Source organism: Agarilytica rhodophyticola (assembly GCF_002157225.2).
GTDB classification, from domain to species: Bacteria; Pseudomonadota; Gammaproteobacteria; order Pseudomonadales; family Cellvibrionaceae; genus Agarilytica; species Agarilytica rhodophyticola.
Genome location: NZ_CP020038.1, coordinates 3,089,767 through 3,147,437, shown reverse-complemented (window position 1 = coordinate 3,147,437; position 57,671 = coordinate 3,089,767). Strand labels below are relative to the sequence as shown.

The following is a 57,671-nucleotide window of genomic DNA, read 5'->3' as shown; positions in this document are numbered from 1 at the left end:
CATGAGTGGGCAGCGACAGCCCCTGACTTAAAAAATCGGAGCGGTCACTGTCGAGATCAAGCAAGCGGATAGACCACTGAGGGTATTCTTTGGCAATAGTACCCACCAGACCGTGAATACTGGCATGAGCTACCTGCTGGCCGTCATTCCCCATAACAGATTGGGTATCGTAGGTGAGTAGACTAATGGTTGTCGCCGCATAAGCATAAGATTTCAGGAGCGCTTTAAAAAAGCGCAAACAGCTCATCACCCCAACCGCTTGCGCATCAATCAATAATTCACTTTCTAGCGCCAGGTTGTTGGCATCATTGGGCCCCACCCAAACAAAATGCTCAATGGAGCCAAAACTCTCAAATTTATCCGCCAGCGCATCGCTGCTTAGTGCCCTAGCATCAGCTTCATCCAAGCAAAGAACTTCTGAGCCAGTGGGTAACGATTGCGCCAGTGCGGCTTGATAATCACTGCTACCACCGACTACAAGCACTCTCTTGGCTTCAGCATTTGTGATCTTTTCTACTATCGATGGCATCGCCTGCCAATAAGCGCCAAGGCTCAATAAAGGTGTTTTTCTGTCTCGCCCAGAGGCAGATGGAGTATCCGCTGTGGGAGTATCTTTGGACATCAGAGCGTGATCCTCTTTGATATTTTTTGTATCGTTAAAAGCCGTATTAAAAGAGGCGACGGCCGGTGCTGTGCTAGATTTCTGTTCTGTATCCACCGGCGCCAGGGCGCGAGCAGAAAATCCGTGAATGCGCAGTAACTCTTGCCCATGTATGTCGCACAGCGTTATGTCGACCTTCTCGACGGCATCGTCTTCATTGGCCTTGGGTTGGCGCTGCAAATACGCCCAACCCGTAGTAATTTGTGCCAGGGCAGCAGGCGCTAAAAGCTCTAGTGCATCGATGGCAAATGGCAACATAGGCACACCGTAGAGTGGCCAGAGGGCAGCAGATGCCTGTAACAGCGCATCCATAAAACTGGGGTGTAATACATAGCCTGTTAGTGATGACTGTTGTGCAAATACACAGTTATCGAGGGAAAGCTTGGCCAAACCACTGCGCTCGGCTAGATGCAGAGAATCAAGGGCCTGAAAACTAGCGCCATGAGCAATACCTAACTGAGCGAGACGTGCTCGCAGCTCATCCAGTGCTACAGGCCGCTGATGAGAAGCCTGCAAAGCCGTTAGATCCTGTGTATCCAGATCAGGGACTTCGATCAGTTCTGCCACGCCTCGACAGTGCAATGTGGTCTGTCCTTGAGGTGTTTGAGGGAGTGTTTCGCTGTTGATCACAAACGCAATATCTTCATGCTCATCTGGTATCACTTGGGTGATCAATGGGGCTGTCTGCTGCTTGACCTGGAAGGCCTGAGCCCACTGAATATTTTTTAGCACCATCGTGGGTTCTGACAGCGTAGGTTCTGACCGCGAGCTATTGCCATCTCTAACAGCCGCTGCTATCGCGCCGCGCGCCATTTCGAGATAGACCACAGCAGGTAAGGTGGCAATATCGTGAATACGGTGGTCTTTAAGGAAAAACTCTTCGCCGGTGAAGCGTGACAAAAAGCGGATGGCCGAAAAATTCGAAACATTCTCGCCTAATAAGGGATGAGCAAATAAGGGCTCAGATAAATCAGATAAAGGTGCCACATCTACTAAAGGTGCCACACCCACGGTTCTGCCGCTTCCTTCAAGGGGCTTATCATCAAACCAGTAGGACTGGCGTGCAAAAGGATAGCCAGGCAGAGAAATACGTCGATAACCAGCAAGGTAAAGAGCACGGTAGTCCAAGCGATAACCCTGCAGATAGAGATCCATAATGGTGGCGAGATTTTCAAGATAAGTCGCTTCATCACAATGTTGGCATTGTTCAATAGACTGCTGACCAAAACGCTTTAACGCCGGCTGCTCACGCACATCGCCCAAGTCTAATTGCGCCACGTTAATACCCAGATGCTTGCCTTTCTCAAGCCAAGATTGCAGCAGCGTTGTCAGCTCCTCCACAGTGCTGGCGATACATGCCAACCGATGTTCTAAGTGTTTGCGACCGCACATGAGGGTGTAACTGATATTGCCAAGATCGATCTCCTTATCATGATCCTTCTGCGCATCACAATATGCTAATAACTGTTGTACCTGTTGCTTCAACTGCGAGGCTCTTTGCGCCGATAACACTATGACATAAGCGGGTTTATCACTGTGGCTAATGGTACGCACTGGCGCCTGCTCCACAACAATATGGGCATTGGTGCCACTAAAACCAAAGGAGCTTACCGCAGCCCGACGAGGTGTCGCCTGACTCTGCCAGGGCCGCGCTTCCGTATTCACATAAAATGGACTGTCTTTAAAGCTAATCGCTGGATTGCCTTTATGAAAGTTTAACGAGGGAGGCAAAACGCCGTGCTGAGTCGCCAATACTGCCTTTAACAAGCCCGCCACACCTGCAGCGGTGCCCGTGTGGCCAATATTAGTTTTGACCGACCCGATGGCACAAAAGCCAGCGTCATCACTGTAGTGTTTAAACGCCTTAGTGATGGCGTTAAATTCGATGGGGTCGCCCAGTACCGTACCTGTGCCATGCGCTTCTACCAGACCGATAGTGCGCGGGTTAATGTCGAATCGTTGGTACACTTCCCGCTCAAGATTTTCCTGAGCCTGGGCATTAGGCGCAGTAATACCATTACTGGCACCGTCTTGGTTGATACCGGTGCCGCGAATAACACCGGCAATGTTATCGCCGTCATCCAAGGCTTGCTGCAAAGGCTTAAGTAGCACTACCCCTACCCCCTCACCTGGGACAAATCCATCAGCACTGCCATCAAAGGTGTGGCAGCGTCCGCTGGTAGATAACATGCGCGCCTGATCTGCTGAGGTATAAAAGTGCGGTGTCGACTGCACCAGTACACCACCGGCAAGTGCCATCTTAGTCTCGCCTGTCCATAGTGACTGACAGGCCATATGGATGGCTGTAAGTGAGCTTGAGCAGGCGGTATCAATACTGATAGCAGGCCCGCTAAGGTTGAGATAATAGGCAACACGTGCCGGTAAAATAGAAGCGGAGTTGCCCCAAAAAGCCTGAGCTGGACGATGGGTCGGCACTAGCGCTTTATAGTCCCCTTCAGCACAGCCGATAAAAACTCCACATGCTTGACCTTCAATGCCGTCACCGGCATAGCCTGCATCTTCTAGAGCATGCCAGGCCTGCTCAAGAAAAATTCGCTGTTGCGGATCCATATAACTTGCCTCAACACCAGAGATGTTGAAGAACACCGGATCAAAACTGTCGATATCCTCTAAAAAACTGCCGTGAAAACAATGGCTGTCGTGGCTGGAACTTTGCTGATACACCGCTTCCATATCCCAGCGTTCCACTTCGCCAATAAGATCGTCACCTGCGGCAATATGCTGCCAAAACTGCTGCACATTATCCGATTGTGCGAAGCGCCCACTCATACCGATGATGGCTATTGGTTCTTGGATAGTACTAGATTCTTGAGTGGTACTAGATTCTTGAGTGGCGATAGGTTCAGGAATAGATTTAGCCCAAAGATCCTTATCCAAAAAGCTGCGCATCATCGGCTCATCAGCAGACATATCTATCAGCGGGTGCTGATTGGCTAATACAGCCTCTGCTTCGCTAGCAAGGACAGTGTCAGGCTCGGTTGATTCGGGCTTAGTTGACTCTGGCTTAGCAGATTCACTTGGGTTCAACTGTGTTTGGTAGCGCTCGATAATATGATCACAGAGACGATTAACACTATTAAATTCAAATAAAGTGGTAGCCTCTAACGTAATATCTAAAACCTGATTGATGTGGGTCACTGCCTGTGCACCGATAATCGAATCCACACCATAATCAGCAAAAGCTTCGAAGGGCTCGATATTGGTACTATCAATCGCGAGCGCCGCCGCCAGCTGATCAATAATGGTCTGCTTAACCTTCTCTTCTAACCGACGTATATCATGTGTTGGTTGGGCTTGTTGTCTTGCTTGTTGCGTTGTTTGCAGAGCTAGCTGCGCTTGCGGCGCGGTTTGGATGTTACGACTTTGAGTACTACGACTTTGAGTATTACGACAACTATAAGCATGCATTTGTACACAAGGCTGTCCGTTTAGATCGTAGAGAGTGATATCGTATTTTTGGGTTTCATCTTCTACGTTGACACCTGATGAACGCTGCAACAATACCCAGGCTTCCTCAGGACAAGGCTGCAAAATTGCCAGGTGTTGCAAAGCAAAAGGCAGGCGTGCGCTACCGTTTTGTGCCAAGCCTAGTTCAGACTGCAGCGCAGCATCCATCATACTAGGATGTAACAGTAACTCTGTATGTTTAGCGTCACCGGGCAATATCACATGTGCCAGCGCCTCGTGACCATTGGTATAAATGGATTGGAGCGCCTGAAATCTTGGCCCGTTTTCTACCCCCAGAGCATTCACCATACGCTGGCAATCTTGTGCATTAAGATGCCGTTGACCAGGTGCTTGCGAAATGCGTGTCTTAATAACATCAAGATCAACAGGCGCAGGCTTGTCTAAGGCACTAAGTTTGATGTGGCTGCGGTAGTGTAACTGGGCCTGTTGCTGTTCATTACGTGTATAGATCTGACAAATAATCGACTCAGCACTTTGCACTTGTAAATCGACATAGGCTGTTACTACTTGATCCACCACCAATGGACGAAGCCAGGTACTTTCTTCAATGACTATCTGTTTTGAATGTTGGTGATCAGACTCTGTTTTGCCAAATCCAGAATGGCCAAACATCGAACCCTCGGGCAGTGAGAGCATAAATGCGGCGCGCGCCATTTCTAAATACGCCACAGCCGGCAATATCTTTTTGCCTGCCACACGATGATCGGCTAACCAAAACTCATCTCCTGAGAGTACAGTAGCAAACGATAATCCCCGCATATCCGATTGATTACGGTGCACCATAGGATGCAGCTGTATTTCTTTAGAAGCTATTATTTCTTTAGAACCTATGTCACCGGCTTGCTTATCGACCCAATACGACTGGCGAGCAAAAGGATATGTTGGTAACGGAATACGCGAATAGCCATTGGCATAGAGCGAGCGATAATTATGCGAATATCCCGCAAGGTAAAACTGGCCGAGTTCGTTGAGAGCATTAATATAATCTTGGCCATCATAGTGATGGAGGTTGGCCAGTAAGGCTTCAATTTTAGGCAAATGCTCGCTCGGCTCAGCTGCTGTCCCTTCAGGCAATTGAGAATAGTGATATGTGTGGGTGGGCTTATCGGCTAGGAAATCTTGCAACGCCTGCGCACACTGATCCAGAGCCGACACGACTATTGCTAAGCGATGGCTGAAGTGTTTACGGCCAATTAACAAGGTGTAGCTCATATCGCCGAGCACTGGCTGGTATCGATCAATATGGCGCAGCAAACCTTGGGCTTGCTGCTGCAATTGAACCTGACTTTTCGCTGACAATACCAACAAATAAGCGGGCTTTTGTGGATACGGGGCAGCATCGCGCGCTTGGCTCGGCGCCTCCTCAATTACTATATGGGCATTGGTGCCACTAAAGCCGAACGAGCTGATAGCCGCACGGCGCGGCGCGCCATTACTCAACCAAGATTGGGGTTGGGTATTGACGTAAAAAGGACTGTGATCAAAATTAATATCGCTATTACCATGATCGAAATGCAGTGATGGCGGGATCTGTTGGTGACGCATCGACAGCAATATTTTTAATACCCCAGCAACACCTGCCGCAGGCCCTGTATGGCCAATATTGGTTTTTACCGAGCCAATCGCACAAAAGTTTTCGCGCTCAGTAAAGTGTCGGAACGAACGATTGAGGGCATTAAATTCAATGGGGTCGCCTAAAATAGTGCCAGTACCATGAGCTTCGACCATGGTGATGGACGCAGGATCAATAGCAAAATTCTGGTACACAGACTTTTCTAAATTTTCCTGACTGGTAGAACTAGGGGCGGTAATGCCATTAGTAGTGCCATCTTGGTTAAGGCCGCTAGCTCGAATCACAGCGGCTACGTGGTCACCGTCGGCGAGCGCTTTATCTAAAGGCTTTAGAATAATTGCCCCTACTCCCTCGCCAGGCACAAAACCGTCGGCATTGTGATTAAAGGTATGGCAACGGCCGCTGCCAGATAGCATTCCCGCTTGATCTGCTGAGCGGTAAAATGCCGGGGTGGATTGCACATAGACACCACCTGTTAATGCCATATCCACTTCACCAGACCACAGTGCCTGGCAGGCCGTATGCATGGCTACCAGCGAGCTGGAGCATGCGGTATCAATGGCCATCGTCGGCCCTTTAATATTGAGATAATAGGCAATACGGGCGGGTAAAACAGAACTGGCGTTGCCCCAGAAGGCTTGCGCAGGTTTATTGTCTGGCAACAGTTTATCGTAGTCGCCAGCCACACAGCCCACGTAAATACCGCACCCAGAAAGCGTGGCGCTGTCACCGGCGTAGCCTGCATCTTCCAGTGCCCGCCATGCATGTTCTAAAAACAGTCGCTGTTGCGGGTCCATATGGCGCGCTTCGATTCCGGAAATTTTAAAAAATTGAGCATCAAACTGATCGATATCATTGAGCAAACTGCCATCCATACAATGCTTTTCTCTGGCCGAGTTTTTCGCATAAGCAGCATCGAGATCCCAACGGGATACCTTGGAGACTAAATCATCGCCTTGTATAAGATGCTGCCAGAATGCCTCTAGATCAGGAGATTCTGCAAACTGCCCACTCATACCTATAATGGCAACCGGGAATGGGATATTTCTCTGATTGGAAGAGTCAAATTCTTCAGAACGAACGGTAGATGGCTGCTTCGTTGCTGGATCGGTTTGCGTCGATAGAGCGTGTGCTAAATGTGATCCAGAAGACATACCCGTTAAGTGTGACGACCGTCTCTGGGGTCCAGTGTCAGGCGAAATTTCTGGCAATGTCTGGATATGCTCAGCAAGACGCACCACTGAGTTAAATTCAAATAGCGCGGTAGTTTCAAGATTAGTCCCAAGTGCCTGGTTAATTTCATGAACCAAACGCACACCGGTAATAGAGTCCACACCGTAGTCGGCAAAGGAGTCTTCTTCATCAATATCGGCAATCGCAATCTTCAATGCTGATGCGATCTTGTCCAATACCATATCGACGATGTTTTGCTGTGGCCGCGGTTGCAGGGCTTCGCTACTGCCTAGAAAATCTGGCGCTTCATTGGAGATCTGATTGGGTGTTTTATAAAGTTGCTGGCCTAAAGCTTGCCCATAGCACGCAACAATATGCCCAGCCAGTATATTGACCGAGTTAAATTCAAAGAGACTGGTGGTTTCTAACTCGATCGCCAATAGAGTATTGATCTCTGCTACCAGACGAACGCCGGTAATGGAGTCCACACCATAGTCGGCAAATGAATCATCTAAATCAATGCTATCACGAGGTACTTTAAGTGCATTGCTAAGAGCTGCTAACAAGGTATTGATCACATGGTTTTTTAATTCATGCTGCGGGACATCTACACGAGTAATCTCTTCCAGAGCAGCATCTACCTCGGCAACAAGTACCTGCTGACCTGCCTGTGCCGCTTCCGGTACGGGTTGCCAAATTTGTTTAAAACCTTGTTTGGAAAGAAAGGAAAACCAGTTATCTGTCGTTAAACATGGGCTGCCTTCAATTCGAGTTTCGCTATCTTCATGCAGCCACCAACCTTCTAATAAGCCAAAGGTAAGGTGGGCAAATAACGTATTTTCTATCACCTCGTTAATGACTAATATACCCTGCTGATTCAAAGCCTGACGAGTTTGAACTAAGGTATTTGAGATACTCTTGGTTGCGTGTAGTACGTTGGTTGCCAACACAATATCATAACGCCCCGGAGTAATATCCTGTTCTTCCAGTGGCCGACTAATATCCAATATTTTCGTGTTCAGCCAAGGGCGATTATGGGTATAGTGATTTTTGGCGTGGATTAAAAAAGCATGAGACAGGTCGCTATAGCAATACTCATCAATCGCATAATTAAATCCATCGAGTTCATTTAATAATTTGGCACTGGTACCTCCTGTGCCAGCACCAATTTCTAATAGACGAATACGTGCATTAGGATCTTGCTGCAATCGTGTTTTTATATATTCAACAATGACCTGGGTTAATAAACCGTTGTAGTAATCTGTTTTTACACTGCCCTTATAAATACCTTCTACAAGATCCATAGACGCCTTAGGAAATAGAATATCGGTGGCCGCTTTAGCACCAGATAAAATATCGGGTAAGACTTTTAAGGTAATTTCCACTAACTCAATACGCGCTTTCTGGTTGGTATCCAGCAGCCACTGTTGACGCAAAGCATTCCATTGCTGCCAAGCATGCTCTACCGGCAAGCCTTTTTGTAGTGTGCTGGCCTCAGCCAGTTGCAACTGTCGACAACTTTCTGCAAACCAACGCGAGTAAAATTCAGGGCTTTTAGTACCCAGCTGCTGCGACATTGATGTGCGCGCGCGACCATTTTCGTCAATCAGTTTTAGTGCCAATAGATTTGAGTAAAGTAACTGGCGCAAGTGCGGTTCTATGGCTTGTTCTTGGGTATAGGTAGCAGTTAAAGCGTGAGGTATGGCTTGATGGGTGAAGGCTTTTTGTAAAGCACTGTGTTGACTGACTAAGCCAGGGCTAACTATATCAGAACTAATATCGGCCTTTATTCCTGAAGCGCCAGTGGCTACCCCTGGAATAACAATATCGCCAATAGCATTGACAATAGCGACCTGTGTTAAATCACTTTTTAAAAATTCATGTAATAAAGGCATCGCCTGCTCTGGCTCGATTGAACCCATACCAAACTTAGCGAGCTGCTGGCGATAAAAGTCATCGGTCACAAGACCCACGCTGCCCCAATAGCCCCAGTTCACCACCTTTACTTTAGTGTGATGGTCGGCTGATGATTGCGCTGGTGATAGACCTTGTTCTGACGCTCCCTGCCTTGATAACCCCTGCTTTGATAACCAAAGAGAAAACGCATCTTTAAATTTACACCCAGCGGCATAGTTACTTTGCCCGGGGTTGGTCATAAACGACTGAATTGAAGAGAAAAATAAAAAGAAATCCAGTGGTTGCTCTGCAAATACTCGCACCAGATTAATACTGGTATCGAGCTTGGCTTCGAGACTTGCCATAAAACTAGCATCGCTCATGCCCACAATACTTTTATCTTGCAATACAATTGCCGAATGAATAACACCGTGAATACAAGGAAACCGGTGTTGTATTTGGCGATAGGCCGCCTGTACACTCGCGAGCTTGCTAACATCGGCCTGAATGTAAATTGGGCTTGGCCCTCTTGTTGCCAAGTGATCAATACTGGCTTGAATACTCTGATCTAACCTTCGCCGTCCCAACCAAATAATCTGCGCCTGGTAATGGTTGATCATCCACTCACTCCACGCCTGGCCAATGCCACCTGCACCGCCGACAACCACGTAAACACCTCGGTGACGATAATCAACTGACATATTTACAGCCGGGTCATGACTATATTTATTAACAGGTAATAGCGTTTGTTGATACCACTGTTGGTCTCGCCATACGTAGGCACGGCCATCTTTTTGAGCGGGCAAAGACAATAAAGACTTGGGCAAAGTGGTAGCGTGGTAGCTTGTCTGTTGCTGATGTATTTGTTGGCTAATTAAGTCACACAGAATAACTTCCCAGTTAAGATATTCTTTTGTTAAAGAGCCGATTAACCCATGAATACTTGCCTGTCCTAGATGACGACCACCTGCAGAATTGAGAGCGATAGTATCCCATGTCACCACCGTTAAACGTAGTTTTTGATGAGCGTAATGTTTCCCTAGAAATTTTAATAAATGAAACAAGTTAAGTAATTGTGCTTTTTGTGCGGCAATACTGGCTTCGTCATCGAGGGAAAAAGGTCTGCCCTGATCTGCAAACCAAATGATATGACCTACCTTGTTACCCGCAATAGGATCTAAATAACGCTCAAGGATATCTTGCTGAGGCTGCGCGATTCTATAATTAGGTGCCTCCCCGGCGAGCGCTAATAATTGTTGATAATGTTGGTCGCTGCCACCTAACACCAATAGCTGTTTGGAATTGTCAGAAATTGGGCCGGGGTTTGCTATAGCTAACTCATATTTCTGCCAATGACTCACTAGACTATATATTTGGCCTTCAGATTTATGCCGATTAAAAACCTCTGCCTGATTGTCAGCTTTTGTAAAAACATCCTTGCCTTTCAGTGTTAGCCCCAACAGGCGCACACAAACCTCGCCCTGAATGTTCGCAATATCTATATTAACTTTGGTTACGCCATTAGCGTCACCCAAGTTAGTTGCATACTCGGCACGCACCCATGCATCGAGAGGACAGGCACGGTAAACTTCAAGGGCTTGCAAAGCAAAGGGAAATAAGGGCTTTGTCTGCCCCTCGCTTATTAATAATAGTAATGAGGTTTGCAATGCGGCATCCATTACTGCTGGATGTAGAAAGAATTGATTGGCATGACTACGCAAGGCTTCAGGGAGATGTATTTTCGCAACGGCATTAGACGCATTAACTACAGCTTTTTGCACTAGCTGGTGACTGTTACCGTAGTTGATACCCATCTTTTTAAAATAGGCATAAAAGCGCGTGTGCTCTATGGGATTATGATTAAGCTCTTGCTCAAAAGAAGCAATATCAAGACTCGCCAACGATTCATTCTGGGAATTTATTGTCACCTCTCCTTGGTGATAAATAATGTTTTTTGAAGCACTACTAACGGAATATCTCATGCCGTTTTCGGGTTTGCCACTAAGCTTTATAAGTACCGTTTCACCTAAAGCAGAGCTTTGCTCGATCTGATAAGGTTTTAGCCAAACAATATTTTGTAATTTAATTGATCTGCAACTATCCATAGCGGGGATCGCCATGTCAAAGGCAGCCCTTGCCATTTCTAAATAACTAACACCAGAAAGTAGCGGCTGCTGATTGACTCTATGATCTTCTAGAAAAAACTCTTGGCCCGTAAATTGACTAGAAAATAAAAACTCATCGACATTTGTAACAGATGCCATTTGCTGACTAAGATTTTTATGGACAAGAGGATGCGCCTTATTTTCTGCAAGTGCACCAACAATCGGTGGTGTTTGCGCTAGCCAGTAACTCTCTTGTGCAAAAGGATAGGTAGGAAGCTCAAGACGTTTCGCAAAATGCTCTTGCCATAACAGCGGCCAATCAATATCGCCTCCCCATGCCCAGTATTGGGCAAGAGAACTCAGCAACCTGCTACTTAACCAATGGTTTAGCAATAAGCGGCTGCCCTCTTCATCTGCACCGGCAAGTAATGCAAGTTTATCTTTATCTGTTTTGATATGACCGCGAAATGGAGCATTATCTGGTGAGTCAAGGTAACGTGTTAATTGTTGTTGTAGATCGGTAACATCATGAGCAACGATTGCCAAACGTACAGCCATGGACTCACGAGTGGTTTGTAAATTGTAAGCAAGATCCGCTAATAATGGTGGTTGTGGGCACCGATCTAAGTAGTGGATAAATTGTCGAACTACCGCTTCTAAACGCGTGCTATTTTTTGCAGAAAACACCAATAGTTCTGGTTTTTCCTCTAGTACGTGGCTGGCATCAGTGAGGGGGGCCTGCTCAAGTACGATATGAGCGTTAGCACCACCAAAGCCAAAGGAGCTGACACCAGCACGACGCTTACTGCTCTGCTTGCTTAAAGGCTGTGGCCACGGTTGATGCTGCCGACTAATAAAAAACGGGCTGTTCTCATCTAAATTGATGTGTGGATTTAAAGTATCAAAATTTAGGCTCGCCGGAATTTCTCCGTGTTTTAAACATAAGAGCGTTTTAATCACACCGGCAATACCTGCAGCCCCCTCAAGATGTCCGATATTAGTTTTAAGGGTACCCACTGCACACCAGGCCCGATCAGGAGGAGCCTGCGAATTGTCTTTTAACAACTGTTCAAACGCGCGATGTAAACCAGAAAATTCGATGGGATCACCTAGGGAAGTGCCAGTACCATGTGCTTCAATATAGGAAACAGATAGGGGCGAAACCTTAGCGTTATTGTAGGCTTGTTGCAGTAAGGCCGCTTGCGCTTCTGGCGAAGGCGCGGTTAACGAGCCTGCTTGACCACCATGGTTCACGGCTGAACCTTTAATTAACCCATGAATGATGTCGCCGTCTTTTCGCGCCTGTGAGAGTGGTTTTAATACCAACATAGCACCACCCTCACCACGCACATAGCCATTGGCCTTCTCATCAAAAGCGCGGCATACACCCTCTTTAGACAACATCCCCGCTTCATAATAAGCCAAGCTATTAGTAGGACTGCACATTAAATTAACGCCGCCCACTAGAGCCACGGGACACTCGCCACTTCGTAAGGCCGAAACTGCCTGATGCATCGCTACAAGAGAACTAGAGCATGCGCTATCGACCATCACGCTGGGGCCATGAAAATCATAAAAGTAAGATAAACGATTTGCTAATAAAGAACCGTGGCTACCGGTACTTAATAATGCTGAAGGTTTATCCTGATGCTTTTCTAAAAGTTCGCGGTAGTCAAAATGACAAGCACCAACAAACACTCCAGTGTCCGATCCGGATAAATCAGATGCCTTATACCCTGCATTTTCCAAAGCTTCCCAGCTTAGCTCTAATAGCAAACGTTGCTGTGGATCCATTAATTCCGCTTCAGCAGGTGACAACCGAAAAAAAGCGGGATCAAAGGTATCGATATTTTTAAGAAAGCCGGCACTATCAACACCTTTGTGCACTTGTTTCAGATCCACATGGGACGGCCACTGCCAGCGCTGATTATCCATCGGGCGAATAGCACTTTGCCCACTTCGCAAAAGCTCCCAGAATGCCTCTTGTGTATCGCAACCACCCGGAAAGGAAAACGCCATCCCCGTAACAGCGATAACATGTTCATCATCTTTTACGATATTTTCTTTGAATTTTTGATTTGATGAGACATGATCAATAATTACCGAGGTGTCGTGCCCGGCAGACTTATGTAGTGTCTCTTCTTCGATGTCTACCGTCTGTTTCTTTTCTTGTTGTTGTTGCGTCGACTGTTCTTGTTGTAAGTTTTTTTGCAAATCTTGTTGTAAATGTTGTGGCGGGTGTTCGACAAAATAACTTACTACCTTCGCGCGGGTGTTGTACTGAAATAAAAAAGGCGCATCTAATTCAAGCTTTAGCTGTTTTGCAAGAAGTGTACGCAACTCTAAAAGTTCAATAGAATCTAGACCTGACTCCATAAATGGAGCATCAGGTTCAAATACCCTGGCACGATCCTCGCCCATAATTTTTTTCAAAGCTTTATCAAAAATTTGGCTAACGGTGCTTTTTACTGACGATACCATAGAGTTGCTCTTTAAAATGGAATGATTGACAGTTTCTTTCGCTGCTCGATTACTCTGTACTTGGTCATCTGATGTTTTGTGACTCCCCTTTTGATCACTACCCATGTGATCATTACCTATATGATCATTACCTATATGATCATTAATAGGCGCAGAGGATGCAGATGCTATTGCCGGATCCGTATTTTGCTCTTTATATTCGGCAGCGTCGCTAGTTCTAACTGGCTGTGGTCGATAAGCGACAATAATGCTTTGCCTAAAGTCAGACATATCCTCAATAAAAGGCAAGCCATATTGATGAATATTTTGAAAGCCCGATTTGTGACACACCTGTTGCCATTTTTGAGGGGATATACACGGGAAATTATGTAAACGATATTCGGGATCTTTGTATAACCAAATACCATGTAAGAATCCACCAGTGTACACAAGGAAATCTTTTACCGAGGTAAACTCATTTAACACCATCAAGCCACCAGGCTTGAGTAAAGCTTTAACATTAACGAGGGTATCAATAATATAGTGAGTGTCATGCAATACATTTCCCGCATAGATCACATCAAAGGACTGCTGACTAAATCCTTGAGACTCTATAGCCTTTTCAATGTCGAAGCGCTCGAAGCGCATACAGCTATAATCGTTACCAAAATGTTTTTCACCATAGCGTGTAAATGCACCAGATAAATCACTGTAACAGTAATCAATATGCTGATGATGTGGTGTTAATGCCGATAAAATATTTGCTGTGGCGCCGCCCGTTCCTGCGCCAACTTCTAAGATACGAACAGTTCTATCTGCGCTATTATTATCACAACTTAATTCGTCAACGTAGGTAGCAATCGCTTCTGCCGCTAGTTGATTAAAATAATCGGCTACGGGATTGTTTCTAAAAATACTGGCAAAAGCACTCATATCACCATCGGTAAACATTACATCAGTGATCATCACTTCACCTTGCAATAAAGCAGGCATATGTTCAAGACACGGGAAAATAAAACGCGTATAGTCAAAGTAATCGGGAAATTGACGTTTGAATTTAAGAATAAAACGCTCTTTATCTTGCTCAAAGTCCGATAATGTTTTTTCGATATAGCGCTGATTTTTACAAAATTTTCCCTGCGCTTTATCAATAACCCCCCGGGTATATAACATATTGATCAGAGCGCTCATTAATTGCTGATACTTTGGGATAACCCTAGCTTGCTGAATTATTTCATTCACGCTTTGGTAGCCATGAATTTCATTTGAAAAAACGCCTAGCGTATTAAAGTTTTTAATTAACCAAGACAAACAAAAATCATGTAACATCGACTCCGGACGTTTATCATCATCGACTGCAATTAAGTTTGATGCATTAATAAACTGCCGTAACTTATGATCAACTTGCCCCGCCATTGTCTTGTTGGCTACATTATCATCAACTAAAAGATCATCCCCTGTTATCAGATTGTTATGAATAAACTCGTTACTAGCCTGATCAAGCGTGTTTAAGCAATAATCCATTCCTAACACCTCCTCTACACCAGAACAGAGAGAAAGGTAATAATTCACAAAAGATACTAAACCTTTCGCAGCCGTTTGTGCGAGGTCGGCAGAAACACCTTGAACAGGTACAAGCTCAACAGATAATAGCTGAGCCATTTCACCTTGATCGTTGTGACACCACAAAGACTGTTGTCTTGAGTTTTCTATTTCCTGTTGTTGTCCTTCACATAAAATACGCTGAGAATAAACCACCGCTACTATTTGGCCATCTAGCTCTGCTACCCACTGACCTTTTGGGAAACTATCTATACGCCGAGCAATAGCTGCCTGAAAATTAAATGTATATGGCTGATCCGTATCAACTTTTGCATACTCTAAATTTTCTAATACTGTTAGGTCATTGATGGCAGCTATACGAAACGACCATGGTTGGTGTTTAAAATAATTCAGAGTGATACGAGAAAAAGGATTAATTCTTGGGTAGCTTTGGGACAGTTCGATATTGGGAATAAGCTTTGCTTGGGCGGCGGCGGCAACAAAGTCGGCAGCATCTACTAATAACTGTGAGGAAAAACGATGATAAGCATCAAAATGTAGGCTTTCTGTCTGCGCACAGAAATTAGCAATAATGTTACTGGGTAAGCTGTGAACTTCAAGCATCAACAAACCGAACTTGGAAGGGATTGCACCCCAACGCTGCAAATGTTCAAACAGGCTTTGCCACGCATCAACAGGATCAATAGCATTACCATCACTATGAGTGGCTATACTGTAACTTATGTTGGCATAATGTTGCCGTGTTTGTTGAGGGTTAATCCAAGGACGATCATGGTCTAGAAATGAACGTACATGTAGTATATTTTCAGGATCATCAATACCTATTGTAGCAAGGTCTTTGATCATTTGGGCAGGATCGCCGATGTCACCTTTTAAGGTACGAAAATCAAGTCCATGCAGCGTTTTTTTAGTTTCATCCAACGCTTTTTCATTATAATCCACCCCAAGCAGTTGCAATGGATAACGGTCTATATGTTGTCCGCGTAAAGTCTTTTCCAAGATGACATCGAATAACTTTTTTAATAGCTGCCCGTCACCACACCCCATATCAGCTATATATCGCGGTTGCTGGTCAAGAGGTTGATTAAATATTTGGCAAATACTCGCTTCCATATCAGAGAAATAACGTTGATGTTGAAAACCACTACCAAGTACATTAAGCGAACGATCAATGTGTTTTTCATGGCCATAGTGGTCGCGGCCAAAAACTTTTTGACAATCACCAAAAATTACTTGCTCGATATTTCTCAGCATTGGTAGATAGGAAGCGACCGATGCACAGATAAAAATACGCTTGGCAACAAATTCACCTGTGCCTGTAATTTTCAGTTGGCCACTAGTGTTATATTCCAACCATTGTCTATCTAAAAATATTTCAATTAGCTCATTTTTCAGAGGAAAATCGCTATCCATGAAAGATAAGGATTGCTCCTTGATATCTAACATCTCATGCTTTTTCATACTCAATAGCAATGGCACTAATAAACAGCCATCCATGTACATCGCTAAAGTTTTACCCAAGCCCCAGCGATTTCTTAGCTGTTCAATCCACAAAGCTAAGGATATAGACGTGGTATCTGTTTGCTGTAAATAGCGATCAAAATCGAAATTAATTAATATACCTAAATCAGCGGGGAAGCCATCAAAAGGGTCATAACTCTCATAGTCCTGATGAACAATAATGTAATCATCTCTTACCCCCTGAATAAAAGAAAGGCTCTCAAGTAAACTTAGTGCCGTTAATAAATGTCCTTTGTTTGCAGAAAAACTCTTACAGAGGTCATCCAAGTGACAGGGTTGTCTTTCTTGAATATAACGTATAAGTGATTGTTTTCTAACAGCATTGATTACTGGAATAGCAACCAAGCCATGAGTGTAATTATTTAACACTGTTAACATAATATTTTCCGAGAAACTTTAGCTATACTGATAAGGCCTGAGACGTGACAACAATGTCTTCAGTAGTCGTGGCGAGTAATCTATGTTGATTTAGTAAAGTTGATAACGTTTGTTGGTTATGACCGTAACGATTGATAACAAAACCATGATGATGTTCATGATTACGTTGGTATTTTAAAAAAGTCGATAAGGTGCCAGTCGCCGACATATCAAGAAAAAACATATTATCTTGCTGACCAAAAGCATGATCGATCAACGCATAAAATTGCATGGGTTTGCGAACAATATTCCAAAAATAATTTTCAGCGGCTGTAATATCACTCGGCATAAGTTGACGAGCCAAGCTAGAGGAATATAGTGGTAGGCGCGGCTGGGAGACACGAATCTTAGTTAAAGCCTGCCGGTAAACAGCTTCAATACTATCAATATGATGAGAATGGAAGCCATAGCTCACAGGCAATGTATTAGTCATTAAACCCTCATTACTGAGTTTAGATTTTAATTCCAATAAGTCTTCTTTTAAACCTGCGACGATAAAATTATTATCAAAATTGGTTCCGGCCAAGCTTACCGATTGAAACAAATCGGGACGCCGATAATAAATATCCGGTGAGGTAATAATGCTCAATAAGCCAGCCTCCTGCCCATGACGGCTTAAGCATTCGGATTGGTGAATAATCAAACCTAGAGCATCATCCACATCGATCATGCCTGAGACGGCTGCGGCAATTAATTCTCCTAAGCTATGACCTAATACTGCATCGGGTTTAATACCTTGATCGATCATTAACTCTGTTAAGCTATAGCCAATCATAAATAAGGCAGGGTGAGTATAAGTAATATTTTCAAACTCTCCCCTAGCAGTTTCTTTATAAAGAGTTGCTAGGATATCTCTGCCACTTAATGACAATACCTTAGCATTAAGTTTATTCATGCTTTGCTTAAAACAGAAATTAGTTTGGTAAAGCTCTAGTCCCATGTGATAGTACTGTGACCCTTGACCTGCATACATAAAGACAGTTTGCAAAGGTTGGCCTGGAGAATGGGTTATTGAGTTGACATTTGAACCAATCACAGAAGAAGCCGCATCGCTTAAAGAGTTCTGCTTATAAGTAGTAACTTGTTGTTGTGGTTCACTTACTATCATAGGTTGTGAGCGAATATGTTGACCAATTTTTGTTAGCACTTGACCTGGGCCAAGTTCGACAAAGTCCTCAAAACCTTGTGATATTAACCATGAAATAGATTCATACCACCTAACTGGTTGAGAAATTTGCCGTGATAAAAGATGGTGATAATTATTTTCACTATAAGGTTTTGCAGTATAGTTGGAGATAACAGGTATAGAAATTGGCTTTAAATGGAACTCAGATAAAAAATCAGAAAATACCTTTTCTACATCCAGCATACAACGTGAATGAAATGCTGCGCTCACATTGAGAGGCATAAATCTTCCCTGTTTAGCAGTAATCAGTTGTTCAAGCTCAGGAGAATAGATCTCCTCGTGTAAACCAGAGATAATAGACTGCTGCTTTGAATTAATATTAGCAATATCTATATTATTAAATCCACTGTTAACTAATATGTCATTAACTGTGTCCACATCCATTTGTAGCACCGCCGCCATAGCACCTCTAGGTGCCTGACTCATTAGCTCGCCTCTTTTCTTCACAATACTGAGGCCTGTAATAAAATCGAAAGCTCCCGCAGCGAATAAAGCACTATACTCACCTAGGCTATGACCTGCCATATACGCAGGCGGTCGATGACCTTGTGCTTGCCTTGCCAAAAAACTCAGTGCACTAACGGTATAAATAGCCGGTTGGGTAAACTGCGTCTGGCTTAAAACTCTATCTGGATCTTCTAAGCAGAGGGTTTTAATACTATACCCCAAGCAATGATCAGCCTGAGCCAGCAAATCTGGAAACTGTTCAAATAAGTCTTTTCCCATACCTACATACTGTGCTCCTTGACCTGGAAAAATATAAACGGACATCATTGCTAGCCTCTATTTTTATAATATATTGGTTATTACTGAGTAAATTTCGCCTTTATTTATCTGCTATTAATGTACTGCGCATACTTATGCAAAATTCGCCACTTTCTGAGTTTGCTTTAATTTTTCTAAACGCTGACTTACGAGCTCTGCGCAGCTGTTCATCAGTAACTCGGCAATCATAGCCACATGACGTGTTTGCCAAGCTTCATAGTCTCCCCCTTTTAGCCATTGGTTAAAATCGCCCAAGGCTGGGCCTGTATGTATTTGAAAATCTACCTGCTTATGACAATCCCCTTCTAAAGCTAAACGGGTCGTTTCCATAAAGTACCAGCGAAAAACTGCCGCCATTTTCTGTTTGGGGTTATTTTTAACCCTCTGCAGGTGCTGTGGTTTTGTTTTAGCAAGATATGATTCAACTTTTACCCAAATTGTCTCGATAGACTGATTAAATAAAATTTTTTTAATTTGGTCTTGTACTGACTTAGGCAGAGAATCTAGTGAAGGATATTGCAAGTAGATTTGATATAGTTTATTGGCCCGAGCGGCAAAAAGTACACCGCGCTTTAATACTTGTACCTTGGCTCCTGTTTCAAACATATCTCCAGCAGGAGCGTAGCTGGTATCGTAAACATCCATCGCCTGTAAGAGGTCTTTAACTGCGATACTTGTACCCGCCTCTGGTGTGCATTGATTAATAGAACCCGTCATAATAAAGTCAGCCCCTAACATAAACGCCGCTAAAGCTGAATCCGGTGATCCGATGCCTCCAGCAAGACCTACGCCTATGGGTTGTAAATAGCGGTGATAGGACTGAGCATAAATTGCTAAACGTTTAATCGCCGGAAATATCACACTCGGATTACCCGAATCTGTATGGCCACCGGAATCTGCTTCGACACAAATATCTTTCGCAATAGGAACATACTGAGCCAAAGCAGCTTCGCTTTTGGTTAAATAAGCTTGCTCAACTAATTTTTCAACAATGACTGCTGGCGCAGGCTGTAGAAATATTTCTGCCACTTTAGGATGAGATATCTTAGCGAGAATCGTATTAGGTGCTACTAGCTTACCCGCAGAATTTCTGTGGATACCCTTTAGGCAGTAAAGCACTAAAGCAGGTGTAATCGACATATATGCAGCTGCTTCGATAAACCTTACTTGGTGTTTTAAAAGAAGTTTGACGCGCTCCAGTTCTTGTTGAGGATTTTTATAGTCTGGCAAAAGGTTAACACCAAAGCTATGGCCATGATCTAAAGCATTTTTAATCTCTACAATCGATCGCTCTACTATATCTTGCGTTAACCCTCCTGCGCCAAAAAAGCTCATCAAACGCGCTTTAGCCATGGCAATAACTAAATCCACAGATGCGATACCTTTATACATACCACCGCTGGCATACGCATATTTAACACCATAGCGCTCAAGAAAATCACTACTACCCAATGCCTCCGGTGATAGTGGTTGTGGATTAATACTTGGTTTTTTCTCGCAAGAGGTATCGGGAGTACCATTCATTTTATTGCACGTCTACTATTTTAGCCGTCTAAATATTTTAGAAAGCCACACGTACCTATTCCCTATCTTCGATTGGGAAGCTAACAATACATTGTGGCGCTTATTGAACTGACTTATTTACCTATATATTTGGTCCATCTAAATGGCACTATGAGCTGGTCTAAATAGCCTTTAGGATAATTAGTGATCGCTTCGTCAGGCCCTAGTTTTTTAGGTCCATTTGTATCGGGAAGATAGTAAGTTTTAAAAACAAGATCCCAAATAATAAGATTGTCACCGTAATTCAGCGCTTCTTTCACTACAGTTGAATGGTGCCAGCGATGAAGGACTGAAGTGCTCACTAGCCAATTTAGAATCCCGTAGTTAATATTTACATTACAGTGCTGCAATAGACTGCTAACACCAATGAAACTAGTAAATAGCGCTAATAGTTCAACAGGTGCTCCTAGCAATACTAAAGTGCCAGTCTGACAAAAATAAAATAAGCTCGTCTCTATAGGATGAACCCTAACTGAGTTAAAAGAATACAAACGGTTGGGAGAATGATGCACAGAATGTATACGCCATAAGAAGTCGACCTCATGCATAAACCTATGAACCCAGTAAGTAAAAAAGTCAACGATTACCACCGCAATCGTAAACTGTACTATTAACGGCCATTCACTTGGCCAAAGGTCAAAGGAAAATACGGTACTAAGATAACTAGCAATAAGGAATAAAGGGACATAAATAATGGCGCGAAGTACAGTGACAGTAACACCCGCTGAAAAAACAAAATGTGCTAAATCAGTTTTTACATCTTGTTGTGATTTATTCCATTCTTTATTAAAAGGAAATTGTCTTTCAAGAAACAAAATAAGAAAACATGAAACGCCAAAGAATAAAGTAACGACATAGGTTTCTGCTATTCCAATTGTAATCATATAGGCGGAGCCTAGAATGGTTATCAACATCCATACAGGAAAAAAGGTAACCGAGATAAGATTACCGATTTTATCTTTCATAATATCACTCCGATACTGGGTATAATATATTTTTTAATAAGATAGAAGGCCGCAAAAAAGTCTATTCTTTGTGCACATCTTTTAAAAATAGCATTGAGAAGAAACGTAGCTCTCGCTCTTTGCTAAATCCACAACGAGTAGGATTACCGCCCGGGTTACGATAAGTGCCAAACAACATGTCCCACAGAGGAAATTCACTATAGTTGTTTTCATGAACATTATATTGGTGATGTACACGATGCATATTTGGCGTTTGTATAATATACCCAAGCCACCTCGGTGCATTAATATTGGCGTGATTAAAAACAGATACCATCGAGTAAATAACTCCGTACCAAGCGATAGCATCAAAATTTAAGCCGATCATGTGAACCATAATACTACCAAAAAAAGTGACCGAGATAGCATTAAAGGGATGCGTGTAAAAAGTTGCAAGTAACTCTAAACGATGGGGGCTATGGTGTAGTTGATGAAAAGTTTTCCACAAAAAGCCATATCGATGCATCGCTCTATGCCACCAATACACCGCAAGTGTCGCCCACATAAAACCGATGAGCCCTGCAATTGGATCGGGTAAATAATTAGACACATTAAGTACTGACAAATCAGGTATCACCTGTCCCCACCACATAGAAAACATTTGCGCACTTGACATAGTAATTACTGTAATAAAAATAGCCCTTGTTTTCCAGTAAGGTATCTTATCGTAATTATTTGCCTTAAAAAAATACTCCATAAAAATTAGAAACGCCAAAAACACTAAAAAACAAATGTACATACCACTACCTATTTAATCGTTAGGACTGATTTATAATAAGGTTATTCAATTTCAAAAAAAAACAATATAGAGGCACCTATAAAGTTATTTCACAAGTTTTTGATAAAATGCTTTCAAACAATCAAAAGCTAAATTTTCTAAAAAAAAGCATCTCTTACGAAAGCAAAAAAAAACTCAAAAGCATTAATTACCAAACTAAAAAACATTTAGCAAGGCACCAATCATTTTACTAGCCGACAACTCAACCAGTCTCTATAAAATTTTTTAAATTGTCTATTATGATGAAAACAAGACGACATTCGCGCACTTAATTAATGGTTAACAATTAACAAACACTATTTTATTCAAATCAACTACACAACATCAGCCCACACTCAGTTTTTCCTTCAATATTGCAAGAGAAAATTATCAGTCTAATTTTTCACAATACATCTGCATACAGTACGTCTATTCGGCATCAAAATATATAAAACCTAGACAGCCTTACTATCACACGGGAATAAAATATTGTTTTCTGTCATGCAAAATACATGGACACCTAATACGCAACCACACAATAAACATTAAAAAGAAACTATTATTGATATTAATCAGATAACTGTTTTATTTATAAGAAATATGGCTTGCGCACTTTTGCGGCGCTTATTTACTTAACAAAAGAAAATAAATTAAATTAAAAAAAATAACTATTGGTATTATTTTTATCGCTTATATAGCTTATTAACAACATATATGATTATCTATTTGAAGAAATTAAAGCGCTGCAAAGATAAAGAGAGCCACAAAAAATATACAACAAAAGATTACTAACCCGGCAGAGATTTATTTAAAAATTCACAAAAATTAACCATTATTTACAATTCTGATATTCTCATTGACGTCTGTATCAAAAAAACACTAAATGCTCTTAAATTGATCTCTTGAATAAATTTGTGTGCAAAAAAGTAGAATAAGGGCAATATTTAAGCTGATAAATTACACCAACCATTCAATTATATATTGTTTAAAATTTACTATTACTCATATATAAGACAATTAATATAATAAATACGTCACCTATATCCTTACAACGATACAGAAATAAAAGATATTTTTGACGACAAAAGCTGGGAAATTCAAACTGGAGGACAAATATGGTTATCTAGTAAAAAAAGGAATTAGACGAAAGTTAGATGCATTATAACCGCAAACGGCTGTAGTTTTACTTTAGACATATCATAATATCTGTTAACTACTTCTATAGCTTTCGGCTATGGTTAACATTAAAATCACTGGAATAACTGTAGTCTTATAGACTGTCGATAAATCGATTAGAATTTCAATACAGTATTACAAGCCCTCATCATTCAATGATTATAGCACAAACAGATTATCAAACTCTTAATATATTGACAGCCACTTCTTATTCAAGTTAATTTAAAAAAACACGATATCATTTAATAATTAAAATTTAATAAATTTTATCATCTTGTTTTATTAAAAAAAGCGATAGCTTACGAAAAATCACCACTGTAATATTTTTTTAAAACACTATAACTCTCTCGACAGAAAGCATCGACATTTATTCAAATAAGCCTATTCTAAATAGCATAATATTGAATTTGACATTTAAATAAACATCTTAAATGTGACTAAATTTTGAAAGTGAACAACACCAAAAAGGCCATATAAAAAATTTCGTGTATGGGGTGTAATTAGGCAGGGAGGAAGATGTAGTAAAATAGTATTAAATAAATAAGCATCTTTCTACTTTACAATTAGAACCATGCTATGTTTGCACAACACTTGATTACATTATTTCTAATAAGGTTTTGTTTATTGTTTGATATCAACTTTTTCTAGGACAAGTCGTGTGATCGAGTTTCTACTTAAACCTTTCTACTCAAAATAAGTTAAGCTACCTAATAAGGCTTACAGCATGACCAAGTAATTATGCCATGATGCAAGCCTGAGCATTTATTTAAGGTCTAAATACCAAAAATTTACCAGCTTCTTCAACACCGTAATTTTCAGCTTGCGGGAGGGCGAGAACAAAAAAACTATTATCCTGCGTTTTAGCGAAACTGCTATTGGCAAAATCGTTTGGGTTTTCCCCAAAAATAGGCTGATGCACAAGTGTGCCATTGTCGCCGTTGTAGTTAAAGATCCCACCTACATCGTTACCCCCGCTAATATCAGTACTTGGTGTGACAAAAAGAATACGATTGTCACTCAATTCATAAGTATCAACAGTTTCAATATTTCCCCCAGCGAGACCTGCATCCATCACGCTACTTATAAACGTATTTGTTGCGCCATCTATTAGGGCCACCTCACCATTATTACGTAACCTTCCTTTGGATGAAGAAACTAATACATTGCCATTATCAAGAACACGTAAGCCTTGATCGGCGAATTGCGAGTTGTTGGCGCCCCCAATTAATGCCTCTCCTACAGTTGCGCCGGAGGCACCATTAATAAGTATCACCTGGCCACTATCCACCAGTGCGCCAACATCAACATGTGGTGACGCAATCATAACATTACCGTTGCTCAACACTGCCGTGTAAAAACCAATTCTATCGCCTTCACTCGCACCTTCAATAGGCTTTCCAACAATTTCACCGTTAGTGCCATTAACCAACATAACTGAACCGGCATCACTATTACCAGAAATATTATGTTCACTAGAAGCGATGATGTAGTTACTATTAGCAAGAGCTCTGACTCCACTCGAACCTAAACGATCAGAAGTCGTCGTGCCGCTAATAGGTGAGCCAATGACAGTATTGTCTTTGCCGCTAACCAGTTTTACTGAGCCGGCATGCGTCACACTGCTAATATCGTTGTTTGGAAGCGCCACTACGTAATTATCATTGGGTAAAGCGGTTATTCTAGATTCACGAATAGCATTAATATTTTCAACAAGCGGGTCACCAATAAATGTATTGGTTGTGCCACTAACCAGCCTTATCGAGCTGGTCCCAGCAGGGCCTGCAACGGTATCGATAATGCTTACCACAACAATATTGCCATTACTTAATGCCTTATATCCATTACTCCCAATCTTACTGCCGGCATTATTGCCATAAAGCGGCTCGGCCACAGGCTCACCCATCGCATTAAATAAAAGTACAGCCCCAGTATTTTTAACTGTACCATTGTCTGCATTCGGTGCGATTATGGCAATATTACCATTTGTCAGTCGTACAACTCTTGCCAAAGAGAGATCATCAGAAGCAGCGCCGTAATAAATTGCTGAACGCTCAACACCTGTTTCTCCATTTAACACACGAATGGAGCCTGTATCAGTGGCGCCACTGGCTGGCTGATCCTTGCCAATCAACACTAACGCATTATTGTCAGATAATTGATAAACTAGCTCTGTTCCGAAACGATCATTGGTTTTATTTCCATGAATTGTATCGCCAATCTGAACACCAGTGTCACCATCTATTAGCCGAATAGAGCCCGCTTGTTGAACACCGTCTACATTGTCAAGATGAGAGCGAATAAAAAAGTTCCCGTTATCCAGAACATCAATGCCTGACGAACCTAAAAGGTCGTTCTCATTATCCCCTTCGATGCTGGCAATAATTGCTTGTGTGTTCGAATTATAAATATGTACAGATCCGGCCTTGTTGATACCATTGGGACTATCTTCAGGCTTGGTTAACACAATATTACCGTTAGCAAGAATAGTGAGCGATGGAGAAAACTCTATTGATTTACTGGGATTGGGATCACGCAATTCGACAGCTTGCAATGTGGGTAAGCTAGGGGTCGCAGTGGGTTCGGGCGATGGCATCGGACTGGATGTTGGACTCGGGGCCGAGGTCGGAGTTGGGGTTGGTGCCGCCGTGACCTCCGGCGATGGGCTTGGAGTCGGTGATGAACCGGAACCTACTGTGCCACCTCCAGAACTAGAACCTGCCCCGGAGTCCGAATTATTAGATGAGCTGCCCCCACATCCACTAAGAAATAGGGACAAAAATACCGTACAGAGCGTAACTCGTGTTCTTAACAAACATTTTAAAAGTATCATAATAGTAAATAATTTCCTGTGAAAAACAGCACCTCAAAGAAGAGGTCGATTTATTGAGTAAGCATGTTGGTTTTTATTAAGAATTTTATTTAAGCAGTTTTTCGTCAATAAATATTTTTATAATATCTATACAAGCTCCTAAAGGTGCGCCACACCTATACATTTACATATTTAATGTCTGGGCACTTACTGCCGTGGTTTCCTTTCCATAGTTTCCTTCCGTGGTTTACTTTTGATCACTTTCTTCCCTGACTTCCTTCCCTGACTTCCTCCCCTGACTGTCTTGCCTCATGTTCATATCAGGCATCAATTTTTCAAAAAATTGCTTTTTAAATATCTGTTTTTCTAGAAAGCAAACCCTCCTAAGCCCTGATAGTCTCTAGTTTTATGAAAAAATATAATCAAAATAAATTTAATATTTTTACCTCACTTATCGCCATCATATAAAACTGAGCATGCGGCACTGCTCGCACTAAAAATTCTACTTAACATCACAAGTATTTAAGATAAACCGAATAGCAACTAGGCTTAAATTAATTTTCAGCATTTCTTAAAGCATAATAATTATGTGTGATTCAGAGTCTTCTACTGCGACTTCGGCACTATAAAAAACCACAATTGCGCATGGCGCATGTGAACCTAAATGTGTGAAATGAGGGAATCCATCCGACATAAACAGAGAATTACTAGCGTAGCAATACCTGAACGTAATAATACCCAGAAGTAACAATACCTAGAAGTAACAATCAGTCAGTTTATTAAATTTGCATTTTTTCTTTACATTTTTTTACAAATTTATTTTACTTAATTTAGTTCTTTTTTCAAGCATTCTCTACTACTTTTAAGATACATGGTGATTGTAAATAGCAGAATATATCTCAATTCCACATTATGGCTTCAATATAAGGTTGCTTTGGTAAAAAAATTACCAATTATTCAAAGAAAGACTTTCCCAAATCACAAGATAATTGGTTTGAATGTGAAATATTTACTGAGAAACGTGATTTCAATGTTTTAGTATTTTTACTGCCCAATATTATTAGTATTAATTCATGTAATAACAATCAGACTGAGATAAAAGCGCTTTAACAATGGGTGTTTTTTGAGGTTTACGATACCGGGATATCTAATATTTCAAATATATTTCACATTTATTATTCATTCATATTCGGACAATATGTTTTTCATTTAATTTATATTTTTAAAATATGATTTTTTCACCAGCACAACAATTACTACTGAATTAGAAAGAAACATTTTCAATTCTTACTTAAAAATAGATAAATTCGTCACGTCATTTAAAACTTAACATATTATTGCTACAAACGTTTCGTTATTATGGCCTTGTAATCCAATCTAAATTTAGTATGTGTAGGTAAATTCATGCAATTTTTCAAGTCAGCACCAACACTTTCCTGTCTTTGTCTTGCTTTATCCGCTTGCGGTGGTGGCTCAGATAACACAAACAATGTATCGAATAACGCAGATGGCATTTCTCCTTCAACATCGACTCCTATTCCTACTCCCACTCCTAGCCCCTCCCCTACTTTATCATCAACACCAACAGCGACTCCAACGCCAACCCCAACATCAACATCAACACCTATAAATGAAGAAGAAACTAAAGAGGTATTTACAGTAACCAATGTCTTTCCGATACACTTTCCTTATAGGAATACAGCTGTATTTACTTTTACATTTAACAAGAATCTCTTAGCAAGTAGTATTGATGAGACAGCAAGTATAAAAATTTCTGAACAAGAAACAGGAGATACTATTTCTGGGAAGATAACATTGGTAAACTCACAAACGCTAGAATTTCGACCCGACACAACACTTAAGTTTGCTACCGCCTATACATTTTCAACGTCCAGCCAGTTGGTTTCTGAAGATGGTGAGACCTATGCTGTGCAAAATTGGGATTTTCGTACTTTACCAGATATTGATTTAGGCGAAACTACGCAACAAGAGTTAGAAAAATGTGGAACTGTTCCAAGCGTTGAGTTGTTATTTCGTATGGTACGTGAACGCAGCTTACCCGACGATGCTGTTTGTAGATCTCATGGATATACCAAGGCGGTGGATTCCGATATGTTTGGCTTGAACTGCAAATTAAATGTCGTTGCAGTAAAAACAGCAGAGGCTAGAAAAGAAAACCTCGAAAATAACTATCGTAGAACCGGCAACCCAGCTTTTAGTCTCACAGTGGATTACGACAAGAGTATAAAAAATCAAGGCTACAACGAACCCTTCGAAAATTTCAACAAGGTTACCAGTAATATTCGAGAAACCCCAAAAGATTTTGCAAACACGCTAACCAAAGAAGAATGTGACTTAGTTATGAACCCAGCCTACACCGAATATGGTGCAGCGCTTATAACTACTCAACCAGGGGGCACAGAAGGGAATCGATATACTTTCCACGAAGCAATCTTCGGCTTATAAGGCTTAAGTAATACACCATTAATAATAGCAAAATAAATTATTATGTGGACAATCTCACATCTTAAGGCGTGAGATTGTCCAAACTAAATTAAGTTAGACTAAATAAAGAACCTACCTCGGCTTAGTAGAAAAAGTAACAAAGACAGAGAAATAAATTCTTAAAATTGCCAGTCTCACCATTAGGCCCAAAAATTTCCATATAGTCGCTCCATCCTTTACTACTGATACTCAATCCGCGTTTGAGGGTAGTTATTATCTTTGAAACCACTGACACCTTGTTTAAAGATATGGATCTTGTCAAGACGATAACCACCAGAACTACCTGAAACAAAAAAGTAATGATCACCAGCTGTAAGCTCATACATAGGCTGAGTATATTTACCCTCGTTTCTAGCAATAACGCCATAATTATTATGAGTCGTATCGAAGGTAAAACCTACCCCCTCTTCAAACGCATCCTGAGTGGTTGAGTGAAATGTATTACGTAAAATTCCAAAAGGCGCAACATCGATTCCCATCAATGTATGAACATAATTCCAGTCATCATTAGAAGGTGCGCCATAGTGTGAGTGCCTAAGTGCCATTCGATATTTACCAGGATTGGTAATGCGCAACTTATAAATTAACACACCACGTGATTTAGAATGTTTCACATTGAGCCCCTCCTCTGGCACATAGCGAATATAACCGGTGCCGCTGTAATCCGGTTCAGAGGATTCAATTTTCCATGCGCCATTCAAAGGGACGGTCTCAGCTTCGATAACAATGCGCCCATCCTCTTCCTCAAAGACATGCTCAGTGATAGGTAAATTAATTTTTGGCGTTTTCCCGGCCGGAATAGCTGGCATCCTATTAGCTGATCCTCCATTAGGATCTATTAACTGCCGGCCAAAAAAATCCTTTAACTCAGTTACAGTAGTTATACTATTGCTACCGCTCTCCTTAATTAGCCATGTGAGCATACCAGTATCAGAAACATCTGCAACCTTACTCGCTTTCATACGTTGAAATACCCAACGCAAATTAGGATCTAAATGGTTATTTAACCACTCCCAGGGGGCAAAATTAGGCTTGTTATTGTCGTCTTTCGTTCTTAAGCCCTGATTCTGATCGGGTATTCTTAAAACTTTAATTTTGGCGTGAAGCTTGAGTATATCATCCAGATCATGCTGCCAGAGTCGTGGTTTATAGTAATCATTATAACCACTGTGAGTCACAAGTCTCACATGTGCTCGCCTATTCTTTTCTGCTTTACGCATGGCGCGATAAATTAACTCTACCGGCCCGCCAACAATGATGTACAGTGGGTTAGTGGCGGTGGATTTATTGATTTCGTCTCTTAAGTTGTTAATAGCCGCGTAGGGGCGAGATGACACATCAAAAAAATTCCTCATATCGAAACCCCAACGAGCTGCACCTCCCATAGCCCCGACCCACATATTATTTTGGGCTTTATTTATTTTTTTGTATTCAAGCCAATTATTGAAGTCATAGTGCACCAAATTATTTTGCAATTTTGCTTTCGCAAGTACAGCGAGTGTCATAGGTGTAGCACCAATATCATCGCGATCGGCATTAGGATTTCCGTCCGAACTCACTGCAATGCGATTACCTTGTATCCAGGGCGACTCTTGTGCCATTGCATCATAAGGCGACAGTATAAAAGAGAGCGAGATCACACCAACGGCATACACCTTCTTTAAGGAAATAGTCTTCATTTTTCTCCAGATTCTTTATCAGTGATTATTTTCGAGATAAGCATATAACAAAGTCGTGACTTTAGTATTTTGATAGTACTTTGATGCCACTGATCAACTTTTTCCAACCAGCCGAACACCCTAAATTTTTCACAAAAAATATTTGAAACTAAAAAATTCGATATTGTTTCAAACTACAATTCCGAAACTTAAGATTTTAACTACCCACCCAACCATATCGCTTTTAAGCAAAGAACCATTATGATCGTTCTGCAAACATTTAAAGCCGTCTTAATGAAAACTCATAATAGCTTCTGGCTAATTTTAATTAATAAGCACTTTTTATTGAGGCACACCCTCACCCCTTAACATTAAGATATATCTACGTTTTGTATTTTAAAGAGCATGGCTCAAACACATAACACTTTCCCTAACAACTGACATCAGAAAACTTAACTTCCACGCAGACAGCTATCAAAATACTACTTAGCACATATGCATAGTGATTAATAACTTGCCAGGCAAAAAAATACATAACAGAAGAGTCAAAATAAGATCCATTATGCTATTTGAGACAATTCACTTTACAACATAGTAGAGAAATTAGCTACAAGCATTTTATTAGTCTTATATCTCTTTATGTCACACTTTATGTCAGATATTTTTTTCACTACCAATCGATTTACAAAGCATTTTAAATTTTTACTGAAAACACTTTTCAATAAAAATAAAAAATAATTACTATATTTATTATTTTATGTATAAAATAACCTCCAAAACACAGCACAAAAAACCAACAAAAACCAGATAGATTTCTACGAATATATATTTTCTCAGCATGATTGATCGAGAATAATTCCAGAGACTTATAGGTTTCATGCAGCTCAACACACAGCTCATATAACCCAAGTTAGCTTGGTCAATTCTAATTAGATATTGTATTTTTGGCGATTTATCGTTGGTTGTATAAATATTTTTATTAATAGAAAATAACTGATTATGTGCGGTCTACACGACGATATAACCGATAGAAATTCAAATCCTAGTTTAGGATCAAAGATTTAAAATTGAAGATAAGGAATCTTATCAATAAATTTTTTATCAGTTTTATATTTTTTAGAATCTCTAACGATAATTTTCTTTTTGCTATACCTCTCAACCTCGAACGGGATTCGACTAATAATTATTATCTCCCAAATACACTACGTAAATTATTGCAGTATTTCGTATTGATTTATTATTTCTATTTTTTGACTTTTATATTGATATTAAAAACCTCGCATAAAGAACTGATTTACATCAATCATCGAAACCTAATTTTAAATAAAAACTATTATTTAAAGAACATTCGAAACGGAGCTTCTTATTAATGAAACGCTAGACGTGTTGAAAGTTCATGATGACTACCGAGTAACGATGTGTAAGATTGCTTCGCGCTACGGCATCACCTTAAGTACCCTGCAGCATTACTACAAAAAAAAATGATTTGTTAAAAGCTGTGGCAGACAAGCATTTTCAACGGCACATCATTGTGCTTTATGAATTACCCAAGATAAGAACGGAAGATGGCACCGGGTGGATGAGCTTACACTAATTGCAGCTAATGTCTTATATTTTCATGAATATAGATGCATTCAAAAAACAATTTATTTATACAAACATTTTAATTAAACCTTATGAAACAGCGACCTAACTAAAAAGAGAACAATAAAAACCAAGACCATCTTAAAAAAATAATTCTTTTTATTAATAGCATAGTCTAAAAACAGTCGCCCCTTTCAACAAAATCCCGTGGCGAACTCACACATGAATTTGCATATAAAACTCAAAAGCATATTTACTTGAACAGATCAATTATGAAAAACATCGAAGCCTAACAACCTAACTTAAGATGCCAGCTACAAAAATATTATAATTCCCTATCACACTACATGTAGTAGTACTCACGAAAATTTATCCTGCTTATGATGTTAGTCGAAGAAATTTTCAAAAGTGATCTTTATGACTCACTATTTTTCAAGTCAATTTCTTGAACTCTCAAACTCTCAAACTCTCAAACTATACGACAATAATGATTAGTCAAATGGGGAATCCATGAAGGGAAATAATATCATGTATACCATAAACAGGTAAAATTAATGATTAGAATCATTTTATTAAGAAAGACATATATACCTATTTCAAAATATGCCTTAATGAAAAATGGTTAATAATTATCTCTACCAGTTAATAAAGCTACCAATATTACTATATATTAGTTCATTTTTATTTTTATTTTTATAAATTCCAAAAAAGACAATTGTTATTACTAGTGTTTTTCACATTCACCGTGACACTAAAACCCAAAAAATAAAGGCAGTTATAAACATACTATCTCTTCGCATATCATATATTATGATAAAATATTTATTTTCGTTATTCATAAAGTGAGATGGATTTAACCAAGAAAAAATACTCTTTTTTTTAGAGGCGTCAAAATAGCAACTAAAACGTCAGCTTCGAATAAAGAACAGAGCAATCATATTTATTAAATATTCTCTAGTATTAAAGAACCGATCTATTAACACTAGGTTGATCGATATAGCTTTAATAGAAACCTATGTGAATCATATTAATAAAGCTGTATACATTTATTTGATGCTTGTCAAACATGCTTTTAAAACCTTTGCTAGGCAAACTAAATTCTCGTTTATTTTTTGTGCTTTATTGTGGTTGGCCATCTGCGTTATATAATAGGCAAAGATTTAAATAATTTTATAATTAATTGATTTTATTAAATTTTTATTTTTATTTATAGTTAGCCAGGAGATTGGCATTTGGGCAGCACAACTATCTCGCCCAATGTTCAGTTTTAGTCAGCTAAATTTGAGCATTATAATTTTTCACCCTTTGGGGGAGTGGTAGACTTGCTATAGTTTACTTATAATTTTTTTGCTTTACTCAAAATTATATAATTAATTTACAATGAATATAATCAAAGGAAAAAATCATGAAAGTTAATGCACTAATAACTACAGTAGTATTTGCATTTACAACAACAAACTTCGTGCAAGCCGGAGAAATTAAAGCACCCAGCATTTTGCAAGACATTTCAGGAGTAGACGTAATAGCTTTATCAGACGAAGAAAAAGCAAATTTACGGGGCGAAACTTTTTTCGGTACATCTACCACCGATAGTGCATGGAAAAAAGCACGAGATTTTTGTAGGATGGTATCTGGGAATGGCACGAGATGCGACTATGCTGGCACATACAAAATAGCTGGAGTCATAGTTAGAGGCCCATTTATGACATATAAAAGAGCACGGTAAATTATCATTAAAAATTAACCTTAAACATTTAAGGCCAATTTTTTGGCCTTATCCCTATCAAAAATAAAAAAACACATGAACTACTTTTAATATGCAACCGAAACCGCAAAGAAAACATTAAGTACAATACAAAAACACTAAAGTTTAAATAAGCCATTACATGACACGAGCAAGAACCAGTGAATGGGTATTTATATTATTCGACCTAGAAATGGAAAAAGCCAATTTTTTAATCGAATAAAAAATATTTTGAAAATCATCTCATTGCACTTTATTTTCTTAGAAAGTTTTCTAAGGTTAAAAAAATAAATAAAGCCAGACTTGCGCATCTTATAAAAACAAGCAAACAGGGACTTAAATTAATGACACCCAGACAGAAAACAATATGCAAAGAGTTAATAGAAGGGAAAACATATCAACAAATAGGAGATCACTTATGCATTTCAAAATATACGGTGAAATTCCATTGTCGAGAAATTTATCGGGAACACAAAGTAAACAATCGCAAGCAACTAATGGCACATATAATAACAGGAAAAATAAAGATTAGTATAACATAAAAACCTCAGCTCTTGATGATTTTTATCAACAAAGGATAATTTCAGTAAAACCTATGGAATCAAAATATATTTTTCTTTTAAAAGAAAAGTCACTCATTATTTGTATAGTCACTTTCTTTAGCATACCTAAATGTTTATATGGCGACCAAATATATGATCAGAGTAAAAACGTTGAACATAGTCAAAGTAAGAAAGAGGAAATTGACATAAACAACTCAATAGATGACGAACCGACAGAGGATATCAGTCGGTTGTTTCTACGGGAGTCGGAGGTATTGCTGAAACCTAGGGAGACCCAAATTTCCATAGGTTTTGATTATAGCAAAAACGATAGTACGCAAAATTTACGTTTCACCCGAAATAGGATGATATCCATTCCAATATCTATTAGTGTTGGTATATTGGAAAATATGGAGATATTTTCGGAAATACCCTATGTGTATATAGGAAATGAAATTGTGTCGTTTGATAGATCTCTTAAACAGGAAAGTCATGGGGTTGGTGACCTATCTCTCGGATTTTCTTATAGATTGTTACCGGAAAACAAAGGGCATCCTAGTATCACTAGTTCTTTTACGGTGGTCGCACCAACAGGGGAAGATGGGAGTAGTGAAGTTAATGCGATTACATCGGGTGTAGGCTTTTGGGGGGTATCGACGGGATTAAGCGTAACAAAATCTGTTGACCCTGCAGTTCTATTTTTCACCTTAGGGTATGCTCATTCTTTTGAAGAAGATGGAATAAAAAATGGCGATTCATTCAACTATGGATTTGGTATGGGTCTATCTATAAATAGTCTTCTATCTGTTAGTGGACGATTTTCTGGTACATATATCGACGAAATTACAGTTGGTGGAGTAAAAATACCAGGTTCTAGCACAGAACCCGTTTCATTTAATATTGATATGACTTATCAATTAAACAATACCCATAGAATCGCATCTAGCATTGGTTTTGGTCTCAACGATGATGTTAATGATACATCGATAAGCTTCTCGTATATAATTAACTTATAACTGTCATGAATAATAAACACAAAAAATACAGATTATGCATTATTTTTTTGTTATTAAATACCGGATGCGCGTTCCAACCACTGATGAGCAACAGTGGCTACCCAATAAATCAATCAAATAAAATTAAGTCATGGAAAGATTTAAACGAACAGCATATTGTTATGCAAGAGTATGATTATTCTTGTGGTATTGCTTCTCTAGCGACCCTACTACGCTATTATTTTAAGCAAGATATTACTGAAAAAACATTGCTTGATGAAATTGAAGAAATGTTTTCTATGTCAGAAATACAAGTCATTAAAAATAAAGGCATATCTTTTTTGGAGTTAGAAAAAATTGCTCGTCGAAAAGGCTACCAAACCGCTAGCGTTAGATTACACCTAACCTCTTTAAAAAAGCTATCTGGCCCAGTGTTAGTATATATAGAACCAAACAATTATAAACACTTTGCTGTGCTCCGAGGAATCATTGGGGATAGAGTATTTTTAGCTGATCCCAGCCGAGGAAATATAAGGATGTCAGTCCATGAATTTTCTAAAGAATGGCGTGGGGAAACACTTATTTTAGGTAAACTTGGCTTTGGTCTACCTAAATATCATACATTATCAGTTTATCATACTACTAGTTTCCGCAGCGAATTATCAGTTTTGAGAGAGATAATCCGTATACCCTAAAAAGGATTGCCATGATTATGAAATTATTTACTTTTTTCACTATTATAGTATTTTTTTACGCACCCCAACTTAACGCAAATGAGCTTTCTAATAGCTTAAAAAGCCAAATCGATCAATTAAAAAATGATTCAGTAATGAGTATTCAACGTATGCTGAATACGCACCCTTCTACAGCCAAGAATTCGAAACTATTGAGTGATGAAAAAAACTTTAACTTTATCGGCATAGATGCAATTGCAATAAATAATGACAGACAATTGCTAATAGATATGGAATCACTTGGTCTTATTAAGGGTAGCCGTTCTGGGCGAATTGTTTCGGGTCTATTACCCTCTTTTGCCATAAAAGATGTTGTTTCTTTACAGTCATTAAACCAAATATTTCGCCAACGTTCAGTGACATATTCAGGTTCCGTTATTTCTCAAGGGGCTGAGGCCATAGGTGTTAGTGATATCGTATATCAAGGAGAACTTACAGGAAAAGGAGTTAAGATCGGTATTATTTCGGATAGTTACGACTGCCTTTCACAGAGCGTCGACCCAGAACGTTTAACAAAAACAGCTGATATTGATAAAGCCACAGGTGATCTACCCCAAGGTGCTTATGCATTGCAAGAAGCGAATGATTGTCTATTCGCAACGGATGAAGGTCGCGCATTAATGCAAATAATACATGACATAGCACCCGATGCTGAATTGGTTTTCCAGTCGGGTATCAATGGTATTGCCAACACTATCAATGGAATTTTAAGCCTAGCTAACGATATTAGAGTGAATATTATTGTCGATGATACATTTTCTGGTATTGAAACTTACTTTCAGGATGGCCCGGTCGCTCAAGTTATAGATCAGGTGTCGCGTCAAGGTATCACATATATTACCGCAGCCGGGAACAACGGCCGAAATTCTTATCATAGCGTGTATCGTGAAGCCAAAAACTCTGTACTTAATATTAATGCCCATGATTTTGATCCTGGCCTTGGTGTTGATATCTTTCAGGCTTTTACATTAAAACCTGGTAATACGATGTTGCTTAGCTTGCAGTGGGCTAATCCCGCCTATTCTGTTAGTGGAGCACCGGGAGCTTCAACTGATATGGATGTCTTTATTGTCAATGAAGAAGGCACAGAAATAATCACCGGTAGTACGATTATTAATATAGGAAAAGATCCTAATGAGTTTATTTTTTTCGCTAACCCGGAAAACTCTAATGAGTCTAGCTTTAATATTATGATTACAAGAGCGCAAGGTAAGCCTCCAGAGTTATTAAAATATGTTATTGAAGGTGAGTTCAATGGTAAGGTTGAGGAGTACAACACCAACAGTGGAACTATTGTTGGTCGCACTAATAGCCAAATGGGAATATCCGTGGGAGCCGCTAATTACCAGCAAACCTCGGCTTTTGGCGCGGTATCCCCCATATTGCAATTCTTCTCTTCTGCCGGAGGAGAAGCCCCCATTCTATATGACCGAAATGGACAACGATTAACACAGGCAATACATAGGCAAAAGCCTGATATTGTTGGCCCCGATAATATCAACACTACATTTTTTCCGTTTGGTCAAGCAGATACAGATCCGGACAATGATGGTTTTCCTAACTTTTTAGGAACATCCGCCTCAGCTCCCCATATCGCAGCGGCGGCGGCATTACTATTAGAGGTAAATCCAAACTTTCAACCACGGGACATACTAACTTTGTTGAAATTAACGGCGACCGATATGACATTGCGAAACATTGAGGGTCGAGAAAATAATTTTATTGTTATTGGTGAAGGAGTTGATAATGACAGTGGCTCTGGGTTTGTTGATGTAGCAGCAGCGATTGAATTAGCGAAAAGTTATCCTGCCTCACCTGCATCTACTAATATTAACAGTAGTACCGCTCAGTTTAATAACTCTCTAGGAGGTGGCGGAAGTACTGGATTCAATCATTTGATATATCTATTAATATTATTTTACTTTTCTACATGTCGTTTTTTAAAAAACGATCTGAGACGCTAGGGATTGTTGATATTTATGATTTTCTTTTCAGAAGTAAAAATCCACGTTCTTAGAAGACTGGCACCTATCATCGCAATCCGATTTAAATACTTACTAGAATTTTAACTCTAAATTTCGCTCAACCTTTTCCTGATATTTCACATAAAGACGTATCATTTCACCATCAACACCGACTGTATCCATGCAATAGCCTTTCGCCCAAAAGTGATTACCTCAGTAAGGTTTCTCTTTGAGATAAGAGAATTACCGAAATAGTTGTAAGGCTGTCTTACCTTTTAACGTCCCCAGAAGCGTGGATGTTGATACTTTTGGGGGAACCTTAACTAAAAGGTGCACATGGTCAATTTGGACATTGAGTTCGACCAACTCACACCCTAGTCTCTCGCTGTAAACTCGAATGCTCTTACTTAACTCAAAAGCTACCCGATCTTTTAAAACCCGATAACGATACTTAGGCACCCAGACAATATGGTACTGACAGTGCCATATAACATGCGATAATTTACTAAACCTACTCATGTGTATTCTCCCAGATATGTTGTTTGGCAATAACAACTCTAGAAGCCATGTGATTAGGTTCTTAAGGCTAAAGCCTCGAACCTCTTCCACGTCCTATGGACGTGGTTTTGATTTTTAATAAAAAGTCGGTGCCAATGTATAGTATTTTATTTGTTTAAGACTCTTCTCTTAAATAAACAAGTCATAGCTTCTCTCACATTTTTTGCTTCTTTAACTTTATAAATTAGTGCAGGAAACTCGGAAAAAGTTACTTTAATAGGGTTTAAGCTATCAAAGCCACTTGGAATGCCATAAATTGGCTTTTCATTTTCTTCTTGACATGTACCATAAAGTCGATCCCATATACATAAAAGCCCACCATAGTTTGTGTCCATATAGTGTTTATTAGAACCGTGATGAACACGATGATTTGATGGAGTAACTAAAAATTTTTCTAAAAACCCTAATTTACCAAATAGCTCGGTATGAACCCAGGGCTGATAAGCCCACACTATCCCTGAACCAAATATTAATAAAATTGGAGGAAACCCTAAGAGCACCAATGGCAATAACAACAATATATTAAATATTGGTTCCATAAAATTAGATCGATAATAAATTAAAAAATTAAAATTGCGGGAGGAATGATGTGCAGCATGACATGCCCAAAGAATAGGTATTTCGTGTGACAGCCTATGTCCCCAATAAAAGACAAAGTCCGCCACAACAATGGAAAGAGCTACGCTCCAGAAGTTTATCTCAAAAACCCAATAAATATTTAATACATCAATTAAAACCCATTGCGCCTCATACAATAAGTATAAACATCCTCCCTCCATTATAAAAAATGGAATATATGTCATGATATTTGTAAACAACTCCAAGACAATTCTTAAATTGAATTTTTTCCTATAAAGCTCAATAAGAAGCATGACACTCGCCATACCAATAAAAAAATAGTAAAAATAATCATGGTATCTAAAAAGTAACTCTTCCATTTATCCTCGCTTTATTTAAAATAGTTAAGCTTCTCGACTACACCATTATTAACCCTTAAAATGTGGTCAGCAAGATCAAAATAGTGTTCGTCATGGGTGATAGCAATAATGGTTTTCCCTTTCCTCTTTAGTTCAGGTAGTAGCTCTCGATAAAAAATGCGTCGAAAAATAGGGTCTTGATCAGCTGCCCATTCATCAAGCAATATAATAGGCTTATCTTCCAAAAACGCAGCCATTAAAGCCAAACGTTTTCTCTGCCCTTGGGACAAATCAATCGTACTTAATGTATCATCATTCACTTTTACTTTTTTATCTAATTTAAAAAGTTGTAGGTAATTGTCTACCTTTTCAGTTGTTGTTTTTTCCCCATTAGCGCCAAGAAGACGTTTAAATAAGAAAAAATCTGACAGTACTATAGAAAAATGATGACGGTAGGCTTCCATATTAATATCGTCTCCACTGGAAGTATTTAACGTCACTGAGCCTGAAGATGGTTGATACAACCCTGTTAGTAATTTGGCAAGTGTTGACTTGCCAGAACCATTACCTCCAACAATAAACACGACCTCTCCCCGGTTAATATTAAGATCAATAGGGCCTATATGAAAGCCTCGCTCACCACCACTATCTGGATAATAGTACTCCACTTCTTTCATACTAATGGATTGCCACTGTTCAAAATCAACATTTGGCGGGGAAGGTAATTTAGTTGAACCAGAAAGTTTTAAAGAAGCAATTTTTTCAACGGCAACTTTACCTTGAATCAGAGCAGGGAATGACGTCAATAGACCCGATATGGGTGGTCGTAGAAATAAAATAACAAGAGCAAAAGTAGTTAGGTGCTCAAAGCTGCCAATACCAAAAATAAAGTGTAATGCAATAATAAACACCATCATAAACACGGTAGCAGATTCAGCTAAACCCTCCGTCAAACTAATAAAAACAATGGCTTTATTAGCAAACTGCCTAGACTTATCAATAGGAGGAATCAGTTCATTTTTGGTAAAGTCAATATGCCGGTATATATTTAGCTTAAACTCATTTTGGCCTTCAGCTACTGCATGGAAGGCGGCGTAGACTTCATCTTCGACTTCCCTCTCCATCTCCATGTAAAGATCAGTTTTGTTAATCAATCTAACGGCAATGATGACAGTAATAACTAGGATGACAAACAGCGCAAGAAATAGAGGCAGTGAGAGTGAGCCAAGATAAACAAAGCCTGCTAATGCAATAGAGACACCAAAGACTACGAAAGGCAGGCCGACAAAAGCATCGCTAATAGAATCTGTATCATTAATTAACGTAGCTATTATTTTGGCTTTCCCAATTTTATGAATTTGTTCTAATGGCGTATTGAGAACTCTTTGACTAAGTTCAGTCATTAAATGAAAAACAATATGGTTACCCAACTTATCAAAAAGAATTTGCGAACCAGAAACAAATACAAATAACAAAACACACATCACCAGCAAGACACCTAACTCATTGATGTCAAATGGCGCCGTACCATTAATAATTACGCTAATTGTATCAATCAAATATATATTAATCAGAGTGCTTAATATGCCAAATAAAAAAGCCCAAAAAAGTATGTATTTATTGTTTTTATATAGTTTTTTATAGATAGAAATAGTTTTGCTGTTCAAGTGTCCAATCGCCTTATGACATAAGTTTTTTTAGGAACAATAAATTGTTTAGTATTTGTTCCCTTGTAGGGCCGAAATCTAATAGACACGCTATTTCATTAACGCCAGACTCTTCTACCTGCTTTAACAATGGCCGACATGATTCCACGCTGCCTATTAAACCCTTTGTCGATGAAAACCTATCGTAGAGAAAGTTAACAAACTCATCCATATCAGTATCTGATAGCTCGTCAACATCGAACCCTGTACCACGGTTATTAGCTAAGCCCTTCATTAAATCTTTATTGTTTTTTATAAATGTACAATAGGGCTTACGAGCTTCTTCCTTAGTAGATAATTCATCCTCCCCTATATAACTATGCAACATTAAAGTAACAACACCCGAAGAAGGATCATATCCATTTTGCGCTCTGGCAGCGCGATACATCACAACTTTCTCAGCTAACTCTTCTAGTGTTTGGTCTAGTACGGAGGTTAATATATTAAGGCCCATAGCCCCTGCTTTTTTAAAACCTAGAGGTGAACTGCTTACAGTAAGATATAAGGGGAGGTTTTGATTTACTGGCGTTGGATAAATTTTCACGTCCGTATTATCACCAACACCATTTTTTCGCTTAATACTACCACCTTGCCAAAGGGTTTGTAGGACATCAATACCCTCGTACATAACATCATGTTTAGAATGATAGTGCTCAGGAAAAAAAATAAAATCATTGGGATGCCAACCAGCGGCTACTGAAAGCCCCGCTCTTCCATTTGATAAATTATCTACCATTGACCATTGTTCGGCAACTCTTACGGGATCATTAATTGGCATCACTACGCTTCCACTGTGTAGCCGAATATTTTTAGTTAACATTGCTATCGCAGCATGCAAAATAGCCGGGTTGTTATAAATCCCACCAAACTCTGTAAAATGACGCTCTGGTACCCATAAACTTGAAAAGCCGTGTTGATCACCAAATATCGCACACTCTTTTATTAGTTCATAAATATTTCCTGATAATGAATCTTGACTACTTGCAAAAAACATTAGACCAAATTGCATAGTATTAATTCTCTTCACTTTGTCGTTCACGTATTTCATGTTTACTTGTGTTATCACTTAAGCAATTTAATATAAGTGCCATCGGAGCTTCAGGATTTTCAACAAGAAATAGGTGTAAAGTTTTCATTATAAGTTCCATTGACTGACAGACTTCTTCTCCTGAAATAGGAGTCACACAATTAGCGGTAAAACCAATACTATCGCCGAAGTCCTCTACCGCTAAATCCAATGGATAATTCGTGTACTCATTGCTTTTTAATGTTTCGATTTTGTTCAGCCAATCATTTTTCGGGTCTTCTGACTCAAGATTACGTGGGGTGTTATGACGATAATTTAATAAAGCATTAAATAATGGCTTAGGTAATTTGACTCCGCTACATTGTTGGGCTTTTGATAGTGACGCATGTTCATGCGTCAAAAGCTGGCTAAGTCGACGATGAGTTTGCTTAACAGCGACAATCACTGATACATCTGAAATATCTTGCCGATAAGGTAGAGTATTCATACACAACCCCATAACATCATTACTCCCTTCGCCGATATTCATTCTACCGAATAAGACCGTACCAAATACTGCATGTTTAACTTGTGCATGATAAGCAACAAAAAGGCCATAGCTCAGATGGAATAAACTGGAAACACTTACTCCCAAAGCTTTCGCTTGTTGTCGCAAACCAGTAGATAATATTTGCGGCAACATAACATGATACTTTTGACTTCCCCTACCAGACTGCAGGGTATGAGAAACACCAAATGGCGCCGTCGTTTCTTTAATATCAGAAAGTAAATCCGTAAAAAACTCATCATGTTCTGCTTGACTCATACCGAGTCTTGCTTGCGCAACAACATTACGATATGGATAAGGATTTTGTAACTTATGCTCTTGCTCAGAAAAAAGTAAGGCAAGTTCATTCATATAGTTTTCTAAAGTCGTGTGGTCGCTGATAAGATGATGAGTTCGCAACAGTACCAACCAGCGATGACTGCCGGGTTCACGGGCAATAACAAACTTTAATAAAGGCCCTTGTTCAAGATTTATGGATTGATATGAACGAGCCATTGCCTCCAAATAATCAGCTGAATTGTAACCATCGATATCAGGCAATGAGATTTCTTCAATATTACATTGAGCATGACGCAAAACCACCTGTGCTGGTGTTGACACTTCACGCCAAAAAATACAGGTACGAAACGCATCATGTCGATCAACAATAGTTTGTGTTGCAGCTAAATAGCGATCCAATACATCACGATTTGCAAATGCCAAGTGTAAATGTGTTAAATAGGGATCGGCCGTTTGCGAAAGTGTATGATGAAATAAAATCCCTTCTTGCAGCGGAGACAAACCATAAATATCTTGAATGTTCTCAACCCCACCCGGCACTTGCGCCACAATATGTGCAATATCCTCCGCTGTCAGATCAATGAGCGGCAGCATTTCTGGAGTAATGGTTTGTGTATCGCGCCTAATCCTGTTGGGGGGCACGTCAATATTGCGATAGTCACCCACACACGTAGCTAAACCTTCTAAAGTAGGATGAGTAAACAGGTCACGAGTAGAAACACCAAGCCCCACTTTACGCAAACGTTCCATCAATTGCATCGCTAACAATGAATGACCACCCAGCACAAAAAAGTTATCGTAGCGCCCTACACGTTCAACACCGAGTACCTCTTGCCAAATGGTGGCTAACTGCTGCTCCACCGTACCTTCTGGTGCAATATATTCCTGAGGTGTTATTGCACTATCACTGGCAGGCAAGCCCTCAAGATCTAACTTACCATGTGAATTAAGTGGCCAATGATCGAGGAAGACAAAGGCCGAAGGCACCATATAATCCGGCAAGTTCTCGATCAAACGATCCCGTAGCCAAGCTGTATCCTCAGCCGAAAGTTGACCTTCTTCGGCCATCACATAGGCCACTAAGTGCTTATTCTGCCCCTCCCCGGCCATCTGGACCACCGCCGATGCGATCCGTGGTTGCAACTGTAACTGAGCCTCTATTTCGCCCAACTCAATCCGATAACCGCGCAATTTCACTTGCGTATCGTTACGCCCTATAAATTGTAAACTGCCATCTTCCTGCCAGCAGACTAAATCCCCTGTTCGATACACACGAGTATCTGAGGCATCGTTAAACGGATGCGCAATAAAACGTTCTTGAGTTAAATCGGGTCGGTTGAGATAACCTCGTGCTAGGCCAGCACCACCTAACAGTAATTCACCCACAACACCTCGTGGTACAAGACCCAGTTGTTCGTCGACAACATAAGCTTCAATATTAGGTAGCAAATGGCCAATTGATGGCATCTTCTCGGTGCTCACAGTCGCCAACGTGGCATTGACCGTATTCTCTGTCGGACCGTATACATTAAAACAACGTAGTTGTTTGATCGCACTGAGTTGCTGCCACAACGAAGACGGTAACAGCTCACCGCCGATAAATAAGGTCAGTCGATTTTCGGCATACGCTTCTTGCTCAAATCTTTCTATAAGAACGGGCAAGAGCACCGTTAATTGCGAAGGTGTGCAATCTAGTACATTGATCTGATGCGCAAAGATATAATCAATCAGTAATGAAGCGTTCTCTCGTATATTTTGTGGCAACAAGGTTAAGGTTGCGCCGCAGGATAAGCTCACAATAGCTTTGACAGAAGAATCAAACGCCATGGAAGCATTCAGCCCCCAAAGCACACTGCTCATATCCAATCCGCTACGTTGCTGCAAACCATGATATAAATTGATGAGAGAGCGGTGTTCAACCATCACACCCTTGGGCTTACCGGTGGAGCCTGAGGTGTAAATCACATAAGCCAATTGAGAAGGCTCAATGGATATGCGTGGCACTGTCGATGGGTATTGCTGGATGGCGTAGTGGCACTCATCAAGAACCACCACCACTTGCTGGTCAATCGGAAAATGTTTGCCAAGCCTATGTGCAGATATGATGAATCTTACATTCGTATCATCCAGCATATAGTGTAAGCGAGCACTGGGATATTGCGGCTCTAAAGGAACATAAGCCGCGCCAGCTTTCCAAATCGCCAACATGGCGACAATAGTGTCTGGATGTCGTTCGACACACAGGCCAACCAAGCTCTGTGCCGCTACCCCTTGTTCAATCAGGTAGTGGGCGAGTTGGTTGGAGCGGTCATGAAGTTCGGCATAACTCAGCGTAAAAACACTATCTTTGTATTCCACCAGCGCGGGTTGACCCGGGTAGGCATCAGTATAGGCAGCAAACAACTGAGGTAGACACTGCTCCTGGCTAAACTCGGCTGCAGTATCATTAAATTGACGCAGCTGCTGGTGCTCTTCATCCGACAATATATCGATGTGGGAGACGGGCGTTTCAGGCTCATCCGTTAATAACTCCACCAGATGGGTTAAGGCTGTCTCCATCATCAGACAAACACGCTCAGCCAATGTTGGCTGGGTGCTCATACAGGTCAGCCCTAGCGTATGGCCGCTGTCTTCAATAGATAAATCCAGAGGGTAATTAGTACGCTCTTCAGCTTTAAGCACTTCCACTTGGCTCAAGCCCAGTGCCTCTAGTTCATAAGTCGCCTGATCCATATTGGCATTGTGACGATAGTTCAGCAAAGCACTGAACAGAGGCAGTGAGGCATGCACATGACTGCAGCGCTGTGCTAAGGCTAAGGGCGCATGTTCGTGGGCCAGTAAATCACTTAAACGATGATGCGCTTGCAGCACCGCTTCTTTTAACGAAAGATTATTAATGTCTTGCCGATAAGGCAAGGTGTTAATAAACAGCCCCATGGTATTATCCGAGCCCGCACCAGACTGCATACGACCAAATAACACCGTGCCAAATACCCCATGGCGCACACCTGCCGCACGGGCCACCACCACCCCATAGGCCAGGTGACATAAACTGGCCACGCTTACCCCCAAGGTTTTGGCGTGATGACGTAAACCATCGTTTAACCCCTGGGATAATTCATGTTGATAGCGGTGGATCGCAAGGCCATCCTGCTGCACATCCACTAAGCCAAAGGGCGTGGTCGGCTGCTCGATATCCCCTAATAACGCCTCAAAGAAGCGATCGTGTTCCGACTGAGGATTCCCCAAACGCGCCGCCGCGACCATATTGCGATAGGGTTCTGGCGGTGGCAGCTGGGCCGCTTGATCCGACAACAACAAGGCCAACTCGTGTAAGTGTTTTTCCAGCGTGGTGTGATCATCAATCAAGTGATGGGTCTGGTGTAACACGAACCAGCGTTCACTGTTTGGCTCTTGGGCAATCACATACTGCAACAGCGGGCCCTGCTCCACATCCAACCAGCGATGGGAGGCTTCCATCTCACTGAGGTATTCCGCCGCGGTCTTACCTGACACCGGTTCCAAGACCAATGTCTTCACTTTTAAGCGAGTCTCTCGCAACACCACCTGGGCGGCTTCCGATAAGCCTCGCCACAAAATACTGGTACGCAAGACATCATGGCGTTCGACAATACGTTGGGTAGTGGATAAATAGGTATCCAGGGTCTGGCGATTGGGAAACACCAGTTGCATTGTCAAAATATAAGGATCTACCGTTTCAGAAAAAGTGTGGTGAAATAAAATCCCTTCCTGCAGCGGAGACAAACCATAAATATCTTGAATGTTCTCAACCCCACCGGGCACCTGCGCCACAATATGCGCAATATCCTCCGCTGTCAGATCAATTAAAGGGAGCATCTCTGGGGTGATAATGCGTGTTTCTGGGGTAATCTGGTTGGCGGGCACCACTAAGCTTTGCGCTTTTTGCTGCCCATTTTCAATGGAACGAGCTAAACCCGCTAACGTGGGGTGCTCAAATAAATCTCGAACCCCCATCTCTATCTCCTGTTGCCGCAGCTTCTCCATCATCTGCACCGCCAACAGAGAATGGCCTCCCATACGAAAGAAGTCATCCTGGCGACCGACCTGCTCTAGCTCCAGTAACTCACACCAAATAAGCGCTAATTGTTTCTCCAATTCACTCTCGGGGGCTTCGTACACCGTCTGGCTCAAGGCCGCCAGATCCACTGCTGGCAACGCCTTGCTATCGAGTTTACCACTGGGGGTTAACGGCCATGCCTCAACGGCAAGAATCGCCGCCGGTACCATATAATCCGGCAACTTCTCGATCAAACGATCCCGCAACCAAGCCGTATCCTCCGCTGAAAGTTGACCCTCTTGGGCCATCACATAGGCCACTAAATGCCGATGCTGCCCCTCTCCTGTCACCTGCACCACCGCCGAGGCCACCCCTGGCTGCATCTGTAACTGGGCCTCTATCTCACCCAACTCAATACGAAAACCACGCAGCTTAATTTGCTTATCTGTGCGCCCTAAACACAGCAATTGACCATCAGCCAAATAGCGCGCTTGATCTCCAGTTTTATATAACCGCGCAGGACGACCACGACTGTCGCTGGCCATAAAGGGATCAGCTAGAAAGCGCTCTGCAGTCAATGCCTCTTGATTGAGATAACCGCGAGCAACACCATCGCCCCCCAAATATAATTCCCCCACCACACCTTGAGGCACTGGCTGTAAATGCTCATCCAGAACATAGGCTTGGGTATTGGCAATCGGACGTCCTATGGAACTGTCTTCCTGACTGACGATATTGACGATGGAGGTAATGCTGACTTCTGTCAGCCCATAGGAATTGCACAACTGAGGTAAGGACTTCTGCAAATCAAACCAACGTGCCACACTCTCAGCATCAAGAGATTCACCGGAGACCACCACCATGCGTAAGCTCGGCGATAAGTGCAATGACGTATCCGACAACCAGGTCTGCCAGAACTTCACCGGTAACTCCACAAAACTCACCCCATATTCTTCACACAAACTATGAAACTGCTGAGGGCTGCTCAGCCAATCATCGTTGCGCAAGATCAAGGAAGCGCCACAACTCAGGGCACCAAAGAGATCACTGGCACAAACATCAAAACTCATACTGGCAAACTGCAGTACACCGTCATCAGGGCTCAAACTATAGGTGCTAGTAAACAATTCTTTTTGATTGACCAGCCCGGCGTGTTCCACCATCACCCCTTTGGGCTTGCCGGTGGAACCAGAGGTATACATCACATAGGCAAGGTCTTCTGGGCTAAGGGCAGGAATAACCGGGTTATCACAGGGTTGGCCAAGGAGTTCTTCATTACCATCTAAAGCAATCACAGGCGCTAAAGCCGCTGCACTGCCTAAGGCCTCGCGACCGACTTCATCAGCGAGTAATAGGATAGGTTTGGCATCGCGCACAGTGTCTTGTAAGCGTTGACTGGCATAGCTTGGATCGAGGGGCACATAGGCTCCACCGGCTTTTAAGATAGCCAGGGTCGCCACCACCATGTAGGCCCGTCGCTCGCTACAAATTCCCACCAGGGTATTCGGCCTCACCCCGTGTTCAATAAGATAATGTGCCCATTGATTGGCTTGCTGATTTAACTCGCCATAACTGAAGGTATAACCGCTATGCTGAGCACACGCGGGTTCCACTACCGCCGTTCGATCAGGATGAGCTTTCGCCTCGTCTTCAAAGAGGTGATGGATGCATTGATCATGAGGATAGCTGCTTGCAGTATCATTAAAATCAACCAGTAAACGCTGGCGTTCTGAACGAGGCAAGACATCCAATTGAGATACAGCAGTATCAGGCGCATTCCCTAATAACGTCACCAGATGACTTAACGCCCTTTCCATCATCAAACAAGCCCGCTCAGATAAAGCCGCATCGACACATTCCATGGTCAATGCCATACGTTGGCCAAAATCTTCTACAGACAAGTCGAACGGATAGTTAGTACGCTCTTGTTCTTTGATAACCTCAACATCTTGTAGCCAGTGGTCTTGCAGTTGATTGGCAACTTCATCAATTTCTTGATTGTAGCGATAGTTCAGCAAAGCACTGAACAGAGGCAGTGAGGCATGCACATGACTGCAGCGCTGCGCTAAGGCTAAGGGCGCATGTTCGTGAGCCAGTAAATCACTTAAACGATGATGCGCCTGCAGCACCGCTTCTTTTACCGAGAGTTCATTAATATCTTGACGATATGGCAAGGTGTTAATGAACAGCCCCATGGTATTATCCGACCCGGCACCCGACTGCATACGACCAAATAACACCGTGCCAAATACCCCATGACGCACACCTGCCGCGCGGGCCACCACCACCCCATAGGCCAGGTGACATAAACTGGCCACGCTTACCCCCAAGGTTTTGGCGTGATGACGTAAACCATCGTTTAACCCCTGGGATAATTCATGTTGATAGCGGTGGATCGCAAGGCCATCCTGCTGCACATCCACTAAGCCAAAGGGCGTGGTCGGCTGCTCGATATCCCCTAATAACGCCTCAAAGAAGCGATCGTGTTCCGACTGGGGATTCCCCAAACGCGCCGCCGCGACCATATTGCGATAGGGTTCTGGCGGTGGCAGCTGGGCCGCCTGATCCGACAATAACAAGGCTAACTCTTGTAAGTGTTTTTCCAGCGTGGTGTGATCATCAATCAAGTGATGGGTCTGGTGTAACACGAACCAGCGTTCACTGCTTGGCTCTTGGGCAATCACATACTGCAACAGCGGGCCCTGCTCCACATCCAGCCAGCGATGGGAGGCTTCCATCTCACTGAGGTATTCCGCCGCGGTCTTACCTGCCACCGGTTCCAAGACCAATGTCTTCACTTGTAAGCGAGCCTCTCGCAACACCACCTGGGCGGCTTCCGATAGGCCTCGCCACAAAATACTGGTACGCAAGACATCATGCCGTTCGACAATACGTTGGGTAGTGGATAAATAGGTATCCAGCGTCTGGCGATTGGGAAACACCAGTTGCATTGTCAAAATATAAGGATCTACCGTTTCAGAAAGAGTATGGTGAAATAAAATCCCTTCCTGCAGCGGAGACAAACCATAAATATCTTGAATGTTCTCAACCCCACCAGGCACCTGCGCCACAATATGCGCAATATCCTCCGCTGTCAGATCAATTAAAGGGAGCATCTCTGGGGTGATAACGCGTGTTTCTGGGGTAATCTGATTAGCAGGCACCGCAATTACGTGACTGGCACTCGCGGAGGAAGAAGCGATAGAACGAGCTAAGCCCGCTAACGTAGGGTGTTCAAATAAATCTCGAACCCCCATCTCTATCTCCTGTTGCCGCAGCTTCTCCATCATCTGCACCGCCAACAGAGAATGGCCTCCCATACGAAAGAAGTCATCCTGGCGACCGACCTGCTCTAGCTCCAGTAACTCACACCAAATAAGCGCTAATTGTTTCTCCAATTCACTCTCGGGGGCTTCGTACACCGTCTGGCTCAAGGCCGCCAGATCCACTGCTGGCAACGCCTTGCTATCGAGTTTACCACTGGGGGTTAACGGCCATGCCTCAACGGCAAGAATCGCCGCCGGTACCATATAATCCGGCAACTTCTCGATCAAACGATCCCGCAACCAAGCCGTATCCTCCGCTGAAAGTTGACCCTCTTGGGCCATCACATAGGCCACTAAATGCCGATGCTGCCCCTCTCCTGTCACCTGCACCACCGCCGAGGCCACCCCTGGCTGCATCTGTAACTGGGCCTCTATCTCACCCAACTCAATACGAAAACCGCGCAGCTTAATTTGTTTATCTGTGCGCCCTAAACACAGCAATTGACCATCAGCCAAATAGCGCGCTTGATCTCCAGTTTTATATAACCGCGCAGGACGACCACGACTGTCAGTAGCTATAAAGGGATCGGCTAAAAAGCGCTCTGCGGTTAATGCCTCTTGGTTGAGGTAGCCGCGAGCAACACCATCGCCCCCCAAATATAATTCCCCCACCACACCTTGAGGCACTGGCTGTAAATGCTCATCCAGAACATAGGCTTGGGTATTGGCAATCGGACGTCCTATGGAACTGTCTTCCTGACTGACGATATTGACGATGGAGGTAATGCTGACTTCTGTCAGCCCATAGGAATTGCACAACTGAGGTAAGGACTTCTGCAAATCAAACCAACGTGCCACACTCTCAGCATCAAGAGATTCACCGGAGACCACCACCATGCGTAAGCTCGGCGATAAGTGCAATGACGTATCCGACAACCAGGTCTGCCAGAACTTCACCGGTAACTCCACAAAACTCACCCCATATTCTTCACACAAACTATGAAACTGCTGAGGGCTGCTCAGCCAATCATCGTTGCGCAAGATCAAGGAAGCGCCACAACTCAGGGCACCAAAGAGATCACTGGCACAAACATCAAAACTCATACTGGCAAACTGCAGTACACCGTCATCAGGGCTCAAACTATAGGTGCTAGTAAACAATTCTTTTTGATTGACCAGCCCGGCGTGTTCCACCATCACCCCTTTGGGCTTGCCGGTGGAACCAGAGGTATACATCACATAGGCAAGGTCTTCTGGGCTAAGGGCAGGAATAACCGGGTTATCACAGGGTTGGCCAAGGAGTTCTTCATTACCATCTAAAGCAATCACAGGCGCTAAAGCCGTTGCACTGCCTAAGGCCTCGCGACCGACTTCATCAGCGAGTAATAAGATAGGTTGGGCATCGCGCACAGTGTCTTGTAAGCGTTGACTGGCATAGCTTGGATCGAGGGGCACATAGGCTCCACCGGCTTTTAAGATAGCCAGGGTCGCCACCACCATGTAGGCCCGTCGCTCGCTACAAATTCCCACCAGGGTATTCGGCCTCACCCCGTGTTCAATAAGATAATGTGCCCATTGATTGGCTTGCTGATTTAACTCGCCATAACTGAAGGTATAACCGCTATGCTGAGCACACGCGGGTTCCACTACCGCCGTTCGATCAGGATGAGCTTTCGCCTCGTCTTCAAAGAGGTGATGGATGCATTGATCATGAGGATAGCTGCTTGCAGTATCATTAAAATCAACCAGTAAACGCTGGCGTTCTGCATGAGATAGAAGCGTTAATTCATCTAAGCGGTGATGAGGACATTCTAATATGTCAGTTAACAGCGTTTGGTAATTTAGCGCCATGCGCTCGACGGTTTCAGGCTTAAATAAATCTCGACAATATACAATGCTAAGTTCAAGCCTATCGGGAGTTTCATCCACATTAAAGGTTAAATCAAACTGCGCCGCAACATTATCAAGCGGGTATTTTTTCATCGTCAAATCAGCGAAGGTAAGTTCTCGCACATCCGGAGAATTTTGCAAGGCAAACATGACTTGGAACAACGGACTATGACTAAGGCTTCTCTCTGGCGCGATGCGCTCCACCACTTTTTCAAAGGGGGCAGCTTGATGCTCATACCCTGCTAAGGTCGTGCTTTTAACAGTATCGAGAAATTGGATAAAACTGTTGCTGCCATCAACCTGGCTACTCAGTGCCAGTGTATTAATAAAAATACCGACGGTATTGATATCTTGTTGCTGTGTGCGGTTCGCCAACGGCGTTCCTACACAAATATTTTGCTGACCACTGTAGCGATAAAGTAATACATTAATGGCTGCAAACATGGTCATGAACAAAGTCACCCCTTGCGCCTTGGAAAATCGGTACAACTGTTGGCTAAGGGCTGAGTCGATGGTGAAGCTGAGTGTAGCGCCTTTCGAACTTCTTATTGCCGGACGGGGGTAGTCATAAGATAGCGCTAGGGGTTCAGTTTCTGCTATGTGCTGTTGCCAATAATCCAGCAGTGACTCGAGATGTTGATTGTCAAGATGCTGCCGCTGCCTAATGGCGTAGTCTGCATATTGCGGCACATCAGCAGGAAGTGCATGAGGCTTTTGCAAAACAAAGGACTCATACAGGGCAACAAAATCATTAAGGATGATAGACTCGGACCAACCATCAGCGGCGATATGATGTACCACTAATACCAGGTAATAATCTGCCGTAGCCGTTGCGGCTGCCGCGTCTGCTACAACAAGAGCAATGCGTGTCATCAGGTCTTGCGCTAAGTCAAACGGCCTGCTGATGTAGGCTTTAAGTATACTATCCAGATCATTATTAGCACCAACCTCAATAAAATCGACGGGGTCTCGCTTATCCAGCGCCTGTATAGACTGATACAAAATCCCATCGTCTTCCATGTTGTAGGTAGTGCGCAAAGCTTCGTGACGCAACAACAGCTCACGCGTCGCTTGCTGTAATGCTTCAAAATTGGGCTTGGCAGATAATTTTAATGTGGTGTGAATATGGTATTCATCATTGTCTTCAAAACGATTGAGAAACCACATGCGCTCTTGGGAATAGCTGCAAGGAATTTTTTTGGGGCGTAGTTGAATAACGCTGGAGTTCTTACCCGCATGGTCTTTATCTGGCTGCACCAATAAATAATCTTGATAAATATGCGCGGCACAATCTTTAATTGTCGGGAATTTAAAAATAATGGTGATAGGCAAATCTCTTTGCAAAGCACTTTGTAGGCGGTTACGCAAATTAATCGCCATAAGAGAATCCATTCCATACTCAATCAGTGAACGGTCAATCGGCACACTGGCCACAGACATAACCTCACTGACAGCTTGTTGCATCGTGCTTACTAGATGCTGTAAGCGTTCAGCTTCAGGTAATTGAAAATACGTGTCTAAAAAAGCGAGTGGCTCATCATCTGAGCTTTTTTGCTCTTGATCAATTTCTTGCTGCGTTAATTGCTGGACAGTTTCCTCTATGACATCAGCATTGTTAACTTCTATTGTTAAAGCGTCTGTCTCCGGCTCAGCATGATCGATGTCTGATGTATCTTGAGAAATAATCTGGACAAACGATGTGGTGGGCTTATCATCGATCCAATAACGAAGACGCTGAAACGGATACGTGGGTAACGCAATAAATGGATAAGGCTTGTCACCATATGCACTAGTCCAATTTACCTGCCCACCCGCTTGATACCAATTGCCAAGTCCATTTAGCCAAGCCTCGATAGCATCCATTTTAGAATTTAAAGAAGCGATGGAAAGATAGTTGGATTCTGGAAAACAAATATCAACTAATGGTTTTAGAGTTGATCTTGGCCCCAGCTCGATAAAGGTTTCAGCACCAGCGACTTGTGCAGCTGTTAAAGCTTCGGCAAATAATACAGGGGCAGAGATTTGCTTCACCCAGTATTTCGCAGATGACATTTCATCGTCGACAGATTTACCCGTGACTGTACTAATAAGAGGATACTGTGCCGGAGAAAACTGGATATTTATTAATGACTCAGCAAAAGCATCCAGCATTGGCTGCATAAGCGGTGAATGAAATGCCTGCTTAACAGCTAAAGGTTTAACCTGGATGTTATTTTTTTCGAGCACCTCTCTCATATGCGCAATGGCTTCTACCGTACCCGACAGCACCATATGTTGTGGGCTATTAACGGAAGCGATAACAGCACTACTGTCATTGCTATCTAACAAAGCTTGCAACGCATCTTGTGAAGCTAGTACCGACATCATGTCACCTGGTTCCGTCATGGTCTGCATGAGGCGGCCCCTAGCCACCACCATATCCAATGCGTCTTCAAGACAAAAAACACCAGACACACAAGCAGCCGTAATTTCTCCCAAGCTATGTCCTATGAGTATATTTGGCTGACAACCACACTCTAGCCAAAGCTGAAACAGCGCATAACCCACACAAAATAACGCCGGCTGGGCATATTGCGTTTCATCAAGTAAAGGGCTGACACCACTGGCTGGAAATAAAATGGGCCGAAGGTCTAACTGATGTTTGGTATTTAAATAGTCGAGACAACGATCAAACGCAGATCGATATACTGGCTGAGAACTATAAAGCCCCTGCCCCATATATATGTATTGCGTGCCTTGCCCGCTAAATAAAAAAGCTGTTTGAGCATTGCTTTTGCTTTGACGATCGTAATGAGGTACGGCTAACAATTCAGATAGCAATTGGCGCCGCGTATCAGCGACAATAAAACGTCTCTCGGCAAAGTGCTGGCGCTTATTCGCTAACGCCGAAGATAATTGTTCGAGAGTTATTTTAGGATGTTGTTCAACATATTCATGTAATTGCTGATACTGTGCGACCAGTGCTGCCTTATCAAAGGCAGATATCGGAAATAAATAGCTATCGGCAGGGATAATACCTGTTGGCTCATTAGCCGGCGCTTTGCTAGTAACGTTGGGAGCATTCTCTAACACCACATGAGCATTTGTTCCGCTAAAACCAAAGGAGCTGACACCGGCTCGACGTTGTCCAGAACTTGCAGGCCAAGGGGTGTTTTTCTGCAACACCTCAACGGGGATATTATCCCAATCTATATGCGGATTCGGTGAGTTAAAATGAATATTACCGGGTATCAGTTCATGCTTAAGAGCCATGACTGATTTAATAACCCCAATCACGCCAGCGGCTGCTTCAGTGTGGCCAATGTTAGTTTTAACCGAGCCGATATACAGAGGATCATTTGGCATTTTTGCCTCAGCGAAGATTTCAGCCAAAGCATTGACCTCAATAGGGTCACCTAAGGGTGTGCCAGTACCATGAGTTTCAATATAGTCAATGTCCGCTGCCGTTAGGTTGGCGCGGCTTAAAGCTTTTTCTATAACCTTACGTTGAGATATACCGTTAGGTGCAGTAAATCCCTGGGAGCGGCCATCGTGGTTACTGGCTGTGCCCTTGATAACAGCATGAATTTCGTCGTTATCGGCTAGCGCTTTTGATAGGGGCTTGAGCACCAACATGCCACAGCCCTCACTGCGAACAAAGCCATCGGCTTGCGCCGAAAAGGTATGGCAGTGCCCGGTGGGAGATAAGGCTTGCAATTGACTTAAATAAATATTCCCCTGAGGCGCTAACATGATGTTAACACCACCAACTAACGCTTGCTCGCAATCGCCTTCTCGTATCGCCATCGACGCTAGATGCAGTGCTGCTAGTGAAGATGAACATGCCGTATCGACAGGGATACTGGGTCCATTCAACCCTAACCAGTAAGAAATACGACCGACTATTGTGCTGTGGGATGTGCCTAGGCCTGTGTAAGCATCAATAGCATCCACATCTGCTGTTGCTCTAAATTGATATTCAGTCCCTGCCAAGCCAATGTAAACACCCGTGTTACTGCCATCGAGTTGATCCATGGTTAAGCCGGCATCCTCAATGGCCTCCCAAGTGGTTTCTAAAAGCAAGCGCATTTGTGGATCAACACTTTTCGCTTCGATAGGCGAGATACCAAAAAATAATGGGTCAAAGAACTCTAAGCCATCAATAAAGCCTGCTTTAGGGCAATACATTTTGCCTGGGGTAGCGGGTTTATCAGAAAACCATTGCTGCATAGACCAGCGGGATTGTGGTACATCGATCACACTATCCCTGGCATGTATCAAGTTATCCCAAAAGCTCTCAATGTTAGCAGCTCCGGGAAAACGGCCAGACATACCAATAATGGCAATATCTTCTTGTTGCGAGGTATGTGTCGCAGTTACTTGTTCAATCGCTAGCGAAGCCGGAGTGTTATTAGATAAAGGCTTATTTTCATCTGGAAAACTCAATCGCTCATAGCAGTACTGGGCAAATGAAGTAAGGCTGGGGTGATTAAAAAAAGCGGTTGCTGGTATTTCTATACCTAGCTTTTTAACGCAACGATTGCGCAACTCAATAGTATTGAGAGAATCTAGGCCTAAATCTGTTAGAGTCGCTTCCAAATGAATATCACTGCGTGACAATACCGCTTTTGCTTCCTGCAGAAGCATTTGTTGTAAAACAGCTAAACGATTATTCGCCGGCGTGTCTCGCAATAATACTTGCCATTCGTTGGGAACTTGCTGTTGGCTGTGCGTTATTGGCGATACTTGTTGTAATAACTGAACATAAAGCGGCGGAATGTAGCCGAAATTTTCTTGCTGTTTTTTGGCAAACTGCTGCAAGTCAATCGGCGTCGGTAAACAGTGACCATCTGTCTGCCGCATAATTATATCAAGCTGTTGAAAGCCTTGTTTGGCACTGAGAGAACCAATACCGTAAGAAGATGCGCGTAGCTTTTGCTTTTCACTCAGCTGGTTTTGACTCCCCATATTACGCCAGGGGCTCCAATTAATTGTGCTAGCGACCAAGCCTTTGTCTTTACGATAGTGATATAAACTATCAAGAAATGCATTGGCTGCCGCATAATTCCCCTGCCCTACCGTGCCGACGATAGAGGAAATGGATGAGTACATAACGAAGCACTTCAAATCCATATGCTCGGTTAATTCATGAAGATACCATGCCCCCTTAACTTTAGGCGCCAGCACAGTATCAAGCTGGTGATGGCTAAGCGAAACTAAAGGCGCATCTTCAATAACGCCTGCCAAATGAAAGATACCTTGTAAACCATGAGTAGATGATACCTCTTTTATCACACGCTCCAACGCATCTTTGTCACAGACGTCGGTGGTAACAACAGATACTTCAAGCCCTTGTTGTTGCAGTGATTTGATTACTGATATCGCTTGCTTTGATGGTGCTCGGCGCCCAAGCAAACACAGATTTCGAGCGTCCGTGTGACTGGCAATCCACTGCGCCAGGGCTAGTCCCATTTCACCCAAACCGCCAGTGATTAATAGGGTTTTGTCCGGCTCGAAAGAAAGAGGCACATTATTATTGGCAGTCGTATCTTCCAATAATGCAAGGGATAATAACTCGCTGTTATACCAGCGGTATTGTTGTCGTTTATCTGAGTGCAA

General features: G+C 41.9%; 17 protein-coding genes and 1 pseudogene (2 of these 18 only partly in view). 6 read left to right on the top strand and 12 right to left on the bottom strand.

All coding sequences use genetic code 11. From position 1 onward, the window contains the following. From BVC89_RS13350 to BVC89_RS13325, 6 genes are all read right to left on the bottom strand, one after another. Positions 1-16,819, bottom strand: partial view of an SDR family NAD(P)-dependent oxidoreductase gene (locus BVC89_RS13350; protein ID WP_087684108.1) — the 5' portion only. It extends 14,537 nt beyond the left edge of the window; 16,819 of the gene's 31,356 nt are visible here — the first part of the coding sequence; the start codon lies at positions 16,817-16,819; its stop codon lies off the left edge, out of view. Positions 16,820-16,841: 22 nt separating this feature from the next. Next, complete coding sequence (gene fabD / locus BVC89_RS13345; RefSeq protein ID WP_086931659.1) at positions 16,842-18,818, bottom strand: ACP S-malonyltransferase; 1,977 nt, start codon at positions 18,816-18,818, stop codon at positions 16,842-16,844. An 84-nt stretch (positions 18,819-18,902) separates the two neighbouring features. Then, a complete protein-coding gene (locus BVC89_RS13340; protein ID WP_086931658.1) occupies positions 18,903-20,333 on the bottom strand; it encodes a PfaD family polyunsaturated fatty acid/polyketide biosynthesis protein in 1,431 nt (476 codons plus the stop codon). Between the two features lie 113 nt (positions 20,334-20,446). Further along, entirely contained in the window at positions 20,447-21,337 is an 891-nt protein-coding gene (locus BVC89_RS13335) for a sterol desaturase family protein (RefSeq protein WP_086931657.1), read from the bottom strand. 61 nt (positions 21,338-21,398) lie between these two features. After that, entirely contained in the window at positions 21,399-21,992 is a 594-nt protein-coding gene (locus tag BVC89_RS13330) for a sterol desaturase family protein (RefSeq protein ID WP_158657926.1), read from the bottom strand. A 2,083-nt stretch (positions 21,993-24,075) separates the two neighbouring features. Beyond that, positions 24,076-26,139, bottom strand: a complete 2,064-nt coding sequence (locus BVC89_RS13325) for an autotransporter outer membrane beta-barrel domain-containing protein (RefSeq protein WP_158657925.1) — start codon at positions 26,137-26,139, stop codon at positions 24,076-24,078. A 1,383-nt stretch (positions 26,140-27,522) separates the two neighbouring features. On the opposite strand from BVC89_RS13325, the gene BVC89_RS29765 reads away from it, so the two are divergent. Then, the gene (locus BVC89_RS29765; RefSeq protein WP_086931653.1) at positions 27,523-28,584 is read left to right on the top strand and encodes an Ig-like domain-containing domain; all 1,062 of its coding nucleotides are present in this window, start codon (positions 27,523-27,525) and stop codon (positions 28,582-28,584) included. Positions 28,585-28,802: 218 nt separating this feature from the next. Here BVC89_RS29765 and BVC89_RS13305 read toward each other — a convergent pair whose 3' ends face one another. Beyond that, the gene (locus tag BVC89_RS13305) at positions 28,803-30,302 is read right to left on the bottom strand and encodes a hypothetical protein (RefSeq protein WP_216825135.1); all 1,500 of its coding nucleotides are present in this window, start codon (positions 30,300-30,302) and stop codon (positions 28,803-28,805) included. A 2,968-nt stretch (positions 30,303-33,270) separates the two neighbouring features. Between BVC89_RS13305 and BVC89_RS13300 the strand changes: the two genes are divergently transcribed. From BVC89_RS13300 to BVC89_RS13280, 5 genes are all read left to right on the top strand, one after another. After that, on the top strand, positions 33,271-33,591 hold the full coding sequence (locus BVC89_RS13300) for a hypothetical protein (protein ID WP_086931652.1): 321 nt from the start codon (positions 33,271-33,273) through the stop codon (positions 33,589-33,591). A 362-nt stretch (positions 33,592-33,953) separates the two neighbouring features. Beyond that, positions 33,954-34,151 (top strand): helix-turn-helix transcriptional regulator, encoded by a 198-nt coding sequence (locus BVC89_RS30720; protein WP_086931651.1) that lies wholly within the window; start codon positions 33,954-33,956, stop codon positions 34,149-34,151. 458 nt (positions 34,152-34,609) lie between these two features. Next, positions 34,610-35,167, top strand: coding sequence for a transporter (locus BVC89_RS29760; protein WP_158657924.1), 558 nt, complete (start codon positions 34,610-34,612; stop codon positions 35,165-35,167). Between the two features lie 5 nt (positions 35,168-35,172). Next, a complete protein-coding gene (locus tag BVC89_RS13285) occupies positions 35,173-35,841 on the top strand; it encodes a C39 family peptidase (RefSeq protein WP_086931649.1) in 669 nt (222 codons plus the stop codon). Positions 35,842-35,858: 17 nt separating this feature from the next. After that, positions 35,859-37,844 (top strand): S8 family serine peptidase, encoded by a 1,986-nt coding sequence (locus tag BVC89_RS13280; RefSeq protein WP_158657923.1) that lies wholly within the window; start codon positions 35,859-35,861, stop codon positions 37,842-37,844. A gap of 93 nt (positions 37,845-37,937) precedes the next feature. Here BVC89_RS13280 and tnpA read toward each other — a convergent pair. From tnpA to BVC89_RS13255, 5 genes and pseudogenes are all read right to left on the bottom strand, one after another. Next, a pseudogene (tnpA, locus tag BVC89_RS13275) lies at positions 37,938-38,363 on the bottom strand (IS200/IS605 family transposase). Positions 38,364-38,509: 146 nt separating this feature from the next. Continuing rightward, entirely contained in the window at positions 38,510-39,340 is an 831-nt protein-coding gene (locus tag BVC89_RS13270) for a sterol desaturase family protein (RefSeq protein WP_086931647.1), read from the bottom strand. Positions 39,341-39,351: 11 nt separating this feature from the next. Then, positions 39,352-40,986: a cyclic peptide export ABC transporter gene (locus tag BVC89_RS13265; RefSeq protein WP_158657922.1), complete on the bottom strand. Its 1,635-nt coding sequence runs from the start codon at positions 40,984-40,986 to the stop codon at positions 39,352-39,354. A gap of 13 nt (positions 40,987-40,999) precedes the next feature. Beyond that, entirely contained in the window at positions 41,000-42,034 is a 1,035-nt protein-coding gene (locus BVC89_RS13260) for a MupA/Atu3671 family FMN-dependent luciferase-like monooxygenase (RefSeq protein WP_158657921.1), read from the bottom strand. A 4-nt stretch (positions 42,035-42,038) separates the two neighbouring features. Then, positions 42,039-57,671, bottom strand: partial view of a hybrid non-ribosomal peptide synthetase/type I polyketide synthase gene (locus tag BVC89_RS13255; RefSeq protein ID WP_087684107.1) — the 3' portion only. The gene runs 5,334 nt beyond the window's last position; only the last 15,633 of its 20,967 coding nucleotides appear in the window; its start codon lies off the right edge, out of view — the gene reads right to left on this strand; its stop codon occupies positions 42,039-42,041.

What these genes read in the sequence shown, in the direction of transcription:
- fabD (WP_086931659.1), bottom strand. Translation starts at nt 18,818, where the DNA reads ATGATGTCCGTTTATATTTTTCCAGGTCAAGGAGCACAGTATGTAGGT.
- BVC89_RS13340 (WP_086931658.1), bottom strand. Translation starts at nt 20,333, where the DNA reads ATGAATGGTACTCCCGATACCTCTTGCGAGAAAAAACCAAGTATTAAT.
- BVC89_RS13335 (WP_086931657.1), bottom strand. Translation starts at nt 21,337, where the DNA reads ATGAAAGATAAAATCGGTAATCTTATCTCGGTTACCTTTTTTCCTGTA.
- BVC89_RS13330 (WP_158657926.1), bottom strand. Translation starts at nt 21,992, where the DNA reads ATGTCAAGTGCGCAAATGTTTTCTATGTGGTGGGGACAGGTGATACCT.
- BVC89_RS13325 (WP_158657925.1), bottom strand. Translation starts at nt 26,139, where the DNA reads ATGATACTTTTAAAATGTTTGTTAAGAACACGAGTTACGCTCTGTACG.
- BVC89_RS29765 (WP_086931653.1), top strand. Translation starts at nt 27,523, where the DNA reads ATGCAATTTTTCAAGTCAGCACCAACACTTTCCTGTCTTTGTCTTGCT.
- BVC89_RS13305 (WP_216825135.1), bottom strand. Translation starts at nt 30,302, where the DNA reads ATGAAGACTATTTCCTTAAAGAAGGTGTATGCCGTTGGTGTGATCTCG.
- BVC89_RS13300 (WP_086931652.1), top strand. Translation starts at nt 33,271, where the DNA reads ATGAAAGTTAATGCACTAATAACTACAGTAGTATTTGCATTTACAACA.
- BVC89_RS30720 (WP_086931651.1), top strand. Translation starts at nt 33,954, where the DNA reads ATGACACCCAGACAGAAAACAATATGCAAAGAGTTAATAGAAGGGAAA.
- BVC89_RS13285 (WP_086931649.1), top strand. Translation starts at nt 35,173, where the DNA reads ATGAATAATAAACACAAAAAATACAGATTATGCATTATTTTTTTGTTA.
- BVC89_RS13280 (WP_158657923.1), top strand. Translation starts at nt 35,859, where the DNA reads ATGAAATTATTTACTTTTTTCACTATTATAGTATTTTTTTACGCACCC.
- BVC89_RS13270 (WP_086931647.1), bottom strand. Translation starts at nt 39,340, where the DNA reads ATGGAAGAGTTACTTTTTAGATACCATGATTATTTTTACTATTTTTTT.
- BVC89_RS13260 (WP_158657921.1), bottom strand. Translation starts at nt 42,034, where the DNA reads ATGCAATTTGGTCTAATGTTTTTTGCAAGTAGTCAAGATTCATTATCA.